This is a genomic window from Leptolyngbya sp. CCY15150, from assembly GCF_016888135.1.
Classification (GTDB): Bacteria; Cyanobacteriota; Cyanobacteriia; order RECH01; family RECH01; genus RECH01.
In genome coordinates this window covers 1-57,671 of sequence record NZ_JACSWB010000277.1, presented here as the reverse complement: position 1 = coordinate 57,671, position 57,671 = coordinate 1, and the positions used below count along the sequence as shown (strand labels likewise).

The following is a 57,671-nucleotide window of genomic DNA, read 5'->3' as shown; positions in this document are numbered from 1 at the left end:
CTTTAGCAGCTCGGATCGCCGTGCTACGCTCTTCCGGGGTGAGTTTAATTTTGGCTGCCATACCGCCCCGGTGCAGGTTAGAGCGAAATTCGCCGGGGGCTCCCTGACGCTTCATAGCCGCCACCACCTTGTCGCCAATCACAAAGCAGCGGATATCCATGCCCCCGGCTTCCTTAATAAACTCCTGCACCAAAATATTGGCATCTAGTCCACGGAAAGCTTCAATCACCGACTGGGCAGCCTGTTTGGTTTCCGCTAGCACAACTCCGATGCCCTGGGTACCCTCCAACAGCTTAATCACCAACGGCGCACCGCCGACAATTTCAATCAAGCCTTCAATATCTTTCGTGGAATGGGCAAAGCCGGTGACGGGAAGACCAATCCCCTTCCGGGCTAGGAGCTGCAGGCAACGCAACTTGTCCCGCGATCGCGAGATAGCCTGGGATTCATTCATGCAAAAGACGCCCATCATCTCAAACTGCCGCACCACCGCCGTGCCGTAGAAAGTTTTAGACGCGCCAATCCGTGGAATCACCGCATCAAAATCATCCAACGGATCCCCTTGGTAGATCACCTGAGGACGATGGGAGGTGATATTCATGTAGCAACGCAGGTAGTCAATCACCCGGATCTCATGGCCGCGTTCCTCACCGGCTTCCTTCAGTCGTCGCGTGGAATAGAGGGATGCTTTTTGCGACAGGATGGCGATTTTCATCGGTTTAGCGGGGCGATCGGCAGGGCTAGAGTCAGCAGTCTGGCTCTGATCAACGTAGGAATCACGGTCATGCAGGTCGTTGTAGTCTGTCACGGCTCTGGCTCGGTGAGATGGATGAACAAGGAATCTGAACGATGGACAGTGGAATGAACATCAGCACTTTGCAGGTACGATCGCCCTGGGTCTACCCAGAATTTATGGCGCACGGCCTGCCGACCCAGCAGCATACGAAATCCCATCACATCGCGGTTGGTGAGGGTGAGTTCAATCGGCCAATGCTGGCCATTTAAGGTCACCCGCGTTTGAATCACGGGACGCCGTTCAGCATGGCCACCGGAGTTGCGCACCTCTCGCTCGTCTAAAAGCGGGGCTTCTGCCGTCAGAGTGCGATCGCTGTTGCGTTGCAAGGGATGAACCTGAAACCGTACCCAGGGCTGACCATCGCGCTCGATAGGCTGAATATGAAACGCATGGAGTGCAGAGGAGCGGGCCCCGGTATCAATTTTTGCCTTGATGGCGGTGATTCCCAAATCGGGCAACACCAGCCATTCTCGCCAGCCAATCACCGGCAGTTGGGTTGAGTCATTCACGAGATTGATGTCCAAACACCACGGGCTCACATCGAGGCCAGGCTACCACAGGCAAACCTGGCTAATGGCAACGTTGCCCCCAAAGCATACTGCCACATCTGAGTTTGGATCATGGGTGCGATCGCCATATTCGCCAGTGTAGCGAAATTGCTGATCGATCACTTCAAACTCCGTGGGCAGGGGTTGGGTGCAGCACGAACAAAATACCAGGTTTGGCGGTGGATCGTCGTCCCCTAAATGGGGTAGATTGACATTCCAAAAACAGCCAGGTTTCTGGGGTAAGCCCAGCAAGCGATCCAGGACTTGAACCGTGAGCTGGGTAGCCCGCTCCCAGTTGATCGGCCGACGACGGTGGATGTAGTGGGAAAAGGCGATACCTGGCAATCGCAGTAGGGCGGCCTCCCGCACCGCTGCTACGGTTCCCGACACATACAGATCTGCTCCTAGGTTACCCCCAGCATTGATGCCCGATAGCACCCAGGTTCCTTGGGGGCATAAATGGGTCGCTGCCACCCGGGTACAGTCGGCAGGGGTGCCATTTATGGCGTAGGCCGTATCCGATCGGCGTTGAATGGCGATCGCTGCTCCTCGGGTCAGTTGGTGGCTGCAGCCAGAATATTGCTTCTGCGGGGCCACGATCACACTGTTGTCGCCAACGGCATTCCGCAGGGCCTGCAAACCGGGGGCATCAATGCCGTCATCATTGGTCAAAATAAACGTCATAGCTCTAGAAAACGCGATCGCTTCTAGAGTGTAGCGCTAGAAAGAGCGATCGCTGGCGCTGCAGCCGGATGAATCAGTCGCGCCAATTTGCGCCGCATGATAATGCCGGGTTGATCCGTCCACATATGCTGCTCAGCATGGAGATCCAAGGGCACATCATAGTCCGTCCCTTCCAAAATATCCTTATCTTCCAGCGTCACCGCTCGGTCAAAGGCGATAATATCCTGGGCCGGTGCATCCGCCTCCGTATCATTGCGCAGACAGAACTGGACAATCTGCGATACCTGATCATTCACCGGCGTCGCTGCGGTAAAAATCAAATGCACCAGACCGTTAGGATAGGTAATCCGCAGGGTGCGGAGAAAGGGTAGATACCAGGTGGCACGACTGAGACGCAGGGTGCGATCGCTCTCCATGCCAAGATTCTGTTTCTGCATGTCAGAGTTTTTCACCGGCAGTCCATAGGTCATGGTCAGCCCCCCGTCCGTTTCTTCCAGCGAGGTAGGCGGCGGTGGTACGGGTTCCTGGGAGATGCCAAAGGTCTTGTGATGGACAAAGTGGGGATGGGCATTGTCAAAGGAATTTTCCATCAGCCGCAAACCGGCACAGCGCCAGGGTTCATAGAACTGGGGAATGTAGCGAAACTGCGGATCCACAGCCTCGGGAATATCGGGAATATCTGCCAGCGGACTATCCAAGCAAACCCAGGCATAGCCGTAGCGCTCAACGCAGGCATAGCCCGGCACCTGATAGGCCGGAGAAATGGGGCGATCGGGCACCTGGGGCACCTGCACACAGCGGCCTTGCCTATCGAAACACCAGCCATGGTAGGGACATTGAATCGCACCGTCCACCACCGTTCCCTGCGAAAGCCGCGCTGAACGATGGCAACAGCGATCAGCCACAGCCACCGGCTGCCCCTCGCCCGCCTGCCAAATCACCAGCCGTTGTCCCAAAAGCTCAAACGCTGCTGGGCCATGCTGAATCTGGGCGATGGGCACCACCGGATACCAAAACCGCCGAAATACAGGGTGCTGGGTGACAAGCATGGCTGATCTCCATCAAGGCTGAACTCGTAAACTCATGCTCATTAAACCAGGACACCTGCCAACGAATCGTTCCCAGCGTACCAAATGCCCGTACTCTGAAGCGTCAGTAACCCGCCTGCTGAGGCGGAAAACCTGGTGTGCCCTAGAAGTCCTTCTCGTTCCTCTATCTTCGTTCTTCCATTTTCGTTCTTCTCTCTTGCGGTACTAGGCGGCCCGCAGCAGACCAGCCGCGATCGCTTCCTCAATCTGCGATTCCACCCAGGGCCACAGGGCCGGCGCGCCAACCTGCACCGCCGACATGCGATCGCGCACCTGAGCATGATGCACACCATGCAGCATCCAGGTATGCCCGTTAGTTTGCATATTATTCAAAAAGGGTTGTAGACAATCCAGAGCCTTAGCAAACTGGGCATCCGCTGTCACTTGCTCCTCATATTCATCCCACCAAGCGCGCAGTTGCTGCCCTTGCTCCGGCGGCAGCAGACCAAACAGGCGATCGGCAGCTTGTATCTCGCGCGCTGCTTTGCTTTGGTTGCCGTCGGCGTCATAGCAAAAGGTATCGCCCGCATCGATTTCCACCAGATCATGCACTAGGAGCAGACGAATCACATGCAGCAGATTCACCGGCTGATGGGCATATTCTTCAAGAGCGATCGCCATCATCGCGATGTGCCACGAATGTTCAGCACTATTTTCCTGGCGCGAAGCATCGGTAATCAGGGTTTGCCGCAGGATGCCTTTAAGCTTGTCGATTTCTAAGACAAACTGCATCTGTTGCTGAAGGCGATTTGGGTCAAAGGTTGGCAGGATCATGGGATTGTGAATGAAGTGCGAGGGAGTCTCGCTCACGGTTCGTTAGTGCAAATCATATCGCGATTCAGCAACGCCAACGAGTCTAAGGAGGGCTATGGGGAGCGATCGGCGATCGCTCCCTGGCTCTATCATCCCGCAGCCAGACTCAACTTGCGACTTACAACGGCGTACTGGCCTTCAAGGCTCGTTCCATCAACATCACCTGAGAACTACGTTCCTCCTCATCCGCATCAGGGCGACGCTGAATATACTGCCCATCAGGCTGTAGTTCCCACGCTTGGCGATTATCTGCCAGCATAATATCTAACACCTCTAGGAGATCTTTCATCAGCCTAGGATGAGTAATCGGTGTCATCGCTTCCACCCGCCTATCCAAATTACGCGGCATCCAGTCAGCACTGCCGATAAAGATCTCGCCCTCTCCTTCATTGTGAAAATAAAATAGTCTAGAGTGCTCAAGATATCGACCAATAATGCTCATCACGCGGATATTTTCACTAATACCAGGCAGTTGAGGGCGCAAACAGCAGATCCCTCGCACAATTAAATCAATAGACACACCCGCTTGAGATGCCTTATAGAGCGTTTGGATAATCGTCGGATCTACGAGGGAGTTCATTTTTGCAATGATCCGCCCGGTTCCACCTTGTTCACAATGCGCAATTTCTCGCTGAATCAGTTCCAACATGCGATCGCGTAGGTTCACCGGTGCCACAAGTAATTTCCGGTAAGATTTTTGCCGTGAATAGCCGGTGAGGAAATTAAATAGATCCGTTAAGTCCGCTCCTAAATCTTCATCACTACTCAATAGCCCCAAATCCGTGTAGAGCTTAGCCGTTTTGGGATTATAGTTGCCAGTGCCAATATGAACATAGCGATTAATATGTCCATCCTCCCGCCGCACCACCAGCAGTACCTTAGTATGGGTTTTTAAGCCCATTAGCCCGTAAACGACGTGAACCCCAGACTTTTCAAGCTTCCGAGCCCACCAGATATTATTTTCCTCATCAAAGCGAGCCTTAAGTTCTACTAAGACCACCACCTGCTTGCCGTTTTCTGCCGCTGCAATCAGGGCAGTGATAATGGGAGAATCTCCTGAGGTACGATACAGGGTCATCTTAATCGCCAATACATCTGGATCACGGGCTGCTTGCCCGATAAACTGCTGCACAGTCGTAGAGAAGCCATGATAAGGATGGTGCAGCAAAATCTCATGTCGCCGCATGATAGAAAAGATATCTTCCCCATCCTCTAGATCAGAGAGCGCCGTATCATCATTAGGATCCCGCAGGCGCTTGAGTCGATTTGGTACGGTGGGTGTCCAAGGCTCATCCTTCAGGTCTGGCAAGGGTAGCGACATCAAGGTCATGAGATCTTCTAACCCCAGCAGTCCATCCACAATATACACATCATTGTGGGTAAGGTTCATCTCCTGTAGCAGGGTTTCCTCCACCCAATCCGGCATCGTAGACGAGACCTCCATCCGCACCACCGATCCGCCTAGGCGACGTTTGCGCAGCTCCTGCTCAATTGCCATCATCAGGTCATCTGCTTCATCTTCCGCTAGTTCCAAATCGGCATTGCGGGTAATCCGAAACGGATGATATTCCCGAATCGTCATGCCGGGAAACAGAAAATCTAAATTATGGGCAATCACCTGCTCCAGCGGAACGCCCATCCAGAGGATGGAAGCATCATCGCTTCCCCAGAGGTTTTTGGGCAGGGGTAGAAATCGCGGCAACACCTTCGGCACCTTGACCCGAGCAAAGTGCTCGATGCCAGCTTCCAGATCTTCGACCACCACAGCCAAATTGAGACTGAGGTTGGAAATGTAGGGGAAAGGATGTCCTGGATCCACAGCCAAGGGAGTCAAGACTGGGAAGATTTGATCCTTAAAATAGTCATTCAGGCAAGATTGCTGTTCCGACGTTAGCTGACTGTAGTCCAGCAAATGGATGCCGTAATCTTTCAGAGTGGGGCGTAGATCTTGCTCAAAATGCCGGTGCTGTTCACGCACCATCGGGCGGAGGCGATCGCTGATGGCATTGAGCTGATCCTGGGGCGTGCGTCCATCGGGCGTGCGCTTGCTCACCTGCACTTCCACCTGCCGCTTTAACCCAGCCACCCGCACCATAAAGAATTCATCTAAGTTGTTGCTGAAAATGGCTAAAAACTTCAGCCGTTCGAGCAATCGTGTCCGTTCATCTAAGGCTTCAGACAACACGCGATGGTTGAACTCCAGCCAACTGAGTTCGCGGTTGAAATAGAGATCGGGGTGACGCAGATCTTGCTCTTGAGGCTTAGGTTTCGGTTTGGTCATAGGTTTAGCAGATGCCAGCAACTGAGCTACAGTGGGAGTGATCAAAATAAACGACGATGGTCAGACTCATCCAAAACAGGGGAGTTAGGGTCATCATAGCCAACACTGTCCAAAGTTTCATGTAATCTAGGATGCACTGGTTTCGTCCTATACTCTTCCCATGCACCTATCCCTCCCCAAGATGACGATTAGACTCCTGCGCTTCGGGCTGATTCTCGGGGTGGCGATCGCCCCTAGCTGTGGCTGGATGGGAGATACAGCGGAGCGTCCAACGCCCCCACCGGCAGCCGAAGCGCCACCCGAGTCTCCCACCAGCCCAGAAGAGCCCGCACCTGAGCCTAACCCTGAGCCCTCGGCTCCAGAACCCACGCCGATCACGCCATTCACCCCAGGCGATCGGGATGTCGTGATCGATGGTGTAGATTGCCAGAATGCACAGACTCAATCCGCCATGAATCGCTGTGCAGAAGAAACCTTTAAATTAGCAGATGAGGATCTGAATCGCCTCTACCAACAGGTGCTGAGTCAACTTCCCCAAAGCGATCGCCCTGCATTGATAGAAGCCCAGGAAGCCTGGCTCACCTACCGGGATGACAACTGCGACTTTGAAGCCAGCCTGTTTGAAGGTGGCTCCATACAACCGCTGACCTATTACTCTTGCCTAGAACGGATGACCGATGAACGGATTGAGGTTTTACAACAATAGGTTTTACAACAATAGGTATACCGCTTTGGGAGCGATCGGCAGCATGGGTTAGGCGTAACCGCAACGCATCCAGGCTTGACGGAGAAGATTCGATGATAAGGAGGTTTGATGAAACGACAGCATATGGCTTGGATCACGGGACTGGCGATCGCCCTTAGTGTTTCTTCTATCGGCTATAGAACCCAGACGCTGCAAGCCCAAGCGTCCAATGTCAATTGCCAAGCCCCCCAAGGAACGCCAGAGTATAACTACTGCGCCCAAGAGCAATACGACGAGGTGGATACCAAGCTGAACCGTGTCTATCAAGACTGGAAGGCGCAGCTCAGCCCCGCCGCCCAAGAAAAACTCACCGATGCAGCCCTAGCCTGGATCGACTACCGCGATGCCCACTGTACCTTTGAAGTTCGAGAAGCAATCGATGGCACCGGATATTCAGCCTATCTCAATGACTGCCTAACCAGGCTCACCGAGGCGCGCACGGCAGAATTAGAGTATCAAACGACCTTGATTCCCTAGCTTCCCCGCATCCGCGAGGTCAACGTCACTCCCTTGGGAAGAGAGCAGGAAAAGTGCAGGTGCGTTCCCCTCTGCTGGCTTGGGAAAAAGCTTGGGGTAAGGGTCGTCGAGGTTCCTCCGTCAACCAGCCCCGAACTCAGGATCCCAAAACTATGGGGGAACAGCCCACTAGCTATCCCCCCATAGATGCGATCGCTTCGATGACGCGCACCTGGTTTTAGGTCAGACTCAAGTCCTTACCCGAGGCGCAAGAGACTTAATAGATCTCTTGCTTATTGCCCTTCGGATTGGGAGAGGTCGGCAATGCAGGAATGTCCACGATCGGCTGATCGAGGGCAATCATCAACGCATCATCCGGCACAATCATACCGGCAGAGTTTGAGTCTGGTAAGGTAGCCAACTGTGGCGATGGCGTAAACGTACCAGGGACAAGCCATGACACAGCGCCAACGGCCATAGCAGCGATCGCCGCTCCACCCCAGCCCAGACGGCGACGCTTGCGGCGTTCTAGGGTTTGGAAAACACCCTGAACAAGCTGGTCGGCACTGTAGTCTGCTGAGGGCATGGGCATCGCCCCAAAACCTTGGCGCAGGGATAGCAGGCGCTGATGTAGGCGTTGAACCTGAGGATCATGGGCTAGCCAAGTTTCAACCTGATGACGTTCTTCCGACGTCACCTCCCCATCTAAATACGCACTGAGTAGCTCGAAGCGATCGCGTTTCATTTGTTCCATGATGCTCAACGAGGAAGATGGATTCATATGTTCACCCTCCAAACTTGTGAACCTTTTTTCTAAACTAGGGTTCGAATGAGGTGAGAACGAGAGAGGGATAGTCAACCTGACGGGCTGCGTTTCTGCCTCCAGGCTTTGCCTTACATCCTAACGATGTGGGAGGTGAGCTAGAATCAGCCAATTTGACCATCCTAAACAGCTATGACTCCCAAAACCGATCATTTGTTGCCGAATCTATCTATCGTTTGGATGATGTCAGACGAGCAATATGAGGGGCGGCTCTGATGGCGCTAAACCGTGTCGTCAGGACTTGTCGTTTCCTGCTCAGCAATTCTACCGATCAAATCATACGAGAAGCGCCGGAGAAAAGATAGCGATCGCCCCCATAAATTCCTACAAATTTAGGCAACGTTAGGATGACTGGAGCTATCCTGAGCAAAGCCGCCCCTAGTCTTGTAGATAGGCCTGAAGTTGAAGCTGTAGACGCTGACGGGCGCGGGCAATCCGTGACTTCACCGTTCCTAATGAAACGCCCGTAATTTCAGCAATTTCTTCGTAGGCCATGCCCTCAATTTCCCGGAGCACAATGGTGATGCGAAACACTTCGGGTAAATCAGCGATCGCCTCCCGTAGCTGGTCATAAAACTCGCGGGTTGCCAACTGTTCCGCCGGCCCTGGATCCCCCGACGGCAGTTCCCAATCCATCTCGCCATCATCAAAAATCCGAGGCGCATCTAGAGATAGAGGGCTACTCACCCGTTTCCGCTTGCGCAGTTCGTCGTAAAACAAATTCGTGGTAATACGGCTCAGCCAGCCCCGAAACTTGGCAGGCTCCTGCAAGCGCTTAAGATTGCGGTAAACGCGGATCCAGACTTCCTGGGCTAAGTCAGACCGATCAGACCAGTCAGGTGCCAAATGATACAAGACCCGATCAACGTGGGATTGGTAGCGGCGCATCAGTTCAGAGAACGCTGCTTTTTCAGGCCGCAACCCAGCCTGACACCGAAGAATTAGATCGTAGTTCGAGAGTTTTTCTGCTTGCACAGGTATCTGAGGAGAAGTTGCCTCAGCCGTTGACCAAGTGATGGGAATGGATTGACTCATGGGCAAAACGAAGCTCCGGAGATTCCTTGACAATTCAGATGGAGGATCATGCTGAAAAGTTCCCGAGGAGGACACCTTGCTTCTCCCTTGATCCGGATCGAGGGAGCATTCAGCATGAGGGGTGTTGATGGTGACTGACCCTAGTGCAGGAGCATGACTCCTCACAAGCAGGCCCTTCGATCATCATCAGCCTCACTCTATCGACTTGTGCTTCGAAATCCTTAACCCGATGGGACGGTTTTTGATCCGCACACTCTGATGACACACGCTAGGTGATGTCAACTCGGGCTAAGCAGGCTTCTAAGGTGGCTACAACGGACTGGCTGAGAGTGTTGTAATCATAGCCCCCTTCTAAACCCAATAGAACAGCATGAGAAACATCCAAGCAGGCTTGGGTGAATAGACCATAGTCACGCGGTTGTAGCGAGATCCCGGCTAGGGGATCTGCCTGGTTGCCATCATACCCTGCACTGACAATGATTAAGTCAGGGGCAAACCCCTTCAAAAAGGGAATGACGTCTTGCTCTAAGCGAGGGCTGTAATCCTCGATAGTGCTTCCGGCGGCCATGGGAATATTCAGCACGTTGTTGTAGTGTCCCTGTTCCGTTGGGGCCCCGGTGCCGGGGTAGAACGGATATTGATGCATGGAGCAATAGGCTAGGCGTGGATGGGTTTCCACGATCGCCTGAGTGCCGTTACCATGATGCACGTCCCAGTCAAAAATTGCCACACGCTGGATGCCGGCCTGCTCTAGGGCATAGTAGGCAGCGATCGCCGCGTTGGAAAAGATGCAAAATCCCATACCGCGCTGGGCTAGGGCATGGTGTCCGGGAGGACGGGCCAGCACAAAAGCCGGACATTGATGTTGATGCACCACATCTACCCCGTCTAACCAAGCGCTGACGGCGAGCCTGGCCACATCGTAGGTTAACGGTGAGACGGGGGTATCGGGATCAATCTGCCCACCTCCCTGATTCGACAAAGCCCGCACGGCCTCTAGGTAGTCGCGGGGATGCACCCGCAGCAGGGCCTGGGTGAGCCGATCGCCCTGACGATCAACCGGTGTGGGCGATCGCCAGTCGAGCTGATCGGCCCAGGGCTGGGCCCGCAAGGCCGCTGCCACGGCCGTCAAGCGACCGCCATTCTCAGGATGGTAGAAGCCTGTGTCATGCAGTTGGAAGGCGTCGTCGTAGAAAATTGGCAGCATGGGCAGCCCTAAGGTAAGTGCTTTCTTTCGATCTTACGGGAGAGTGCGATCGCCCGTAAGATCATGGGCAAAAACTTACGCCACTCCCCGGCTCAGTTCCCAGGGGGCGATCGCCCAAACCCTAGCTATATATGCCATGCCAGACCTCAGAGAGGGATTGCACCCCAGGCCTTACTTAGGGAAAACATGCTAGAATGAGCAGACGCGATTCATAACTTTTAAGACCAATCGGCAGGTAGATCAGCAGTTTTTAGCTATTTTGAGCCATTAACTGCTGAAATTTTTAGTTTTTGGAGCTTTTCAGCCTATGAGCACCCCTCAGGAACGGATTGTCCCAACGGATCTGCGGAGTGAGATGTCTCGATCCTACTTAGAATATGCGATGAGCGTCATCGTAGGACGGGCACTACCCGATGCTAGGGACGGTCTGAAACCTGTCCATCGTCGCATTCTGTATGCGATGCATGAGTTGGGGCTTAGTCCCGATCGTCCCTTCCGGAAATGCGCCCGTGTGGTCGGGGACGTGATCGGTAAATACCATCCCCACGGGGACACCGCCGTCTACGATGCCTTGGTGCGCATGGCCCAGACCTTTTCCATGCGATCGCCCTTGGTAGACGGTCATGGCAACTTTGGCTCCGTCGATAACGATCCGCCAGCAGCCATGCGGTACACCGAATGTCGTCTGCGGGCCATCACCACAGACTCGCTGCTGCAAGACATCGAAGCCGACACCGTTGACTTCATTGACAACTACGACGGCTCTCAGCAAGAACCCCTGGTCATGCCATCTCGCGTGCCCCAGCTTCTGCTGAATGGTTCATCGGGCATTGCCGTAGGCATGGCCACCAACGTGCCCCCCCACAACCTCGGGGAGCTGATTGATGGCGTCATCGCCCTGATCCATAATCCCGAGCTAACCGATGTAGAGCTTCGTCAACATATTCCTGGCCCCGACTTCCCCACCGGCGGGCAAATCTTGGGCACCAGCGGCATCCGCGAAGCCTACGCCACCGGGCGCGGCTCGGTCACCATGCGCGGCGTGGCAGAAATTGAGACGATCGAACATCGAGGACGTCCTGACCGGGAAGCGATCATCATCACCGAGCTGCCCTTCCAAACCAATAAGGCAGCGCTGATCGAGAAAATCGCGGAGATGGTGAACGAACGCCGTCTAGAGGGCATTGCCGACATTCGCGACGAGAGCGATCGCAACGGTATGCGCATCGTCATCGAACTAAAGCGAGATGCCTACCCCCGCGTGGTGCTCAACAACCTCTACAAGCAAACCCCGCTGCAAAACAACTTTGGGGTCAACATGCTGGCCCTGGTGGATGGAGAACCCCAACTGCTGGGCATTCGCCCCCTGCTGCAGGTTTTTCTAGACTTCCGCATTGAAACCATCCTGCGCCGCACCCGCTATCGCCTCCGCAAGGCAGAAGAACGGGATCACCTCCTGCAAGGGTTGCTCATTGCCCTCGATAACCTCGATCAGATCATTGCCTTGATTCGCCGGGCCGCCGATGCCCCCACCGCCAAGCAGGAGCTGATTGAGTCCCACGGATTATCAGAATCCCAAGCCGATGCCATCTTGCAAATGCAACTGCGGCGGCTGACGGCCCTAGAAGCCGAGAAAATTCAGCAAGAACATGAAGACCTACGGGCCCGAATTCTTGATCTACAAGACATTCTAGACCGTCGCGATCGCGTGCTCGAAATTATTGAAACCGAGCTAGAGCAGATTCGCGCCACCCACGGCACACCGCGTCGCACGGTAATTGCCCCCCATGACGGCGACCTCGGCGATATCGACCTGATTGCCAATGAGCAGGCCATTATTCTGCTGACAGAGCAGGGCTATATCAAACGGATGCCGGTGAGCACCTTTGAAGCTCAAAACCGTGCCACCCGAGGCAAGGCCGGCACCCGCATGAAAGACGATGATGGTGTTGAACATTTCATCACCTGCTGTGACCACGACAGTATTCTGTTCTTCAGCGATCGCGGCGTAGCCTACTGCCTGAAGGCCTATCAAATTCCCACCGGCTCTCGCACCTCTCGGGGAACCCCCACCGTGCAGATGCTGCCCATTCCCCACAATGAAAAGATCACCTCAGTGATTCCGGTGTCGGAGTTCACCGACGATGAATACCTGATCATGTTGACCCAGAGTGGGTTCATCAAGAAAACCCAGCTTTCGGCCTTTAGCAACATTCGCACCAACGGCCTGATTGCCATCTCCCTGGTGGAGGGCGACCAGTTGCGCTGGGTGCGGCGGGCCCATTCGGAAGACAGCGTGATCATTGGTACCCGCAAGGGCATGACCATTCACTTCCGCACCGATCAGGAACAGCTACGTCCCCTAGGGCGACCCACCCGTGGCGTCAAATCCATGGCGCTGCGGAAAGGCGATGAGCTGATCAGTATGGACATCCTGTCGAGCCAAGTGGTGGAGCAGGTGATGAACAGCGCTGACGAACCGGAGTTGGAGGGCGAGACAGAAGAGCTGGATGTCGATTCGCCCCGCAACCAAGGCCCTTGGGTGCTGGTGATTACCACCGGTGGCTTGGGTAAACGGGTACCGGTGTCGGAGTTTCGTTTGCAAAACCGGGCCGGCATGGGTGTGCGGGCCATCAAGTTCCGCTTGCCCAAGGATGAGCTAGCCGCTCTCCGGGTTGTCAACGATGCCGATGAGTTCATCATCGTCACTAGCCGTGGCATTATCATCCGTCAGGTGGTGAAAGCCATTACCTGTCAGTCTCGCTCTGCCACTGGGGTACGCGTGCAGCGCCTAGATGAAGATGACGCCATCGTGGCCGTGGCGCTGGTGCCGCCAGCCAACGAGGAGCTCGATGAGGTCGCCTCCCTAGACGACGCGGACGGGTCGGAGTTGGATGGGTCGGAGTTGGATGAAGCAGAGGTCGTTGATCCAACTGCGTCTGATGACCAGGCTCTAGACGTAGACGCAACCGTGGTAGATGCGACAGAGGATGAAACCAACGACAGTCCCGACTAAGACTGACCGGTCTGGCTTATGGCCTCCCCGCATCGGGTCTTGGTTGGGGCAACATCACCTCCTGATCGTTGCGGCGATCGGGGGGCTGGTGATGGGGCTGACGCCGGTTCCCGTGGGGATGTATGGGCTAGCTTGGGTAGCGATCGCCCCCCTTTGGTGGGTGGTGTATCAGCGATCGCGCCAGTCTACCTCCATGGGCTCCAACCTCCGCCAGGCCGCTGCCCTAGGTCTAGCCTGGGGCGTAGGCTATCACGGCCTAGCCCTAGCCTGGATTACCGGCGTGCATCCCATGACCTGGATGGGCGTACCTTGGCTGGCCAGTATCACCATCGCCCTCGTCTGTTGGCTGCTCATTACTCTCTGGGGGGCAGGGATCACCGTCGCTTGGGCGATCGCTCAAACCTTAATCTTGCGATGGCTACAGCCTCGACCATGGCTCTCCATACTTTGGGGCGTTGTGTTCTGGTGCGCCATTGAATGGATCTGGAGCCGAGGAGTGCTCTATTGGTCAGCGATCGCCTATAGCCAAAGCCCCTATAATCTACCGCTGCTGCATCTTGGTCAGATCTCTGGCCCTTGGACGATCACCGCTGTCCTCGTCGGCGTCAATGGTGCTCTGGCCTACGCGGTGATCGCTTGGCGATCGCCCCAGGCCCGTCCCGCTGCACGAACCTATGGACTAGGAGCGATCGCCCTCTTGGTCAGCGCCCACCTGATCGGCGGCGGGCTTTACATCCAGCCCCTCCAAGATGCCCCCGATGCGGCCCTGAAGGTTGGCATCATTCAAGGCAATATTCCCAATACCATCAAGCTCTACGACGAAGGTTGGCGACGGGCGATCGCAGGCTACACCACAGGCTATGAAACCCTATCTGAGCAGGGGGTTGATGTGGTGTTGACCCCAGAAACTGCCCTGCCCACGGTGTGGACAAGTCCCCTACATACCCGCACCTCGCTCTACCAAGCCGTGGTAGAACAGCAAACCCCCATCTGGCTAGGAGCCTTTGGCGGCGAGGGGGGCGACATTGCCAACAGCTTGTTCACCGTCTTAGGCGATGGGCGCACCTACAGCGAATATCGCAAGGCGCGGCTGGTACCCCTAGGCGAATATATTCCCTTCGAGCGTTGGCTAGGAAGCATCATCAACCGCCTATCGCCCCTCGATGCCCGCATGATTGCCGGTGATTTGCGCCCCAGATTTGACACGCCTTGGGGTCTGATGACAGTCGGCATTTGCTATGAATCAGCCTTTCCTCAGCACTTTCAGCAGCAGACAGCCCAAGGCGGCCAGTTGATCCTCACGGCCTCGAACAATGCCCACTATGCAGCATCAATGCCGATGCAGCACCATGCCCAAGACGTGATGCGAGCCATCGAAAGCGATCGCTGGGCCGTACGAGCTACCAACACCGGCTACTCCGGCATCGTTGATGCCCATGGCCATACCCTTTGGATGTCTGGCATCAACACCTATGAACTTCATGCCCACACCGTCTATCGTCGCCAAACCCGAACCCTCTACGTACGCTGGGGCAACTGGTTGACGCCGGCCCTGGGGCTAGGAGCGATCGCCCTTTCGCTATGGGAGCTGAGGAACCGAAAGCGATCGCCCCTTAGATCCTAGTCACCACTTTTCAGAGCGCGATCGAGAATGGTGCGGGCCTCTTCTGCCTGAGCCCGAGCTTCTCGGTAGCGCACATTGCTTTGGGCAAAGGTTTTCAGCACCTTAAAACCCTGCTTGAGATCCGTGAGTTCTTCTTCCGTCACCAGCGCGTCACTGAACAGCTTATCGATCTGGGTACGAATCGCCATGGCCTCCTCCCGCGAGGACTGCACCTTCATTTTCAGCGTAGCCAGATTGTTGAGCACCTGCACAGCATGGGTAATAGCGTCCTCATCATCCGAGGGCGTCACCTCCGGCTCTTTGACTTCAATGAATTCGCTAGGACTAAATCCATTCGACAGCTCGGTGGGGAGCTTGCCCTCATCCATTAATTCCATCAGTTGTTCCATCGCCTTGTTGCGTGCTTTTTGAGAATCCTTGCCGGGCACCGATAGGATGATCTCAGGGCTTTGAGTGAGGGTGTATTGAACCATAGGTGAAACGACCTGACGTCAAGATAAGTACATCTGTATTGCTTGCTAGCTCTTTTATTCTAATATGGAGGCGCACTATTTAGGCCATGCGCCTCCTTCGTCGATCCTGGGCTATTGTCCCACAGGACTTGGCAAGGGCGATCGCTCATAAAAAAGCAGCCCATAGGTGGACTGCCGTACAACTCTAGAATCAATGTGTCTTTAGTTCAATTGTACTATAGTGAACTCATCTAGGCAAGCCCATCTTGAGTGAATAGCCTAACCGCCAAACTCTTCCTTGAGTATTTCGTCGTTCTCATCGGCAATGGTTGCCACAATCGTGATATTGCGGGAAATTTCCGCAGGTGAGAGATCGGCCACTGTGCGGCTCGCTAGCGCCACCACCTGCTGATTGACAATACCAAAACTGGCTTCTAGGGTTTCAGACCAGTTTTTTTCCAGCAGTCTGCGCATCAGCCCTGGTTCATCCTTGGCAGGCAGATCCATCACCGTCGCCCAGACTTTGAACAGATCATCTTCCTTGTTGCCCGTGAGCAACACAAAGACTTCCACCGTACCGTACTGAAACTTCCATAGATCGCCATCGTCAGTATGGCTAACCATCGCGCTCTGGTCTTCCTCTAGGCTAGAGATGACGGTTTCAATCACATCTACATAGCTGGTCGAAAGGGTCGTCTGGTTCATGGTTTCAGACACATCTTCTTGATAGACTGTCATGATTTCTTTAATGGCTGAATGGGTTTACCCCAACTCTAGCCTCTAGGAGGGCGATCGCCCCATAGTCTCGAAAATTTTTCATCTTTTGTTGCGTGACATCCTCCCGATGCTGGCCTTGCAGGGACACCGTGAGATCTATACTCCGCCTCCCCATTCGTTAGGCGGATAGAGGTTCCCGAGGATCGTCGTAGATTCGATGCGCCCTGAAAGCCGGAGCCTACCTGTCCACCGACCATCTCCACCATCGTGGTCAAATTACTTTATCTAGCGTTAACGTTGTAGCGGTATGTCTATAAGAAGCACGTCTACACAACGTTTTACCTGTCTTTTCACCCGTTGGTCACACTGGGCGGATGCTGCCTGCGTGAGCCCGTATGACCAGATCTGACACCTACACTAATCCCTATCGAGAGTGCGACTCCCACCCAGACAACCTATGACCATGCCCGCTGACTGGATGCAGTCCCTAACCTCTTGCCTACGCCAACCTTGGCGACGACAGATTCTACTTCTAGCCATTGCCAGCACCGTGGCAATCGGGAGTACCCAATCGTGGCCATCGACGCCAGTACAGGCCCAACGTGCTGAAGGGCGATCGCTCAACGACAGCCCTACAACAACGTCCACGGATATATCCACGGATGTGCCAGTCAACCCAGACGCACCAACGGTGAATCTCGGTCAACAGTGCCAGGCCCCGTCACCCTTGTCTGTGCAAACAGTGACCCAAACAATCCTGCAACTGGTTGAATGGGTCGAGCAGCCCCAGAGTTCCATAGAGCCCTTAGTCACAACGGCCGCCCCACAGTGGATGGCCCAGCTCAATCCTAGTCCTTGGCCAGAGATCCACGATCGCGCCCGCCTCGCCAACGTACCGGTGATCATGTACCACGATATTTTGGCAGAGAAAGACGTTTTCTTTGATGTCACCCCAGAGGAGTTTGAAGCCCATCTCCAACTGATTCGCGACCATGGCCTCACTCCCGTCAGCATGGATCAACTGGTCAACCATCTGCGCACCGGTCTACCCCTGCCTGAGAAACCCATTTTACTAACCTTTGATGATGGCTATCTTGGTCACCATGACTACGTTTGGCCGCTGCTCCAAGACTATGGCTATCCAGGCCTGTTTTCTGTCTATACCTATAAAGTTGGACGAGATCATGGGCGGCCGGGCCTAGATTGGGAGCAACTTGAGCAGATGGCCGCCGATCCACTGGTGACGATCGCTGCCCATAGCATCACCCATCCCGCCGATTTGCGAAACCTTTCGCTAGAAGAGGCCCGCCAAGAAATTGCTGGTTCTAAGCAAGAGCTAGAAGAACGCTTGGGCATCCCCATTGACTATTTCACCTATCCAGAAGGGAATTACAATGATCAGGTTGCCGAACTAGTCAGCGAGGCAGGCTTTTTCGCTGCCCTGACCATGAGCAATACCGAAGACTTGCTTGCCGGAGAATCCGACAACCTGTTGGCGATCGCTCGCCTAGGACAATCCCAACTTGAAGACGTGCTCGACCAAGCCTGGGGCGGCGCGCCCTTGCAGTCCTTTGAGGGCACGATGGACTTTACCGCGCCCATTATCAAGCAACAACATACCGTAGACGACATTCCCCTCACGCTTATTACAGGCGGCAAACCCATCACCGTTCACGCCGATAGCCGCTATCAGGTTCAAGACATCATTGCCAATACCGATATTGTTGCCGCCGTCGATGGAGGCTTCTTTTCGTTGGAATATCTAGACTCCAACCAGATGATCGGCCCCGTCTACAGCCAAAACACCCAGCAGTTTATCCCAGGCGATCGCAATGATATCTATCGATTGACCAACCGCCCGCTGGTGATGATTAGCCCTACCAGCATCCAGTTCCTTCCCTTCAACCCTGATGCCCATAACTCCCTAGACGGCATTCAGTCCGAGATGCCTGACATCACCGATGCCTTTATTGCAGCGGCTTGGCTCGTGCGCGACGGACAGCCCCAGCCCGCCGAAACCTTTGTTGGCCTCTTTGATTTTGATGCCAAACGTCATCGTGCCTTTTGGGGCATTAACCAAGCCGGGCAGCCAGTTGTCGGCGTCTCTCACGATTTTGTAGACTCGATTCATCTCGGGGAAATTCTAGCCAACCTAGGGCTCTACAACGCCGTTATGCTAGATTCAGGAGCCAGTACATCCTTGTCCTATGAAGGGGCATCTCTGGTGGGATACGAGCCACGTCCCGTTCCCCATATTGTTGGGCTAGTACCCCAAACTGTTTCTGCAGATCCTTGTCAATAGCTTCCTGGACAAGCTTATTCCCTCGGGCAAGATTTGGCCGGTTGGACAAGCTGCCAGGACAAAAGAGACATGCTGAGTTTTTAGCAACGATTTGGAAGCGATCGCCCATCTCGACTACAATAACGGGCGAACCTCTTGCATCGTCACTGCTTCATTCTCGTGGATCGATCATCTTCAGTGATTCCCACCAGGTAACCTCAGACAACCCATGGTCTGATGGTTCGTGCCCCCGCCGTCGAGTATGTGTACAGTAACTCTTGAACGTTAGCTCCCAGCCACCCAACCCACCATCAACGTCCCAGTGTTCGCTGATTCTGCAGATTGACTGGGAACATCTTCATCAGCTTTCTGACTCTGACCCAGAGTTTGAAGTGCAGCTTTTGGGTCTTTTTGTAGAAGACACCGACGTGCATCTCATATCCTTAGAACATGCGATCGCCCATCAACAGTTTGATGAAATTGAGAAGCTAGCTCACTACATCAAAGGAGCGAGTGCTAACGTGGGTGTGCATGGCATCTACACCAGCGCTGAACAACTAGAAGTTTACGCCCAACATCATCAACCTGATGGTCTAGACCGTTGCTACGAAGCGATCGCTGCCCACACCCATCAACTCCAAACATGGGTTCGCGGCCAGCAGCGTCCTCATCCGGTCGATGGCTATGAAGACGCTCAGAGCCCGTAGGAGTCCTATAGGTGAAGCATAGATAGGCACATCGGTGCCCTAGGCTAGCGAGCTTTAGCAGGAGCAAGCAACCGCTCAACGCCCAGACGGTTGAGCGGAATATCGCGGGTTACTCTGGATTTGCCTCGTTTTCTAGGGTATAACGTTTAACAGCAAGCAAGCAATTGCGCTGATCGTCAGTTCTGGAATACTTCAGCACATCCGACATCCGCTGCATCAGCTTGAGGCCACGCCCACCCTCCGCATGTTTGTCCATTCCTTTGGGCATCGTGGCGAGTTTCGTTTCTAGATCAAAGGGTTCCCCTTGATCCCAGATGCGAATCTCCAGGGCATCGCTTAACATCGTGACTTCAATCTCAATTGGAGTATCGGGTGAGCAGTCTCGGTGGGCATGGCGCACAGCATTGGTAAACCCTTCAGCTAGAATGAGCTGACATTGTAGCCACACCACATGAGGAATCGGAGGGTGACTAAACTGGTCAAACCATGATAAAACTTGAGCCAGAGCACCCAGATCAGTTAATACTTGAATTTGTGCTCTCTTCAGTAGGTCCAACTGCCGAATTTCCCTATGATTCAAATAGCTAGATTTAGAATACGTGAAATCTGCACAAGAAGACCAGTCTATGAGTGACGGTTTTTCTGGTTTTTTTTCAAACGTATGTCGATGCCCCAAGCGTGGATCTGAAACCGTGAATCTAAAGATTACGAATGGTCATTCTAAGTTTTCTTGGATGTTGCTAGCGTTAATTCTATTTTGGGACTTCGATTAAATCAACTGAATGTGTCATCATATTTATCTATATAATTCACCACAGTTTAAGCTGTAATCCTTACGAAAGGTAGACGCTCTGTTTGCAAGAAAGTGTAACTTGCCCATGTCAAAAATCTTGGTTATTGATGATGACCCTATCATCCGCTTGTTTCTAAAAAAGGCGCTACAGAAGGAAGGGTATGAAATTGCGATCGCATCTGATGGGCAAGAGGGTCTTGAACAAATTAAGAAAATACACCCAGATTTGATCATTTGCGATTGGATGATGCCGATTGTGGATGGTCTAGAGGTCTGTCGGCAAGTCAAGGGAGATCCTACATTTTCGACGATTTTCTTCATTTTGTTGACGGCGCGGGGAAGTTTGGAAGACCGAGTCAAAGGACTGGATACCGGGGCAGATGACTTTTTAGCCAAGCCCATCGAAATCGCTGAACTACAGGCAAGGGTGCGGGCCGGTCTACGCCTACGCCAGCTCACCCGCGACCTGCAGTATCAAAAGCAGTGCCTAGAGTCTGAACTATCTGAAGCCGTAGACTACGTGCGATCGCTCCTGCCGAAACCCTTGAAGGGTCTAGTGCAAGTCGATGCACGCTTCATTCCCTCTAGTCAATTAGGCGGTGATTGCTTTGACTATTACTGGCTAGATCCTGATTATTTGGTCATCTATTTGCTCGATGTTTCTGGGCATGGCTTAGGAGCAACCTTACTATCCACGGCAGTTTTAAATTTATTACGGTCACAATCCCTACCTGATGTCAACTTTTATCAACCCCATCATGTGCTCAAAGCGCTGAACGACACCTTTCAAATGACCAACCAAAATGAAAAATATTTCACCATTTGGTATGGCGTTTATAATCGAGCCCGTCGTCAGCTCATGTATGCGAGTGCTGGTCATCCGCCCGCCATTTTAGTTTCAACGCCCACCCATGAAGCCCCCTCGGGGAAAAGAACCATTGAGCGTTTAAAAACCCCAGGATTGCCCATTGGTATGTTGCCCGATGCATCCTTTCAAAGCAAACGTCATGACGTACCCAGCAACAGCAGCCTGTATGTCTTCAGTGATGGAACCTTTGAAGCCAGCCAGCTCAAGGGAGGAACATGGGGCTTAGATGATTTTGTAACCCTGCTGTCCGATGAACCCATTACCACTAGCCTAGATGTCATCCTGGAGCAGGTGCAAGAGAAGAGCGAGGTTGATTCATTCGACGACGATCTTTCGCTCCTGCGCATTAACTTTGGCTAGGGCGATCGCTCCCCACGCTCCCCAGATCCTCCCAGCTGGTTGATAGGGCACCATATCAGCCGCTCTCGTCTGAAGATCTAGGGTTTACCTAGAGTGAACGCGATCGCCCTCCAGCCCTAGAGATTAGCGCTAGACCGACAGACCCTCATCATCTTGAAAGGCGATCGCTGGTCGGGTGCGCCGCCCTTGCCCTCAAGCAGCGGGATCCTAGGGATCAGCTAGGGGATAGCACCGCTTGCTCAAATGCTTCTTGGTTGTCATACACCTCAAAGACCTGATCCATACTGGTCAGCTCAAACAAAATGCGTACCTGTTCATTAATCGAGCAGATGTAGAAGCGCCCTCCGGCTGAACGCACCGTTTTTAAGGCGATGACCAAGGCTCCCAGCCCTGAGCTATCGATAAACGTTATATCCTTCAGATTAACGAGAACAATCTTAGCGCCACTATTCACCAGTTCACTGATCTCAGCCCGAAACTGGTTAGTTTTTGTGCTATCTAAGATGCCGGTTGGCTGAACAACTTTGACGTGTGAATTCATGATGATGCTAACTGCACTGAGCGTGTATTCAACAAGAATGTCATTGATTGCACCACGATGCCAAACATCGAGGAGGCTGGCAGACACCTAGAATGTCCTGCCGGTTGTTTAAACGAGCGCCCCGATCGCACCAATATTAACCGACAAACCGGTCAAAGCTAAATTTAGAACCAAGATTTATCAACCCTGGCTGGAATCAACCCGCTGTAGCTTGACACTTAGACCAGGGTTAAGTTCGATAACGCACCAAGACGGTCTACCTAGCCAAGATCAGACGTCTTCACCAGACGTCTTCAAAAGCCATCCCAGAAATCCCGTGGGTGCAGAGACTTGACGCCTATAGATATCGTTCCTACCCTGAGCGTGGGAACGCTCCTAGGATTGCTCCTGCGCCTCTTGCAGCCTGAGTGCAGGAGCAACCAAGACAGGTGTCAACGCGGGAACGCTGACATGCACCAAGATTGCCTACTGAGCCAAGATGCCAAGACTGATCTGACCTCCTCAAGAAGCCGCGCTAGAGCCCCAGAGATCCCACGGTGTGGGTGGTGGAACCTGTTCAACGATCGTTAAAATCTCATGGAGCCAGAGCACCTTTTTCTAAAGATTAGGTTATGGTCATAGAGAAGTGCATCATCTTGCAATCACCACAAAGATAGAGCTTCCTCACACACCATCGACTCATTTTTCATCCAAAAATATCCGGATTTTGCCTCATTTCTAAAGGGAAGGACAGTAGCGTGCAGCGGTGTAGGGTACGTGATGCGATCGCCCTTGTCCCAATCCATCTCAGGATGCGAGAGAAAGCTCAGGCAAAGGCTCAGGCAAAGGCTCAGGCAACGTGACCTAGCGGCTGATCACCCAGCTTCATCTGGACAGTCCCATGGATAGGCTCTAAGGCAAGCACGATTTACCCCCCTATGACGAGCAGCCAAGCTTGGAGCAGACACTCTAAGTTTTTACCCAAGCTCATCGGCGTACGGTTTTGCCCCCTTGAAGTATGGCAGGGTCATCCAACCGCGATCGCTCGAAAAATCCAACCCAGAACGACGAAACGTCCTAAACCAACCGCACGTTCCCCGTGAAGCCATTACCAATCTGCATTGACAATCTGCTAGGACACCCTCCCCATACTCCCCAATAACGCTCAGTCACCATCGGTGTACATCACGTCTGCGCTCTCTACCACTCTTGGATATGGATGACCGTTCATGACTACCGACCTCCGATTTTCATCTACCACCCCCCAGTCTCGGAATGTTCAGACCTCATTGGTCAAAAGTCCGATCAGCCGTGAAACGCTCCTCCAGCGAGCGATCGTGTTCATCCTATTCAGTACCGTTTGCCTAGGATTTTGCGCCTATCGTCTTGCCCAACTCCAACTGGTAGCCGGCCCAGCCAACCGAGAACTAGCTGAGCAAAATCGGACTCGTCTAGTACCGATCCGCTCCGATCGCGGCAATATTCTCGACCGTAATGGAGAGTTGATTGCCGCCAATCGCCTCAGTCGCGCCGTCTACTTCTGGCCCCGTCAGCAGTCGCCTGAAGATTGGCAACATCTAGCCGAGCAACTGTCTCCCCTGCTGAATGTTCCGAAAGAAGAGATGCTCGCCAAGCTAGAGCAGGCGGGCTATACATCGCCGCTGCCCGTGCGGATTGCGCAGCAACTAAGTCCCGATGCGTTTGTCGCCCTAGCAGAATTTGCCCAGCAGTTTCCCGGCGTTGAAATTCTGGCAGAATCCAATCGCTACTATCCCCATGGCCGCCTTGCCTCTCACATCATTGGCTATATTGGCGAAGCCACCGAAGCGGATATGGAGAGCAATCCTAATTATCCCAGCGGCATGGTGGTTGGGCAAATGGGGATCGAACGGTTGGCAAATCCCATCCTGGAAGGACATTGGGGCAATCGCCGCGTGGAAGTCGATGCTAACGGTCAGGAACGGCGTATTCTGGGCAATGAACCGTCTATTTCCGGGGATTCCGTTAACCTCACCATTGATCTCAAGCTACAGCAGGTGGCAGAGCAAGCCTTAAACAACCGACGGGGTGCGGTTGTCGCCCTCGATGTTAAAACGGGCGAAGTTCTGGTTTTGGTCAGCGGCCCTTCCTTTGATCCCAACATCTTTACCCGCCGGGTGACCGATGCTGAATGGCAGCAGCTTCAGGGCGAAAGCCAGCCGTTTCTCAATCGTGCCCTCCAGGGTTATCCGCCCGGCAGCACCTTTAAGATTGTGACAGCGGTGGCGGGGATGCAGTCGGGTAAGTTTACTCCGGGCTCAATTCTCAATACATCAGCCTTTATTAATGTTGGCGGTACTCAGTTCTGGGAACATAGCAACCAAGGCTACGGGGCGATTGGTTTTCGTGATGCCCTTGCCGTGAGCAGCAACACCTTTTTCTATCAAGTGGGGATGGCGGCAGGGCCCGAAGCGATCGCCCACTGGGGAGCAATGTTAGGCATTGGCACCACGCCGACCCTAGGGCTAGAAGGTGGCAATCACGGTTTGATCCCCACTCCAGAAGAAAAGGTAGAACTCTACGGCGAACCTTGGTACACCGGCGATACGGTGAGTATGGCCATTGGTCAGGGGGTAGTGCAGGTGACGCCGCTGGAAATGGCCGTGATGACCGCCACCATCGCCAACGGTGGAAATCGGGTGATCCCCCATTTGATGATGGATCAAACCGCATCGCCCGAGATGCAGCCCATACCCACGGGGATCGATCCCGCCGCGATCGCTGTTATTCGAGAAGGATTAATCGCCACGGTGCAGCAGGGTACCGCCCAGGGCTTGAACGACGGCAGCATTCCCCTCACCGGCGGCAAAACGGGTACATCGGAAGTCCTAGGCCAGACGTCCCACTCGCTTTTCGTTGGCTTTGGGCCAGCCCAGGATCCCCAGATTGCGATCGCGGCCATTGTGGAAAATGGCGGCTATGGATCGGTGAGCGCCATGCCCATCGCCCATGCTATTTACAAAGCGTATTTTAATCCCTAGGGTTGCGGTCGGAAGATGGCCGGGTCTGGGTGTAGAGCTAACCAGTGGTTTCCCTTTTGGTAACCGATCCCAGCTAGCCGGATCGAAGTGCCATGCTGGAAGCGATCGCTCCGATGCTGAAAGGCGCTAGGCCATACAGGGTCGGTTGCTCGCAAGCTGTCGCCAGCCCTGTTGATGGGTGCGAGGGGAGAGCGATCGCCTGTTGCTCTGGAGTGAGATCTATGAAACTTATGTATGTCCTGCCCGCAGTCGTTATTGTAGGACTGTTGGGTCTGGCTCGCGATCGTGGCAATCTTGTCACTGCCCAAACCGCTCCCGCCGTTCGTTCAACCCCAGGAGAACCCCGTATGGCTGCCCCTGATACATCCACCCTTGGTGGGCTCTATGTGCAAAACGAGGGGGGCTCCCAGGTTTTTCCCCTCATCCACACCGATGTGCAGGCCCAGGTAACTGGCAATGTGGCGCGGGTGGAGGTGACCCAGACCTTTGAAAATCCCTTTGAGGATCCCCTGGAAGCCATCTATGTCTTCCCGTTGCCCGATGAAGCGGCAGTGGATGATATGGAGATCCGCATTGGCGATCGCGTCATTCGTGGCGACATTAAACCTCGGGAAGAAGCCCAGGCGATTTATCAACAGGCGATCGACGAAGGACGGACAGCCGGACTCTTAGAGCAAGAGCGCGCCAATATTTTCACCCAGTCCCTAGCCAATATCCTTCCCGGTGAACAGATCGACGTCACCATTCGCTACACCGAAAGCTTGACCTTCGAGGGTGCCCATTACGAATTTGTCTTTCCCATGGTGGTCGGGCCACGCTACATTCCTGGCCCAGCCACCGTCACCGGCAACACGCCCCAAGTCCCCGACGCCACTCGAATTACGCCGCCAGTCATTCCCCCAGAGCAGCGATCGGGGCACGATATTCAGGTCACCGTTAACCTAGATGCTGGGGTGCCGATTACCAATGTCACCTCTCCGTCGCACACCATCCAGACCACCCCTCGCGGGCGAGAAGTTCATGTGCAGCTCGATGCCGCAGACACCATTCCCAATCAAGACTTGATCCTGCGCTACCAGGTGATGAGCGATCGCCCCCAAGCCACCGTCCTCACCCAGCGCCACGAGGAGGGCGGTCACTTTGCGGCCTACCTGATCCCCGCCATCGACTATCCCAGCACCGCCATCGTTCCTAAAGATGTGGTGTTTTTGATGGATACCTCCGGCTCCCAGATGGGCGATCCTCTCCTGAAGTCCCAGGAACTCATGCGCCGCATGATTAATGGACTCAATCCCAACGACACCTTTACAATCATCGACTTTGCCAACACCACCGAGCAGCTCTCCGCCACGCCCCTGCCCAATACTCCCGAAAACCGTCGGAGAGCGATCGCCTACGTCGATCAACTCACCGCTAATGGCGGCACCGAACTGTTGAACGGCATCCGAGCCGTGCTTGACTTTCCCCCTGCCCCAGAAGGACGGCTGCGTAGCGTGGTGCTGCTAACCGATGGTTATATTGGCAACGACGCTGAGATTATCGCCGAAGTGCAGCAACGCCTAGAGCCAGGCAACCGGCTCTATAGCTTTGGGGTAGGCAGTTCCGTCAATCGCTTCCTCTTAGATCGCCTAGCCGAGGCCGGACGCGGCACCTCCCAGGTGATTCGCCAGGATGAACCCTCCGGAGAGGTCGCCGATCGCTTCTTCCGTCAGATCAACAATCCTGTTCTTACCAACATTGAAGTGACCTGGGAAGGCGAGGGCGACGCCCCTGAGATCTATCCCTCCGCCATTCCCGACCTATTTGCCGAACAGCCCCTCGTCATCTTTGGGCGGAAAACCGACGGACAATCCGGTGTGCTGCGCATTCGCGGCGTGGCAGCAGGGGGCGTTCCCTTTGATGAAACCCTAGCGGTTAATTTCGAGAGTGGGCCATCCCAGGGAGCGATCGCCCAACTCTGGGGACGGGCCCGCATCAAAGACTTAATGAACCAGCTCTATGGCATGGAAACCGTGGAGGGCGTCAACGCCGTCACCCAAACGGCACTGGCCTATCGGCTGCTGTCGCAATACACCGCCTTTGTCGCTGTCACCGACGAAGTGCGTGTTGACCCCGATGGCACTCGCCGCACCGTAGAAGTCCCGGTGGAGTTACCCGACGGCGTCAGCTATGAAGGCATTTTTGGCCCTGCCTTTGACTTCGATGACAATGACCTCATGTTTGGCTCCCTCGCAGCACCGCCGCCCTCAGCAGCACCCTTCTCCGCTGGTTTAGGTCGCCAACCCACTAGATCGATCCCTCAGTCCATGCCATCTTGGGAGCTTGAGTCACGTTCTTCGAGCCTAGAGGTCGATAATATACGTTTGGAAATCATCGATCTCACCCTTGATGGCGTTGCCCTAACCAACAGCGATGACATCTACACCAACCTAGATCAGTATTTACAGGATCTTTACATCAGCGATCGCCTCTCCGGGATAGTACTGATGGAACTGCGCTTAGTCAACGGCAGCGTGCAGCAAGTCTTGCTGGATGACCAAGCCTCGACCTTAGAAGACCTGAGCTTCATTCAACAGGTGCGCGATCATCTGCGGGGGTGGCGATCGCCCGACTCCACAACCGGCACCCTGCGTCTTTCGGTGCGCGTGACTGACGAGTCGTAAGCGTCGCAACGGATCCTGTAACCCATTGTTACAGCTCCCCTGTTGACCCAAACCGTTGCCCATCCTTGCCCCTCAGGCAAGGGCGGGCATCCGTCCTTCATGCCTTGCGACAAGAAGGGCCGAATTTCGTAGACTAAGGTTAGACCACCGCAGTCCGTTTGAGCCCGTCGTCCTCGGTAGTTGGCGAAACCTCGGACTAGAACTGCTTATCGTGCAGGAGAATCCCCCGTGAAGCAAAGTAGCTTTAGCAATCTGCAAGTGAACCTGTCTGGCCTCAGATTTTGGATTACAACCTTTGCCATCATCTGGTTTCTGGGCATCATTGGGCTAGGGTGGTTAGTGAAGTCATTCTTCATCTTCCTAGGATTGCTGATCCTGGCACCCATTGTGGCGGTGCTGGTGTTTCGCTGGTGGCTCAAGCGCAACTTGGTGGAAGGGCAATGTCCCGTATGTAGCAGTTCTTTAGCTGGGTTCAACAACATGCAGTTGGCTTGCCCAAACTGCGGGGAACCGCTGGTGGTAGAAAACAGAACGTTTCAGCGCCTAACACCGCCGGGAACGGTGGACGTAGATGCTATTGATGTGTCGGTCAAGCAGCTCGAAGATTCCTAGGGGTTAGCGACCCTGCACCTGACCTATCAGCCCCTGTCCCATTCATTGCTTGGGATAGAGCCCATGTGTAGCCGTCGTCAATCTGTATCGAAGCTTTAGCGAAGACTGTCTTAAGGGGTGAGACGTAACTATTGGCTCAAATTCCTATGAGACGAGGATTGAGCGTAGCCGAAACCCAGCAGCGTAGCTTCATGTCATGGAGTCTAGCGACTTAAAACGATAGCGAAGGCGATCGCTCCCCATAATGCGCGTGGGGCGACCCAGCCTATCGACAAACTTCTAGAATTCGCTCAAACCGACCCGTTGCCTCGCGTTTCACCCGTCCAGACTGCACCGCATCCCTAAGCTGCTGCAGTCGCTCCAAGTCAGAAACGCGATAGGTACGCGCCGCCAACACTTGGCGAATCAACGCTTCAGACTCCACACTGAGACAACCTGTTTCGAAGGCAGACGTAACAAGACGATCGATCATTACGATAGGTACAGCTAGAGACAACATGGACTGAGCTATGGCTGTCTATACTATCCAAGGTTTACAAGTTCTTTAGATTGATGAAGATCAGTCTTAGCTGTGATATTAATCACACCATGAAGGTCTCTTAGGGCCATAGAACCCACAATGTTTGAAACGCAGGTCACAACTGGCATCATGCAACAACGACAAAACCTCCTATTTCCGGGGATCAGAGCTATGACTCCGTGGAGCAAGCGCTATTCGCTACCGGGAGCGATCGCTCTCTTGATCAGTGGACTCTTGATCCTGAGCATTGGCGTTAGCCCCGTCTGGGCCCAAGCAGACAGCAGCCCTAATCCCGATCGAGGAGCCGTGGTTTTTGCCGCCAACTGTGCCGGATGCCATGCCCAGGGAGGCAACATTATCCGTCGAGGAAAGTCTCTCAAGCAGCGGGCTCTGCAGCGCTACCACATGGACGATCTAGAGGCGATCGCTACTATCGTGACTCAGGGGAAAATGCCCATGTCTGGCTATGGCGATCGCCTCTCCAGTCAAGAGATCTACGACGTTGCGGCCTATGTATTGCAGCAAGCCGAAGCCGGTTGGCCGTCTTGAGGGGTAGCCCATGGTTCAGAAAACCAACGCTGCTCGATCCCTCGATCGCCTCGGCATCCCCTACGAGCTACGTACCTACGACTATGATCCCGCTGACCTAGATGCCGAGAAGGCCGCCGCCGGCATCGGCCTTCCGCCCCAGCAGGTGTTTAAAACCCTCGTCGTTCGCGGTGACCAAACCGGCGTCTGCCTGGCGGTCATTCCCTCCCACCGCCAGCTTGATCTCAAAGCCCTGGCCAAACTCAGCGGCGATCGCAAGGTGCAGCCCGTGCCCCTCAAAGAGGTGCAGGCTCTGACCGGCTATATTCGCGGTGGGGTGACGGCCTTGGCCTGTAAGAAAGCCTACCCGGTCTATGGGGATAGCAGTTTAGTCGATCACGCCGCGATCGCTGTCTCGGCCGGGACACGGGGTATGCTGATGGTTCTTGCGCCCCAAGACTATGTGCGATCGGTGCAAGCCACTCTAGGAGCGATCGCCACCGCCGACTAGATGGGCAAGTTCTTGTCACCTACCGGCGCTTCAGCCAAAGGGCGATGGCGATGGCAAAGGCCAACAGCGGTACTACGACTAGGGAAGCGATCGCTAGAGTGGCCTGCTGTCCTAGCGTCAGCACAATACGGCGGCTAGTTGGTTCCTTCGGACGAATGGCTAGCACCTCCCCTTCTTGATTGCTGAGCCAAGCAACCGCATTGAGGAACACATCGCCGTTGAGCACTTGTCCAAATAGACCATCCGTGGCAAAGGCAGAGTTGCCAATGATCACCAAGCGCGACTCGCCATCCTCACCATTCTCCAGCAGATCCACAGGTTCCTCGGAAAGGGTGCCATCCCCCTGTGCCGGACGGCTCATCGCCACCCCCACCGCCAAGGAACCCTGCTCTTCCGCATCAGGATCGAGCTGCACTTGCCCTTGATCATCAATGGGCTGCACTTGAGACTGATCGCCCGTCAACAGCAGCGGCACCGCTTCCACCCCTGGCACCTCAGTCAAAGCAATGGGCTGAGCTACGGGATAGTAGGACATACCGCTCAGTTGTTCGGTAATGGGGTGGGGGCCATAGCGGGTGACCAATGGCACGGCGGGGCCTAGCCCCACCGCCTGTCCCTCGGGATCCAGAATCAGGGCATCGGTACTGAGGGTAATGCCCCAGTTGTCTAGGAAACTATCAAGACCCGGCTCCGTGGTGGGATCCAGCATCAGCAATAGCCCATTCGCTCCCTGGGCAAAGGTTTCCAGAGCCTCCACCTCGGTTTCTAGAAAAGCCTGCTGGGGGCCAGGCACAATCACCACATCCGCATCCGCTGGAATCTGTCCATCCTCCGTCAACTGCAGCGGTTCCACCAGATAATTCTCATCCTGCAGGCGGGCGATCGCTTCCGATAAGCCCCCTTGCCCAGCCTCCAGAATCCGTTCTCCGTGCCCCTGAGTGATGTAGATCTTGGGGGAGCGATCGCTGCCCAGGCGGGCAATGGCATTGCTGATCAACCGTTCCGAGAGCGGTTGCTGGGGCGTCAGGGTTTGCACATAGCGACGGGTCACGGCGTCACCTTCGCCCACTTCTAGATAGACCTCGCCGATGGTGCTAACGCCCACCTGCTGAGCCAAAACGGGATTGGCTTGGGGATCGATATATTCATGGCTGAAGCGATCGCTCTGGCGGCGATAGTTGCGCAGCAAGCGTTCCTCGGTGGGATTGGGGGTGGGGGCAAAGATCAGGAGCTTCACCGGCTGCTCTAAACTACTGACTACCTGTTGCGACTGGGGAGCCAGGGTATAGAGTTGATTTTCGGTAAGGTCAAAGGACTGGCTGTAGCGGACGCCCAGCAGGTTGATCAGGCCCAAAATCACCACCACGGCCAGCGTAGCCACCAACCCATTGGTATTGGCCTGGGTCGAGCGCCGTCGCCAAAAGCCACCGCGACTTTCGCTGATCAACCAACCGATGGCGATGGCAAGACCGATCAGAATCAGAACCAGCGGCACTGGCCCCCAGCTACCGGCCACAACACCCGCCGTCAGCCCAGCAATCACCAGCATGGGCGCAAGCCAAACCAAATACCGAAGTCCCTTAAAAGTCAATGGCGTTCGTTTCATCTAACAGGCACCTTGCAGCAGTAAAACAGAGGGAGGGAGTCAGGCGATCGCCCCTAGGAGCGTTGGTAGCGCAGCAGTTCAATAGACTGAGCGGTGAGAAAAATACCGAGGACGATATAGCTGGCGAACAACACCAGATCGCTGGTTTCCACAATGCCCTGGATTAAATTGCCATAGCTAGTGAGCAGCGATAGATGTGCAATGGCTTCCCCGACGGGCCCTTGGACGCCACTGGCGATTAAATCCGTCACCCAGAGCATCAGCATCAGCCCAAAGGTCAGCACCGCCGAGAGGATGGTGCTATCGGTGAGCGATGAGACGAACATCCCCAGGGAGAGCACGGCGGCAGCTAGCAGCAGCAGCCCACCATGGGCCACCAGCAGCAGCACTGGATTGGCGGGCGGATCTGCAGACAAAAAGGCGATCGCTTCATAGATCAACAGCGGCACCGTCATGGTGAAAAAGAACGTCAGCACCCCCAGCAGCTTGCCCACCGCCACCGCCCAGTTTGTAATCGGTGAGGTGGCCAACAGCTCTAGGGTGCCGCGCTTGCGTTCCTCGGCATAGAGCCCCATGGACAGCATCGGCAGGATGAACAGAGCCAACGATCCAATCACCCCGAGGTAGACAATCAAAAATTGGCTCGGCACATCCACTGGCGCGCCGCCGCCAAACTGATCCTGGGCCGCCACCTGGGCAATTACCCCGGTAGGGCCAAGCAAAATGGCGGCAAAAAACAGGCCACTAATAAACCAAAACACCCCGGTAATCACGTAGGTAAAGGGGGAGGCAAAGTAGCTCTGTAGCTCCTTGCGATAGATGGCGACGATGTTGCTGACTAAAACACCCATCTAGAGGCTGGCTCCTGACAACAATGTAAACAATAGCTAGAAAGCCCTGGGGATTGGTAGAGTGCGCATCAAAAGCTTGATAAGAAGTGCGTTACGGCTTCGCCTCACAGCAATCCTACAGTGATCTAAACAGTGATCTAAAGCGAGGGAGGATCTTCATCAGGCGGTGGCTCGGAAGGTGGGGATTCTGAGGCGATCGCTTCCTCCTGGGATTCTGGGGCGATCGCTTCCCCATCTTCAAAGGCATCCGATGCGGCTGATTCCATGGTGGTGAGCTGGAGGAACACATCCTCTAGACTCACCTGACGGCGACGCATTTCGTAGAGGCCCAGGCCCGCTCCAACGACGATCGCCGCAATCTCCCGCCCCGGATCCTCGGGCCCTTCCGTAGTGATCTGCAGGTGCTGACGAGCTTGGCCCTCTGAGGGAACGATCTGCACCGACTGCACCGGCGTGAGGTCTTGCAGCGCCTGCCGCACCTGCTCGCCATCCCCTTCAATTTCCAAGTCATAGCCCAAGCCACCGGTGAGCTGAGCCACCAGTTGATCCGGGGTATTCGTCGCCACCACCCGCCCTTGGTTGATAATCGTGACGCGATCGCAGGTGACACTCACCTCCGGCAGAATGTGGGTGGACAGAATAATCGTATGCTCCCCAGCCAAGCTGCGAATCAGATTGCGCACATCAATAATCTGGCGAGGATCAAGACCCACCGTCGGTTCATCTAGAATAATCACCGCCGGATCATGGACAATCGCTTGGGCAATGCCCACCCGTTGGCGAAACCCCTTGGATAGCTTGCGAATCAACACCCCTCGCTTATCCAGCAGATTGCAGCGCTGCATCGCCGAGGCGACCCGCGTGGAGCGATCGCCCGCCGCCACATGCTTCAGACGAGCTACGAAGTATAAAAACGCCTCAACAGTCATATCTGGGTAGAGGGGCGGCGTTTCCGGCAAGTAGCCAATGCGCTGCCGCACCGCCATGGAATCGTCATGGACATCAAACCCAGCCACCCGCGCCGTGCCGCCGCTGGCCGGTAGATAGCCGGTCAGAATGCGCATGGTGGTGGTTTTTCCCGCACCGTTGGGGCCCAGAAACCCTAGGATTTCTCCCGGTTTGACCGAAAAGGTAACGTCATCAATGGCGGTGCTGCTGCCATAGTGTTTGCTGAGATGTTCAACTTCAATCATGAGTTAACAATAGGGTGCAGTCATAGACGCAGAGGCGATCGCCCCCGCAAAATCCGGTGATCAACGGGATCGGCCCTTAGCTGTTGTACTGAAAAATGGAGCCTTTGCCTATGGGATCGTCCGCCAGAATGATGGTAGCGAAAATCACAGATCATGTGACCTCCATCTCCCCAACCAACCGCTAGACCAAGGCTGCACTCAGCTTAGCCCCTATCGGAACAAAATGTGTTGCTTGGCCGCTCGTAACGTTTCATCTTGAGACTTGTAGGACTCAAACGTTGAGGTTGACGTTTTCAGCCCAGATCAGTTACCTTCTAGGCATATAGATTTTTCAGCTTCACCCAAGTATTGAACGTTATGGCACGTCCCGCCGCTCGATTTTATGGTTGGTTTATCAAGGTTCACTTGGAGTGAGTCCATCTTTTCATGGAACCTCGAAGTGAACCGCAAGCGCAACGCCTGCGGTTTTTTGTTTTCTATCCATCCTTACCCACCGCTCATCCCATGCTCTCCTTCCCATCCTTTTTTAGCACCTACTTTTTTTGGCCCCGATCCTCCTCCGGGTGACTTAGCCATGCGCTTATTCACAAACCCGGAGCCCCTTAGGTTCCGGGTTTTTTGTTGGTCATCCCCGCCCCGATCGCTTACTGATTCATCCTCAATCTACGGAACTTCAACCCATGTCAAACCCCATGCACCAAGCTACCCTCGCCGCTAAGACCCACGCCGATCATCGCTCCATCATTGCTCTGTCGGACACCGTTTCGGTTGGCGGAGAGTCCCTGCTGATCGTCGGCGGCCCCTGCGCCGTAGAAAGCCTCGCCCAGATGGAAGCGGTGGCCAGTCGCCTAGCTACGGCTCCCGTCCAAGCCCTGCGCGGCGGCGTCTACAAGCCCCGCACCTCACCCTACTCTTTCCAAGGTATGGGGCAAGAGGGCTTAGAGATTTTAGCCAGCGTGCGCGATCGCTACGGCCTGCCCGTGATCACCGAAGTGATGGCGATCGCCCAAATCGAAGCGGTGGCAGCCCATGCCGATGTCCTGCAAATTGGTAGCCGCAATATGCAAAACTTCGACTTGCTGAAAGCCGTGGGCACGGTGAACAAGCCCGTTGTCCTAAAGCGAGGTCTAGCCGCCACCCTCGAAGAATTCGTCATGGCCGCTGAATATATCCTCAGCCACGGCAATCCCAACGTCATCCTTTGTGAACGGGGGATTCGCAGCTTCGATTCCTACACCCGCAACGTGTTGGATCTCGGTACCGTGGTGGCGCTGAAGCAAATCACCCACTTGCCGGTGCTCGTCGATCCTAGCCATGCGGCCGGCAAGCGTGAACTAGTGGCCGACCTGTCCCGCGCAGCGATCGCCTGTGGTGCCGATGGTTTGATGGTGGAATGCCATCCCCAACCGGAGCAATCCGTATCCGATGCACGGCAGGCTCTGTCCTTAGACGAGATGGTAGATCTCGTCAACAACCTGCGGGCGATCGCCACGGCTGTGGGCCGCTCCATTGCCACCGTTGAACCCATGCCTCACCTCACGTTGGTCTAACAGCCAACCTTTTTTATGGCCGATTTATAGCCGATCCTGTCCGATCTCTAGTCGATCTCTGGGGAACCAGTCCCTAGAGATCGACCTGCAGGCACTCAATACCGATACACTGTTAGCAGTTTTGATGCGCAGTCTTGAGTAGGTGGTCATCCAGTATGAGCGATCGCACCCGACAGTTTGGGCCAGGCTTTGCCTCAACCTTCATGTATTACTTCGTCTCCACCGCCTTTGTCACCACCTTTATGGCATCGCGGGTGCTGAGTATCACCATCTCCACCGGATTGCCCCAGCAGCTAGGCTTGGTGACGGGACTGTTTGCTGGCAGCCTCGGGGGATATTTCAACCGCACCATTGAGTTTTCGATGACAGCCGCCAAACCCGCCAAGGTGATGAAGGAATTGGAGGGCAAGCTAGCCGATATGGGGTACAAAAAGGTTGAAGCACCCCGAGGACTGGACGACGACGTCACGGTCTACGAACGATCGGCCATTGGCCGTTTAGTGTCGGGTAAGGTCTACGTCGTCTTAGAAGATGGCTCCGTAACCATCGCCAGCCGAGCTGTGCATATCCGTCGCCTGCGGAAGTTGCTAGAAGCTTAGAGTTCCAGCGCGATCGCCCCCTAGGAACGAGACTTGTCGCGATCGCCCCATTCTTCAGGAATTTCAGGATTCACCGGGACTTCAATAGTGAACTCCGTGCCATCCTCCGGATTGGAAACACAGCGCAACTGCCCACAATGGCGCTCCACCACAATCTGATGGCTGATCGACAGCCCCAATCCCGTCCCCTTGCCGATCTCCTTCGTGGTAAAGAAAGGATCGAAAATCCGCTGCTGCACCTCGGGCGGGATGCCAGGGCCATTGTCGGCAATGTGGATAATGACGCGATCGCCTTCCGGCGACAGTTCCGTTCGAATGCGAATCTCGCTAATCGAGGTCAAATGCTCTGGATGCTCATAGTCTGGATCGGTAGGATCTCGGTGCAAGCCAACGGCCAGCTCCTGATCGCGCAGAGCATCAATGGCATTGCTGAGAATGTTCATAAACACCTGGTTGAGCTGCCCGGCAAAGCATTTGATCGGCACCAGTTGCCCGTAGTCTTTGACTACCCGAATCGCCGGCTTGCCCCCATCTGCCTTCAGACGATGCTGCAAAATCCGCAGGGTGCTGTCTAAGCCATCGTGAACATCCACTTTTTTGAGATCGGCCTCATCATGGCGCGAAAAACTCCGGAGCGATCGCACAATTTCGCGAATGCGTTCAGCCCCAAGGCGCATCGACCCCAACAGCTTGGGCAAATCCTCCATCAAAAAGCCGAGGTCAATATCCTCGGTTTCCTGGCGCAGATCCGGCGTGGGGTCAGGATAGGCCCGTTGATAGGCCTGAATCAGCCGCAACATATCTCGGGTGTAGTTGCGGGCATAGGCCAGGTTGCCATAAATGAAGTTCACGGGATTATTGATTTCATGGGCTACCCCCGCCATCAACTGCCCCAGACTCGACATCTTCTCGCTTTGCACCAGTTGTGTCTGGGTTTGCTGCAAATCCCGCAGCGCTTGCTCAAGCTGTTGAGACTTTTCCCGCTCCTTGGCCTCCGAGTCGCGTAACGCCTCTTCCGCATACTTACGCTGGGTGATATCCTGCACCGTCCCCTCGTAGTACAGCGCCTCGCCCGCCTCATTGCGCACCACCCGCACATTCTCCGACGTCCAAATCACGCTGCCATCTTTGCGATAGACCTCGGCTTCAAACTGTGACACTACATTACACTGCTCTAACTGAGCAATTAACTCGGCCCGATGCTGGGGATAGACATAGAGCTTACTGATATCGGGCACCGCAGCCATAAACTCCGCTGGTGACCCATAGCCATACATTTCCACTAAAGCCGGATTAGCACTGAGGCATTGGCCATCCGGTGTGGTTTGGAAAATTCCCTCTGCGGCATTTTCAAAGATACTGCGGTACTTTTCCTCCGCCTGCTGCAGCCGCTGTTCTGCCATTTTGCGTTCCGTAATATCCCGCGCCACCCACAGTACACAGTTGTTCGGCAAAGGAGAAACGCTGGCGCTAAACCAAGCGCTGCGGGTTGTATCATCCTCGTCCTGTTGGCGCGACGAAAATACGGGTAGGCAATATTCCAAATTCACGGTCTTGCTGGTGTTGAGCGATCGCTGAATGTGGATGATAAACAGCGTGGCTTGCTCCGGCGGCAAGACCTCGTACACCGTTTTCCCTGCACGTTCGATGTGGGGACGATAGAGCAATTCCGAATTGGTGGAAATAATTTTGCGGTAGGTGCCGTTGCCATCAAACACCGCAATCACATCAGGCATCGCTGCAAACAACGCCCGCAGTTCTGCTTCCGACGTTCGCAGCGCCATCTCAATCCGCTGCCGTTCGGTAATTTCAATGCGTAGACGATGGTTGGCATCCCGCAGAGCCGCCGTGCGCTCTTCCACCCGGCTTTCCAATTCCTCATTGGCCCGCTGCAGCGCCTCCTCCGCCCGCTTTAGATCGGTAATGTCCTCAACCGTGCCCTCATAGTAAGCCGGGCTACCGTCTTCGTTGTAGACAATTCGGGCATTTTCCGAAATCCAGATGAGGCTACCATCTTTGCGATACACCTGAGACTCAAAGCGAACCACCGCCCCATCCCGATGGAGCTGTTTGATGAACTCTTCCCGACGAGATGGGTCGAAATAGAGCTGATTGCTAATATCCGGCAGCCCATTGGCCAAATCATCCGGGGCATCGTAGCCGTAGATACGCGCTAGGGCTGGGTTGGTGCTGAGAAAATGTCCATCCAGGGTAGTTTGGAAAATCCCTTCCACCGCATTTTCAAAAATGCTGCGATATTTCTGCTCCGCATCCCGCAGGGCAGACTCGGCCTCGTAGCGCTTGGTGATATCAATACCGACGGTGAAGGCCGCCTGGTTTTGGTCATACTTCTGGGCCACGATCAGATAGAAGCGGGTTTCGCCTTTGACCACCGCTTCCACTTGCCGAAACGCATCTTGATCGGGAGAAGCAAAAAAGTCGCGCACAAAGGACTTGAACTCCTGGCTGCTTTCCAGGAAGCCGATATCTTGCCCCGTGAAGGCCTCCACAGGCAGGTCAAAGGTGCTGGCCAAGTGGCGGTTTACCCCGAGGTAGCGCAAATCAGAGGTAATCCAAGACACGATACCGGGCACAGCATCGAGAATCGCCTGCAGTTGATTGCGCGCATCGCGCAGGGCCGCCTCCGCCTGCAGACGCTCGGCCACCTCCGCCGAAAGCTGCACATTGGAACACTGGAGCGCCGTGGTGCGTTCTTCAATGATTCGCTCTAGCTCACCCTGGATGCGCTGCAGCTCAAACTCAGCGGTTTTGCGACTGGTGATATCGGTGCTGATGCCCTCATAGTAAGCGATCGCCCCTTGGTCATCCCGCACCGCCCGAGCGTTTTCAGAGAGCCAAATAATGCTGCCATCCCGACGATAGACCTGGACTTCAAACTCAGTAATGACGTCCTGCTCCTGCAGTTGCTGCTGGAAGCGATCGCGATCGGCCACATTCACATAAAGCTGTTGATCAATCTGCGTGATTGTCTCCATCAGGGCCGCGGGCGATTCATAGCCCAAAATCTGCGCCATCGCTCGGTTGACCTGCAGGTAGTGGCCATCCACCGTGCTTTGGAAAAAACCCATGCGCGCTTGGTCAAGAATATCTGCCGGAATATAAGGACACGGATCACCGAGGTGCGACAACGGTGCAGCGGATGGTTCTTCAAGCCGCGCTTCTAATTGGGCAACCTGCTGCCGCAGTGTAGTGAGTTCTGCAAGCAATTGGTCATTTGTTTTTTCATGATCGTCCATAGCGCGAGGTGGCTCGTGTGACAATGCGGCCGAAACAACAGGATTCACCATCTGGATACCGATATCAGGTCAGCTCTAGTCCGTCGCATCAAGAAGCTGGTCTTACAGGAACGGCGATCGCTCCTCTGCTGCCAGTTGCTCCTGAGGACGGAATCCTTTGTTCATGCAATCTGTGATGCCCCGAGATCTAGACTATGGCTGCAGACAACAGTGGTGCTGACACGTTTCTATTCCCAGAACGGGAAGGATTAGGCTAATCCTAGCTTGTCTAAGCGCGATCGCCTATTGGTGTGAACACCTCAACTATAGAGAGATCCTAAGGAATCTCGTCAATGTTGCCCCATTTATACATTTATATAGTTGATCTACATCGTTGATCCATAGTCGATCGCCCCATGGAGCAGCACTCTGCTGCCACTGCCATCGGTACATCACCCCATGCTTAGAACTGGATCTACCTCAACTCAAGTACGGAAAACTGAACCACCCTGACAGCTAGACGGTCATGCATGGAACAGGAGGCTGCGGGGTGCCAAAAATGGCGATCGCCCAAGACTGAACCTCTGCTCAACTATGCATCCCACCCTACATTTCACCATGCGTCAATGCGGTGCCCTGAATCGTTAGCTTCACTATACTGCGTTTCCCTAGGCGAGAGAATGTAAGCCAAACTACCATTAGCCGCAATTTTTCTTAGACAGGAGGGCGATCGCTCCCTAGCAGCATGGGATTTAGAAAATCGGCTCAAACATCCTCACCCCTATCAGCGATCGTTGCTGGAAAGGGATTTTGTAGAGTCCAACATAGTGGGAGAATAGAACGGTGGCGGTTTCCTGACAGAACTGCCGATATTGGATCAGTTGATGGACTAAGGCAAGGAAGAATTATGCTGAAGCGAATGGCACTGCTACTGCTGGTAATCGTGAGTCTAGGTTTGCAGAGCTGTGTTTCAGCCGGGGCAGGCTTAAACAGCTATATCGATAGCTATGACGGCTATGAATTTTTCTACCCCAACGGCTGGGTAGAAACCAAAGTGGAAAATGGCCCCGACATTGTTTTTCATGACATCATCCAAGAATCCGAAAACGTCAGTGTCGTCATCAGTCCCATTCCCGAAGGGCAAAGCCTGCGCGACCTCGGCACGCCAACCGACGTAGGACAGCGCCTCGCCCAAAAAGTGATCACATCAGCCGGCAGCGATCGCAAAGCAGAATTGGTGGGCGCGGCGGAACGAGAGTTGGATGGTGAACTCTACTATCTCTTGGAATATGCCGTAGAATTACCCACCCAAAACCGTCATAATTTAGCTAGCGTCGTGGTGCGTCGAGGTAAGCTATTTACCCTCAATGCATCGACAACAGAAAACCGCTGGGACAAGATGCGAGATACATTCCGCCAAGTCGTGGCGTCGTTTAAGGCCTATTAATTCCCAGATTAATTCCCAGACTATTCGTTTCACCCAGGCATCTTGCCTGACCCTATCGACCTAACGCCAGATGCAACGTCCACGATTCATCCTAGCGTCAGCCTCCCCCGCCCGACGGCGGCTTCTCCAAGGTGCTGGCATCGACCCAGTAGTCATGCCCAGCGATTTTGATGAAGATCAGATCGTCATGAACAATGCCGCCGAGCTAGTCCAGGCGCTAGCTCGGGGCAAGGCGGAGGCGATCGCGGCCCAACTACCTCACGACAACGCTGATTGGTTAATCCTAGGCTGCGACTCAGTCCTAGCCCTCCATGGGGAAATCCACGGTAAACCTGCCCATGCCCAAGAAGCGATCGCCCGCTGGCAGCAGATGCGCGGTCGGGTGGGAGAACTGTATACCGGGCACGTTTTGATTGATGGACGGCAGGGCAAAACCCTATCTCGCAGTCAAATGACCCAAGTTCAGTTTGCCAAGGTCAGCGATCGCCAAATTGCCGCCTACGTAGCCACCGGAGAACCCCTCAACTGCGCCGGGTGCTTTGCCCTGGAAGGTCAGGGCGGTTTTTTTGTAGAACAATTGGTGGGCTGCCATACCAATGTGATTGGTCTCAGTCTGCCCTTACTGCGATCCATGCTGGCAGATCTAGACTACGATATCATCGACTTTTGGCAGCCTTAACGGGTACATCCTACCTTTGTAGCCCTCACCCTAAATCCCTGCTTCCGGCTCCCCTTCTACCGTCCTGGGAGAAAGGGTTAGGGAATGAAGGTCAACTTGCAAAACTGGGATACACCTACCTTAACGGGTACTGAACGAGTCAGCAGACACCCAGAAACCTTGGTGTAGCTAGAAGAAGCCGTAACGAACTGTCTTGCAAGGCTTAGATGCGTTACTCTATCGCTTTAGCGAAGCCATGCCGAAGGCTATACGCATCCTACCTATCTCCTTACCTGTAAAGCTTCTGGGTGACGACTCTTCAGCAACGCCTCAAAGAAGCATAAGCACAGCAATACCAAAGGTAATCAACCATTCCCAAAACCCTATTCCCCAGCCTTGGTTTGTCTCGCGAACCTTGCCGCAGGGCAAACAGACATAGCGATCGGGATTGTTGCGATCTTGGATAAATTCACATTTGCGGGTATCTTCACAGCTACATGATGACATGACAGACTCCAGGTTATAAGCTCAAGGAATTAAACAACTGGCACTACAGTAGGTTTAGCTTGGGCGCTGTATGGCAAGACTGTTCACACATCAGCCTTCTTGCACGGCTTGCCAGTTAACTAGAAATTCAACATCACACAGCACCAACGTCATAGCGACCATCATGAACGCCAAGACTCCACCACCACCACAAACGCCACCCAACAAAGAGCAATACTCATCATCGGTACAGTGAGATGGGTTGCCAGCATCATCAGCAATCTCAGGATCCATGGAGCACGTAAACAGACTGCCAAAATATAGGCGATCGCAAACCCAGTTCCTAGCCATGACAGCCACTTAAACGCAGCTATACAGGCTTTAACCAAAAGACTGTAATGATTACTGTGACGATCCGGATCAGAAACCATAGCACTGACTCCTGTAGATGGCTTAGGCGCTGCACATGCGGTAGTTCACCATCAGTCACAAAACGCCCGGAACAAGGTTCGACAACAACTCAAGTTAAGCTCACAAATGTGACTCTTATATGTTGCCAGCTCTCTCGAAAGTTGTCAACCTCTTAGGTGCTTAGGGTATGTCTTGTCACAAATCCTAGAACTTGTATGATAAACCAGTTCAGATCATGATGGCTATCGATAGGCAGAGTTCTAAGCACGGCTCATGGACGAGAGGGTATCTAGATTTGTGACACACCCGTGACAGATTTGGGGTCAATGGCAGATAGTGGGCAATAGTCACAGTTGTGGCATACAATGGGAAGTTAGCCCGGATAACGGCTATTGCATAACCCATTCAGGATCCTGATGATGCTTACGTCTTCCATTGATGATGTGATTCAGAGCTTGACGCCGCGCCGAAAACAGGTGTTGGAGAACCTTTTAGTTGGTGCATCAGACACGGAGATTGCAAAAGAGATGGGCGTGAGCGAACCTACCGTGCGCAAACACATCGAGCGGATTTGTGACGTATTCACGCAGGCATTGCCTGACTATCATGGGCAAAAACTCAAGCGATCAGACCTGATTCGCGTCGTTGCTGGCCATCGTCCACAGATGACCGTGCCCCAGCCCCAACTGCACGATGAAGCCCAACAGCTCAACCAAAAGGGGTTTAATGAATACATGGCTGGGAACTTCGCCATCGCCGTTCAGTATTTTCAGGCAGCGATCGCCCTCCGTCCCGACTACGCCAACGCCCACTATAACCTCGGCACCACCTACGAACGACTTCAGGCAAACGAGAAAGCTAAATCTCACTACAAAAAAGCTCGGGATTTCCAAGGCAAAGGAGCCTATGCAGCCATCTGTAACTTAGCTCGACTGAATATTTTAGAAGGACAGCCCCAAGCAGCACTACAACCCTTAGAAGACTGTCTAGACGACGAGATTGAAGAACCATTAATTCGAGTATCTCTCCATAAAAATCTAGGCTGGGCGCTATATTTACTGGGACAATACGATCGCTCCTTAGAGCAGCTCCATCAAGCGATCGCCCTCGATCCATCCTCCACCGCTTCCTATTGTCTATTAGCTCAGGTCTATGAAGCCACAGAAAATCTAGACTATGCCAAACACTATTGGAAAAAGTGTCTAGATGGATGTAAGTCTAATCTATCTGATTCAACCCAACGACCTTGGCGATGGCCAGAAATTGATATTTGGCAAGCACAGGCGTTTCAGTTTCTTCACAACTATTCTGAACCAGGAAAAGAACATGGAACAGCTTGACGGACAAAGGATAAACCTGGTGTACTTGTAGGATGAGTTAGCCGTTAGCGTAACGTATCCAAGCTCTGCTAATGCTAGATAGAGTGTTAGATCGAGCTGATGCTTAGCAAATAGTACTTGCCAAACATCAGCCTGTACCAGATTTACAGCAAGGACGACGCGACGTAGGCGGGTGGTGGAATAATCGGATCGCTCTGACGTTTTTCCGTAACAGGTTCATCAGACTGAGCGCTGGCGATTAATACCACGCCCAGAACAGGTAACATGATGGCTAAGATGCAGAGAAATTTGCCAGCTACAGAGCCGGATAAAGCATGAGATAGGTTATTGATCATGGCTAAGTACGCTCTACGAGTAAGTGATTAGGGTCGTGAGCCAAGCCCAAATGCGATCGCTTGGTTGTCTAACGGATTTATTTAGCCCACATGATTTCTATCGGGTGAAGAAAAATCATTTGTGCAATGTTTCCAGAAATTGAGTCACAATCTTCCCCAACGCGAACCTTGTGCTTGCGAAACTAAAATTAGGTGTTCTATCCTATTGATGGAGATTTCCGTCAATCTGTGACCGCACAGGTGATGGTTGTCACCCCGCTGACCTTCTCAGAGCTTCTTCATGCAAACGCGCCAACTTGGACAATCCGACCTGCAGATTACGCCAATTTTGATGGGTACCTGGCAAGCAGGGAAACGTGGCTGGGTGGGCATTGAGGACGATCAGGTGATCGCGGCCATCCAGGCAGCAGTTGACGCAGGCATCACCACCATTGATACAGCAGAAATCTATGGTGATGGCTATTCAGAACAGCTCGTCGCCAAGGCGCTGTCAGACCGCCGCGATCGCGTTGTCTATGCCACCAAGGTATTCGCCAACCACATGAAATACTCTGAGGTGCTAGAAGCCTGCGATCGCTCTCTCAAGCATTTGCAAACCGACTATATTGATCTGTATCAAATTCACTGGCCCTCCGGCTCCTTCAATAGCGACGTGGTGCCCATTAGCGAAACCATGCGAGCCATGGTGGAACTGAAAGAGCAAGGCAAAATTCGCGCCATCGGCGTTTCCAACTTCTCCCGCACCCAGCTCGAAGAAGCGGCTGAGTATGGACGCATCGATAGCCTGCAGCCACCCTACTCGCTATTTTGGCGGCATGTGGAAACTGATGCCATGCCCTACTGCATCGAGCACAACATCACTATCCTGGCCTACTCACCCCTGGCCCAAGGATTGCTCACCGGCAAATTTGGCCCCGATCATCAGTTTGCGGAAGGCGATATCCGCGCCAAGAACAAGCTCTTCCAACCCGAGCACTACGCCCGCGCCCAAGCAGCGATCGCTCAACTGCGCCCTCTAGCAGACAAATACGGCATCACCCTAGGGCAACTGGCCTTGGCCTGGCTGATGGGACAACCCCAAACCTGCGTGATTGCCGGTGCTCGCAATGCCGACCAGGTGCGACAAAATGCGATCGCTGCTGATGTTCAGCTCGACGAGAGCGATCGGAAAGCGATCGATGAGATTGGTCATAGCGTCGCCGACCACCTAGATGACAATCCGGTGATGTGGTCATTTGGGTAAGGGATAGCAGGGGGGCGATCGCATCTACCCACTTCTAGAACACTGAATCTTAAAGACAACGCCGTTCGTTGCACCCTAACAATTAACATTCGTGGTCAGTGGGATAAATAACCTTTGCAGCTCACCAGGATCCCCCGGCAGTCCGCTCCAATTAGATTGTTATACGGTCGCTAATGCATTTTATTAATTCACGGAATCACTGGATCAAAAACAGCTACATCCGAATTTCCATATGCATTTAGGCTTGGTTGAAATGTAGTCTCTTTTGAACTGCATTCTCAACTTGTTTCAGTAACTCTCCAACAGCTTCATTTAATTTTTTGTTTATAACACGTCCTTCTTTCCAAAGCTTAGGCCCCGGAGTTTCCAGATCTACTTGTGTTTCGATCAAAGCTGATTCAATTTTAGTCAACAACTCAAATAAATCCTGACTAAGGAAAATCTTGTTGTAGTGCAAGTATTTGCGAAATTCCTCAAATACTTGACAGGCTATACTCAAGCGAATCCAGTAAATAGTATCCTTATAATAATTGATTTTATGGGTAGAACATCGCAGTTGTTCTTTTTGAAAATCATTCAGCAAACACTTTTCCAAAAATGCTTCAAGCTGTTCCGAAGAGAAGCGATCGAGATCTGAAAAAGATTGCTCTGGCGAAGAAAGGGCTTGGAAATGCCTATATGTATCTTGTAGCCTGTACCATATCTCAGGTAGAACCTCAAACTCTTTCTCATGAATCTTGGTAATGCGGTTAAATCGGGCATTAATTTGATAGCGGTACTGCTCAAGCAACTCAGACTGCTGGCGCTTGAATGACTCAAGCTTTTGAGAAAGCTGGTGAGTAATCCATTTGTCACCCAACCACTTAAGCAGGGATAAGGAAATTACCGTTGCACTCCCCCCTGCTAGAAGAACCTGTACAATAAATTCCAGCATCTAGTTAGTCAAGAAATTCCTAGAAATGTTCTGGCGTTGCTGAATAGTAGTATAACTCCGAAAAGTTTTGTATATTTTCAGGGCTTCTAACTAAAGATTCATACCCTGATTCAGCCAACACCAATGTTTTAATTATAGTGATTGTCAGCCTGGTTGAGATATGTCCTAGATCGAATGCTCAAACATTTAGGTCTCCAGGGGGGCTTGATGTCCTAAGCAGGATGATTATAGCCATAACTACATAACACTGGATATTGGAAAATGTAGCTATACAAGCATTCTAGTGACTGGTATAGATGCCACGCTGACGCAATTGCTGCACAAAAAATTCCTCTAGGCTTGGGCGAGCGAGCTGCATACTCAGCAACTGGGCACTCATCAGCCGTAGGCTAGCAAGAAAGTCTTGGGGTTCGCCCTTAAGGTGTCCGTGCCACACGCCATCATCGGCTTCCAAGTCGGGGATCCACTGACGGAGCACCTCAGCATTACCGCCCCGCACCCGCACAGCATAGACCTCTGTGACGCCGACCAGTTCGGGAATGGAGCCGACACATAGCAGCTCACCTTGAGCCAAGATGGCAATGCGATCGCAAATCAGTTCCACATCCGAAAGCACGTGGCTGTTGAAGAAAATGGTCTTGCCTTGGGCTTTCAGCGACAGAATGATTTCGCGAATCTGGTAGCGACCCATGGGATCTAGACCCGACATGGGTTCATCCAAGAACACCACATCAGGATCATTAATCAGCGCTTGGGCCATGCCCACCCGCTGCAGCATTCCCTTCGAGTACTTGCGCATCTGCTTTTTGACAGCGGCAGATTTCGCCAGGCCCACCAAGTCCAGCAGTTCAGGAATGCGGGTTTTCTGCACCGACCGAGGAATGCGGAAGAGCCCAGCGGCATATTCCAAAAACTCCCAGCCGGTGAGGTAATCGTAGAAGTAGGGATTTTCCGGTAGGTAGCCCACCCGCTGTTTGACGGTGCGATCGCCCAAGGGTTGACCCAGCAACAGGCCGCGACCGCTGGTGGGACGCACAATGCCCAGCAACGTTTTCAGCAACGTCGTCTTGCCTGCGCCATTGGGGCCCAGCAACCCAAAGGTTTCGCCTTGGTAGACCGTCAGCGAACAATTTTTGAGTGGCACAACAGTTTGGTTGAGCCAAAAGCCCGTGCGGTAGGCCTTCTGTAATGCTTCAACCTGAACCACAATAGGGCGATCGCTAGACTGGGGTTCAGGTGCGTGGGGTGCTTCAACATCCGTAGAACTCATGGCATCACAAACGGGTAGGAATGGTCAACAGGACAAGGCAGATGGATGACATTCGCTATCTTAACAAGGCATCCATCCAAGAACCAAAATTCCCAAGGGCATTCCCCTAGGGCAAACTGACATAGTCTAGTATGCCCAGGTTGTTTACCAGGTTGAGCAGGCCGTTTACAAAGATGGTTTACAACAATCCTCGATGCCGGATGAACAACAGAATTGCCGCCCAAGATCCCAGCGCCACCTTGATCGCCACCAACAGGTTGAGAATTGGAATCCAGCCACCGCTGACTAAGGTTCCCAGATTGCCATGGGGCGGCTCGATGCCCACCAAGGCGAGGACAGCTAGGATGATGAAAATGAGGACGGCAATTTTCTCCCAGGTGGCAGCGTGCCAGCGTTGATAGACCGCCTCCATCCATTGCGACGACGAGGTGATCGCCACCAGACCAATGGCCGTTCCCCCCGCCACCCCCGCCGCAAATCCACCGCCGGGGCTCAGGTGCCCTCGTAGCGCGAGTTCAATACTCACCAAGGCAGCGATCGTAGCTCCTAGACGTGCTAGGACAATGGAAGGATGATCGGTAAATTGATAGATCGTGGTGGTGGGTTGTTCATCAGCCAAGAGAAAGCGAACTCCCATGATGGCTAAGGTAAATACAACCACCTCGAAGATTGTGTCGTAAACACGGTTTCTGAAAATAATGCCCGATACAGCATTGGGGACACCCGTATCCTGTACCACCATTTCCACAATCGACAATTCGCTGGTATCTAGAGCCAGGTTAGGCAAGACCAGCATTTTAAGATAGGTTGCAATGCCCGCTGCAATATAAATCCACTTCACAGGTGTCCCTCCAGGGGGTTAGCAATACTGGGTGTTGACTGAGATGCTGCTGTACTAGACGGAGCAAGATTGGCGTAGGTTAAATGGGCGATCGCTTCCGGCAGAGCGGCTTGGAGAATATCGTAGAGCCGCCGAACGCGAATGTGCAGACGGTAGGACGGTTCATGGTTCTCAAGGGTTGAATCATCCACGGTTAATGATGCAGGCTGGGTTTGCCGTGGCTCCAAGGATTCACAGATAGCATGAACCTCCTGGTCGCGCAGGGCAGTATGGAGATCTTGCAAATTAGAATAAGGAACAACTTCAAGGCGTAGGTAGTACTTATCTAGCGGTGGACGCAGAGCCGCTAGCACAGAATCCATCGATGGCAGAGGATGCTCAGTGGTCTTAGAATCCAGTACACCCAACCGCATAATCATCGACGATCGCACCGCGACGGCATAGAGGGTGATGGATAACATGGTGCCAACTAGGGCTTCAGTCAGGGCCACATCAGCCGCCCCAAACAAGGCATAGACCAAGGCGGCCACCGCTCCCAAAATGCCGCGAATCACCAAGGCGTGATAGGGATTGACCTGGGAAACCAACATACAGGCGGTCAAGGGCAGTAGAAGAGCGATCGCTAGGATATAAAACTCATCTGTCAAGATCTCAGGCATCTTCTCCTCCTCGGGTCGAACAGTAGGCCAACACATAGCCAAGTACGGTATTCCAGATGGCTAACGAAATCAGCGCCAAGACCAGCAACGGCCATTCTCGGGGAATTTTGAGCAACAGCCCCACGACGATACTCATGGAACCCAGGGTGTCGGATACGGATAGGCTATGGAGCTTGAATAAGACAGAGCGATCGCCCACTAACGGCCAGGTTCCCCAAAACCAGAACACCAAACCAATACTGATTAAGGTATAGCTCAAGGTATCAATCATAGGTCGTTTATCCGTCGTAAAACATGAGCCAGAAGCATCAGAGCAGCATTACCCACACTCAAAATCAACACGCCTACCACGCCAATCATCCAATCATCCCGCAGAACAGAGACTACTAAGATCATGATCGATGTCTTCGTGGCGATGCTGGCGAAGGCCAACATTTTTTGCCAAATACTGTCATCTTGCCAGGCTTCATAGATAGGAATGAGTAGCGCCAGGATCATAATCGTGATCACCCAGTTCATGGCTTCGTCCTCCTTGCCACTTGATGAACTTCATACCGACCATCGTCGTGATAGTGCAGAACAATGGTTTTGGGCGTGAAGGTGATCAGGAAAATATCTAGGAAAATCAGCCCAGGAGAACGATTAGGTTTTACCCGTTGCATGGCGATCGCTTCATGGCGATGGGGACGCAGCATGATTTCAATTGCTTCCTTGTAGGCGATGGGGATAGCAACAATAATTTCCCAGAGCACATGCAGCCAATCCCGTAGGGTAGACGATGCCGTATAGCCTCGCGGTAACAGAAGCGCTACGCATATGCCGATGATGATATTGGCTAAGCTACCGTCGGCGGTGAGCAAAAACCAAATGACTAATCGCAGCAGCAGGTCTAAATAGGCAATCATGTCAACACCATCCAAAAGAGAGCGGTTAACGTCAGACTCATCATGCCAATGAGATGATCTAGGCGTTCAAACATGCGCGGCAGCTTCAAGACCACTCGCTGAACTAGCACGATATGCACTAGACAGCCAGCACCCAGAATTAACAAGGCTTTGGCCATCTCGGTGACGGTATAAACCTCCAAATATAGACCATTAGCCACCACCAGACTGCCCAGCAGGAGGATCATCGCCCACCAAAAACTTTGATGCATAGCATGGGGCGCAGCATCTTTAGATTGGGTAGCCACCGGCAGAAACAGAAACTTAGCTAAGGCGATCGCTGTCCCCACCGCCACGAGGTTCAGGGCGATCGCCTGCCAAGGCTCCAATTCCTTGAGCGTCAGAACTTTGGCCCCAAATCCTGCTAATAGCGGAAATCCCATGACTGAGAGACAAGCGATCGCCAAGGCAGCCCACAGCGGTGCATAGAGCGGCGTTTGGCGCAGGGTCTGAAAACTTCGACTCGGTAGATTACCGCTGATTAAAAAGAGAGTGGTTTTCGCCAGACCATGGGTAAGGGCATAGAACCCAGCCACCGCCGGAGCCGCCAGCACAAAGCCGAGCTGGGAAATGGTACTGAGGGCCAAGAGCCGCTTCGTATCTGTTTCCACTACCGCATAGGCAACACCCAACACAGCCGTTCCCACGCCAAAGATGCCGAGCAGGGGGGCCATACCTTCCACCATCAAGGCACAGCGCACCAGGGGAAATACCCCCGCTTTCACCACAATCCCAGAGAGCAGAGCTGAGACAGGCGTTTCTGCTTCAGAATGGGTGAGCGGTAGCCATAGGCCAGAGACAAAAATACCGCCTTTGGTCAAAAGTCCTACCATGATCAGAGCGATCGCTTCGGTGGGAGCATCCTGCAATCCCATGAAGGCAAAGGTATGGCTAGATTGGTAAACCAACAACGCCCCTATCAGGTAAAACAGCATCGCCGTATTGCTGACAAATAGATAGCGCAGCGCCACCCAAATGGATCGATTGGTGCGGGGATAGGCAATCAGCAAGAAGGCAGCAATCCCAATGACTTCCAGCGCCACATATAGACTAATAAAGTCCGCACAGATAAACACAGCATTGAGACTGCCGTGCAGAATGATCATCTGGGTATAAAAAAAGGCACTCTTACCCGTTTGCCAACAGTAGAGAACTACTGCCGCCGTCACTAAAGCATTAGTGACAATAAAATAGCCGCTCAGGGAATCAATGAACAGCGTCACGCCAAACTGATCCAAGAGCTGTACAGTGAGCGGTACAGGAGCCCATAGCTGCTGCAGTCCGTAGGCCAAAGACATCAGAGCAATCCCGAGGGCCAAGTAGCGATGAAATTTGGGCAGCAGATAGCCGCTAAAGCCCACGAAAAATGGAATCGCCATCCAAACGATCGCCACGGGGGCCGTATCCTGCAGCGCGGTCGATATGGGGTCAGCGATCGCGATCCCTTGGGTCAATAGCTCAAGTCCGGTTGATAGAAGATTGCTCATGGTGTGTTGTTCTTCTCAATTTCACTGCTCTCCAGAGTGGGGTTATCTCGTGCCAGCTTCATAACACCGACCAGCATGAGAGCTTGGATGGAAAAGCCAATCACAATTGCGGTTAAGATCACCGCTTGGGGCACCGGATCGGCATAGCTGCCCGGCTGCACATCAGAAGCAATGGGGGTGAATAATCCTCCGCGTGCCGCAATGAGAACGTAGTAAGCGATCACCCCGGTGCTCATCACATCCATGGAGATGATCTTCATCATTAAGTTCTTTTTCCAAATAATGCCGAAAAATCCACATAGAACCGTTGCAAAAACACAAGCTTCTAACAATGACATGGTGAATAGGTGGTATATGACCAAGAGAGCGATCGCTCAGAGACTATGGCTGGGAGTCATCCTGTTCAATAAAGTTCATGCCTAGAATCCCAAGATGATGACGATCATCTTGAAAAGCGGCGGCCCTAGGGAAGTGGACTCAATTTAACCAGGCTCACGTACCGGGTTTCAACGACGCTCCATCCCCTTTTCATAAAAGTTTGAGCCTTAGGCGAAATGCATCTTGCCAAGAATTACGTCCTCCTATCTTGTAGGTCAAAGCCAATCATGGATATAAAAGAAGGGCGTGGGTTGAACAGATAACCCACGCTGAACTCTGATGGTTGCAAGTCAATGGATATCCATAAACTCTAGTGTAGATGGCTGTTCAACACAGCCGTAGCTCACCATTTCGCTTAAAGTATCATTCCCATCTGGCTCCTGACACCTTAAAGAGCAACAGAAGCATCCGTATCCAAATCTAAGGGTGGCTCATGCACATCTGGGAAAACTGTATTGACTGCAGCTTTGAGTGCTGCCGCCCTATCCATGTAAAGATTTTGGGGTGGAATTAACTGGAAGATCTTTAATTTGTCTAATCGCTGCTTGGTTTGCCCGGCTGCCCCCACAATAAACACATAGCGACGATTTTCTACAGCTTCTTGGATAGCATTCTCTAGGGCAAGGGACGCCGTCACCCCCAAGTGCGGGACATTACTTAAGTCAAACACAATAGCATCACAGTCACTGATCGCATTGTGCTCACGGGCGATCGCCTTCGCCACGCCAAAAATCATCGGCCCACTGAGCTGGAACAGCAAAACACGACCATTGGCCTCATCCAACCAGCGCTTTTCATCCGCATGAATTAAAATGGCATCATCAGCATCTGTAATCGTTTGCACAGACTTAGCCTGCAGCGTACTCATGCGATCGATGGTGAGAATATTGGCGACGAAAACCCCAATCCCCACGGCTGCAATCAAGTCTACCAGCACCGTCAGGATAATCACCCCATACATAATTAGAGCACCCTTGACCGACACCTCATGGGCACGCTTCAAGAAACTCCAGTCAATAATATCAATCCCAACCTTGAGGGCAATACCTGCCAAAACTGCTAAGGGAATCATACCTGCTAGGTTACCAGCTCCTAAAATGACCACCAACAGCACCCCCGCCCGAGTTAAACCCGAGAGCGCTGTTTTCCCACCCGTTTGGATATTCACCACCGTGCCCATGGTGGCACCGGCACCGGCAATACCGCCGAACAAGCCCGACATTAAGTTACCTAGACCTTGACCAATGAGTTCCTTATTGGAATCATGCTCTGTGCGGGTAAGGCTATCAGCAACAACCGAGGTGAGCAAGGCATCAATACAGCCCAACATCCCCAGCACCGCTGCATCCACAATCATCAGCCGCAATTGATTGATGCTAAAGGTGGGGACTTGCATGTCTGGAAAGCCCATGGGGATTTCCCCAATCCGACGAATATCGAGCCCCGAAAACAGCACAAACGATAGAACTGTACCGGCAATCAGGGCAATCAATTGGGGAGGAACCAGCCGCTTGAATCTGGCGGGCATAAACCAAATGATACCGATGGTGATCGCTGCCAGGAAGGTTTCTGCCGGTTGAATATTGACGAGCAGTTCGGGAAGCGATCGCAACATGCCCACAACCCCACCCGGTGGATTCGCCTGGCCCAAAAAGGGAGCCATTTGCAAAATCACCAGAATGATCCCAATCCCAGACATAAAGCCCGAGATCACGGTGTAGGGCATCAGCGTCACATACTTCCCTAGCCGCAGCAGACCAAATATGATCTGAAAGACGCCAGCCATCATCACCACCGTGAAGGCCATGGCCATGCCATTCTCTGGATCCGCTGCCATGAGCTGGGCAATGACCGCCGTCATCACCACCGTCATCGGCCCCGTAGGTTCGGAAATGAGGGTCGGCGTGCCGCCAAAAAGGGCCGCAAAGAAACCGACCAACACCGCCCCCCACAGACCTGAGACGGCTCCCGCTCCGGAAGCAACACCAAACGCCAGCGCCATGGGTAACGCAATGACGGCGGCCGTGACGCCCCCAAATAGGTCACCCCGTAAGTTGCGAAAATGAATTTTGTTAGTAATTTGCATGGTTAGACCACTAAACTGAGATTATAAAGACAAGCAGGCAATAGCCTAAGTCGTTTGCCTACTCTAGAGTTCGATGCCAGCAGCCAAGCCTGAGGCACCGTCAACCAGAGACATAACAAACGCTATCCGCCGGAGTCAAGCAACGCGATCGCCCCACTGCTTGACTGCCCCTTAGAGGGCCATACCACAGCGGAACTCCACTTTTATCAATAGACTAAAGTCTATCAAAGTATTAAAAACCATTGATTAATATCTAACCATAAAATCATCCCGAGTGTAATCACTTTGGATGTGATCTTTTTTGATGAAGAGAAAAAGAAAAACTTATCAGCGATCGCTTCCCGCTTGAAACCCATAAGCCGCCTCGGAAAGCGATCGCCCACTATCAATCCATCTATGGTGATGATTGAGAAGAGGCTATGAAGGTTCGACGCCTGCCGTCCCACGGGTGCGGAGTGCAGCTCGGTGAGGGGCGCTGGACTCCCCATGACCTGAGCTAGAATCACGGAAGCATCTCTAGTAAGAGTAGGAGGGGGCGATCGCCCGTAGTCGCCTCAGCGCTCAAGTGCTGCAAGAGTGCTGTAGGAGTGAGTGTTGTAGTGGCAATGGCTTTGATGCGCAAGCAGACTGATATGGATCGTTTTCTTAGAATGAGAGAAATTTGGAATGTGTTCTATGAGTCATGAAGTATTGTCGGTGATTCCAAAAACGCTGAAGGAAATTATTTTCTTAGTTGAGGAAGACAATGAGGGGGGATACGTTGCCCAGGCTCTGGGAGAATCTATCGTTACTCAGGCGGATACCTTGGAAGCGCTGAGAATTATGGTGAAGGATGCGGTCGCTTGTCATTTTGAGGAGGGAGAGAATCGCCCTCGATTGATTCGGCTCCATATTGTTCGGGATGGGGTGCTTGCCCTATGAAGCTCCCCCGTAAGAAGCACAACAAAACTACATAAGAAGATTGTTGATCCAAATCAATACCCTATCTCTATTGCTTAACCCAATTGGACGAAAAAGAGATACAGCCATGACAGCGATCGAACTGCGACAAAAACTAATTGAACGAATTAATCAACTGAGTTTTCAAAAACTTCTTTTCCTGGAAAAGTTGATTCAAAGTTTAGAAGCCTACTTCCCAGACACATCAGAAAACGCGGTTAGAGATTCTGTTCTTGAATCTCCAATATCAACAACTGTTTCCCCAGAAGATGATCCAATCATAGGAATGTGTTCGGGGATAACCCCTAATCTCTCGGAGCGTGCGGAAGAAATTTTAGAAGCAGACATTCAACCTCGATCGGGGTGGACGTGGAAAGAATGATTTCTATTGCTGATACAGGATTTATTGTTGCCCTGGTAGATCGTCAAGATTCCTATCACCAGGACGTAAAAGCTATCTATCTTCAGCAAAAAGAAATTATTGTTCCTCAAAGTGTATTAGCAGAAGTTGCCTATCTCTTGGGTCGAGCTGCTGGCATCTCTTCGGTTGTTCAATTTCTGCGATCGCTAAAAACAAGTCGCTTTGAGCTAACGGCTCTGACAGAAGAGGATATTGCAAGAATAGGAGATGTTTTAGAAGAGTATCAAGACAGTAGAATAGACTTTGTAGATGCTTCTGTTATGGCGATCGCAGAACGCTTGAACCTCACAATAGTTTTGACCTTAGATCGACGAGATTTTAGTCTCTATCGACCTCAACACTGTCCTGCTTTCACGTTACTTCCCTAGCTCACAATTTATGAGTTATCGAGAGAGGCTAGACAAAAAGAGGAAGTCTAGAGCTTTCCTATTGGGAGCTACTAGGTCTGCCACAAATGGCTCCAAGATCGCCAAGGACGCACCTTGGCGATAAAGCGGGTGGCTTAGGGGTTTGCTATCTTTGAGTAGAGTTCTACAGCCGTCATCCAATGGGCGCGATTGTTGAGACTGTTGAAGTATGACGATCTAGAAAAAGCTGACATCGTCTCCGCGTTAATTTTTGTCACCCAGCCAGGTCAAGAGTATGGTTAAGAAGACCTAGAAGCATCCGCTACAATACAAGCACCTTCTAACCATGGATAGCAATGGCGGATCAGGCATCAATTTATATCTCTCGAAAACCAGCGGAAGACATTCTTAAAGGTCTCGATGCAGCGCTACAGCATCCTGATCAGCATCCGATCATCTTCCATGTTTGGGGGATTGGAGGCGTTGGCAAGTCCACATTGCTGAAAAAGCTTCGTCAGGATCGGCAGGATAACGCTACTATTCTGCGGTTTTCCTTTGGCGATCGCCCTGAAGAACCCGAAACACCGCTCATGGTGATGGAAGCGCTTGCCAAAACGCTAGGCGAGCTGCGTGGCCCAGTTTGGAAACGAGATTTGTTTGCGGAGGATCCCTTCCCAAAACTCTGGCAGCAGTATCAAGAGACACGGTATCAGCTTGAGACGCAACCATCTCAGGGAAATAGTGTGACATCAGAAGAGCTGAGACAGGTGAAGTCTGTCTTAAGGCATGGGGTAGATCTATCTGAGTGGCTGGGGATGCCTAAGCCGGTGGCGGTGGCAGGACGAGTGTTGGCAGATCAGGGTGTTGATGGTGTAACAGCGATCCTGTCGGTCAAGGATGAATTGGTCAATCTTCTCAACTCCCATCAAGCAACGAAGAAAAATCGGGTTTTGCAAGAGTTGATGCTCAATCCCATTGCTAAGTTGAGTGATGCGCTGATGACGAGTCTGCAGCAGCGATCTAAAACATCTCCTGTGGTGTTATTGCTCGATACCTACGAAAAAGCTCCTGATGAGATTGATAGTTGGGTTCGACGGATGCTGTTAGACGTTCGCGAACGGTTGCAAACTCACCCTGTCCGAGTTTTGATAGCAGGACGCTACTGCATCACAGAGCGTAGTGAAGTTTGGCGGAAGCTGCAGCAAGACTATATCTGGATGTTTGCCCGAGAATTAAGACGGTTTGATGCAGACCAAACTAACGACTACATTGATCAAGGACAGCTTGAAGCCGTTGGCAGCCGCGAAGAGCTTCACGAGGCTACCAAGGGACTTCCCTACTATCTCAACTTCATTCGCCAGCGGCATGAGCAGGGGCAACCTCTAGATCTATCCCAGGGAAATCAGGCGGTGGAGCGTCTTCTGCTTCAGGGGATGACGGAGGCACAAAAACAGATCATTCAACTAGCTGCCTGCTGTCGTTGGATTGATAAGCCGATCATCACTTATTTAATTCAGCAGTTTCATATTGATCCAAAAGCTGTTTTGGGAACAGAGGAAGATTGCTATACTTGGCTGACTCAAAAGACCTTTGTTGAGGTTGTACAGTCCCGCTATCGACTGGATGATGTGGCGCGAGATGTTTTCCATCAGTCGTTTCAGCGAGAGGATGATACCGGATTTCGTCAAGCTCATGAAGTTTTAGTCAACTATTTCAAAGCTCGATCGGATCGAGAAGTGCCAAAGACCAGTGCCCCACCTGCAAAATATGAAAATCCAACTTGGCGAGATTTGCGCTCAGAATATTTATATCACCTTATATTTGGCCGCGTAGAGATACTAAAGACACAGTTTGTTTCTCATCTCCTGGAAGCCAGCTATTTCTGGGTGCTTAGTATGGTGCAATCGCCCCACACAACGGCAATGGCCGAGAAAGGCTTACCGAACACAAATTATCTCATACCATATGCTAATTACGATTTCTTGCACAAAGTTCAGCCTGTGGTAGGGCTAGGACGCACCCTTCTGCAAAAACCTTTTGGATCACCTGCTGACTATCTTCAGGATTTGAGGCTATCTACCGGTGATGTTGATAAATCGGTTAGGCTTTGTCTATCTCAGCAAGATTCATTGAATGGCTTGGCCCATTTCTCAGCTCTTCTTTATCAGGCACATCAATGCTCGGACGATGATCGGATTAATTATCTCATGGTTGCCCAGGAGCAAGCAAAAAAACTCATACATCCAGACTATCCTAGCTTTAGCAGCGATCTATTTTGGTCGATTGGATCTGATCTGCATCAGTTGAGAGAGTACGAAGAAGCGCTCGCCGCCTATGACCAAGCCCTTGATATTAAACCCGACTTCCACGAAGCGCTCTCCAACAAAGGGGTTGTGCTAGATAATTTAGGACGCTACGAAGAGGCGCTCGCCGCCTATGACCAAGCCCTTGATATTAAACCCGACTTCCACGAAGCGCTCTCCAACAAAGGGTTTGCGCTAATTAACTTAGGACGCTACGAAGAGGCGCTCGTCGCCTGTGACCAAGCCCTAGACATTAAACCCGATTTCCACATGGCGCTCTCCAACAAAGGGTTTGCGCTAATTAACTTAGGACGCTACGAAGAGGCGCTCGTCGCCTGTGACCAAGCCCTAGACATTAAACCCGACTTCCACGAAGCGCTCACCAACAAAGGAGGTGCGCTAATTAACTTAGGACGCTACGAAGAGGCGCTCGTCGCCT

Annotated in this window: 54 protein-coding genes (1 of these 54 running past the window's edge); 23 read left to right on the top strand and 31 right to left on the bottom strand. The window is 53.0% G+C overall.

Annotated elements, in window-relative coordinates; translation table 11 throughout:
* From rimK to ppk1, 6 genes are all read right to left on the bottom strand, one after another.
* Positions 1-715: the 5' portion of a 30S ribosomal protein S6--L-glutamate ligase gene (gene rimK, locus JUJ53_RS20455; RefSeq protein ID WP_204153899.1), read on the bottom strand. The gene continues 191 nt to the left of window position 1, outside the view; the window shows 715 of its 906 coding nt (coding positions 1-715); it begins with the start codon at positions 713-715; its stop codon lies off the left edge, out of view.
* Between the two features lie 89 nt (positions 716-804).
* Positions 805-1,305 (bottom strand): ATP-dependent zinc protease, encoded by a 501-nt coding sequence (locus tag JUJ53_RS20450; protein ID WP_204153879.1) that lies wholly within the window; start codon positions 1,303-1,305, stop codon positions 805-807.
* Positions 1,306-1,347: 42 nt separating this feature from the next.
* Positions 1,348-2,028 (bottom strand): 5'/3'-nucleotidase SurE, encoded by a 681-nt coding sequence (gene surE / locus JUJ53_RS20445; RefSeq protein ID WP_204153878.1) that lies wholly within the window; start codon positions 2,026-2,028, stop codon positions 1,348-1,350.
* A 23-nt stretch (positions 2,029-2,051) separates the two neighbouring features.
* The gene (locus tag JUJ53_RS20440; RefSeq protein WP_204153877.1) at positions 2,052-3,077 is read right to left on the bottom strand and encodes an aromatic ring-hydroxylating dioxygenase subunit alpha; all 1,026 of its coding nucleotides are present in this window, start codon (positions 3,075-3,077) and stop codon (positions 2,052-2,054) included.
* Between the two features lie 204 nt (positions 3,078-3,281).
* Entirely contained in the window at positions 3,282-3,926 is a 645-nt protein-coding gene (locus tag JUJ53_RS20435) for an HD domain-containing protein (protein WP_343328001.1), read from the bottom strand.
* 121 nt (positions 3,927-4,047) lie between these two features.
* Positions 4,048-6,210: a polyphosphate kinase 1 gene (gene ppk1, locus JUJ53_RS20430; RefSeq protein ID WP_204153876.1), complete on the bottom strand. Its 2,163-nt coding sequence runs from the start codon at positions 6,208-6,210 to the stop codon at positions 4,048-4,050.
* Between the two features lie 181 nt (positions 6,211-6,391).
* Here ppk1 and JUJ53_RS20425 point away from each other — a divergent pair, with 181 nt between their 5' ends.
* From JUJ53_RS20425 to JUJ53_RS20415, 3 genes are all read left to right on the top strand, one after another.
* The gene (locus JUJ53_RS20425) at positions 6,392-6,916 is read left to right on the top strand and encodes a lysozyme inhibitor LprI family protein (protein ID WP_204153875.1); all 525 of its coding nucleotides are present in this window, start codon (positions 6,392-6,394) and stop codon (positions 6,914-6,916) included.
* Positions 6,917-7,024: 108 nt separating this feature from the next.
* The gene (locus JUJ53_RS20420; protein ID WP_204153874.1) at positions 7,025-7,432 is read left to right on the top strand and encodes a lysozyme inhibitor LprI family protein; all 408 of its coding nucleotides are present in this window, start codon (positions 7,025-7,027) and stop codon (positions 7,430-7,432) included.
* A 59-nt stretch (positions 7,433-7,491) separates the two neighbouring features.
* The gene (locus tag JUJ53_RS20415; protein WP_204153873.1) at positions 7,492-7,653 is read left to right on the top strand and encodes a hypothetical protein; all 162 of its coding nucleotides are present in this window, start codon (positions 7,492-7,494) and stop codon (positions 7,651-7,653) included.
* Between the two features lie 35 nt (positions 7,654-7,688).
* On the opposite strand, the gene JUJ53_RS20410 is transcribed toward JUJ53_RS20415, so the two are convergent.
* The 3 genes from JUJ53_RS20410 to JUJ53_RS20400 all read right to left on the bottom strand — a co-directional run bounded on the left by JUJ53_RS20410 (position 7,689) and on the right by JUJ53_RS20400 (position 10,476).
* Positions 7,689-8,192, bottom strand: coding sequence for a Fis family transcriptional regulator (locus JUJ53_RS20410; RefSeq protein ID WP_204153872.1), 504 nt, complete (start codon positions 8,190-8,192; stop codon positions 7,689-7,691).
* Positions 8,193-8,612: 420 nt separating this feature from the next.
* Positions 8,613-9,269 carry a sigma-70 family RNA polymerase sigma factor gene (locus tag JUJ53_RS20405; protein WP_204153871.1) on the bottom strand — a complete coding sequence of 219 codons (657 nt, stop codon included), beginning with the start codon at positions 9,267-9,269 and terminating at the stop codon, positions 8,613-8,615.
* A gap of 268 nt (positions 9,270-9,537) precedes the next feature.
* Positions 9,538-10,476, bottom strand: a complete 939-nt coding sequence (locus JUJ53_RS20400) for a histone deacetylase (protein ID WP_204153870.1) — start codon at positions 10,474-10,476, stop codon at positions 9,538-9,540.
* 307 nt (positions 10,477-10,783) lie between these two features.
* Between JUJ53_RS20400 and gyrA the strand changes: the two genes are divergently transcribed.
* Positions 10,784-13,492, top strand: coding sequence for a DNA gyrase subunit A (gene gyrA, locus JUJ53_RS20395; protein WP_204153869.1), 2,709 nt, complete (start codon positions 10,784-10,786; stop codon positions 13,490-13,492).
* On the top strand, positions 13,467-15,116 hold the full coding sequence (lnt, locus tag JUJ53_RS20390; RefSeq protein WP_239125241.1) for an apolipoprotein N-acyltransferase: 1,650 nt from the start codon (positions 13,467-13,469) through the stop codon (positions 15,114-15,116). Before gyrA ends, lnt begins: the two co-directional genes overlap by 26 nt.
* Here the strand turns inward: lnt and JUJ53_RS20385 are convergent.
* Together JUJ53_RS20385 and JUJ53_RS20380 are read right to left on the bottom strand one after the other, a co-directional pair.
* Positions 15,113-15,589, bottom strand: coding sequence for a hypothetical protein (locus tag JUJ53_RS20385; RefSeq protein WP_204153868.1), 477 nt, complete (start codon positions 15,587-15,589; stop codon positions 15,113-15,115). The genes lnt and JUJ53_RS20385 overlap by 4 nt on opposite strands.
* A gap of 258 nt (positions 15,590-15,847) precedes the next feature.
* Positions 15,848-16,306 carry a YbjN domain-containing protein gene (locus JUJ53_RS20380; protein WP_204153867.1) on the bottom strand — a complete coding sequence of 153 codons (459 nt, stop codon included), beginning with the start codon at positions 16,304-16,306 and terminating at the stop codon, positions 15,848-15,850.
* A gap of 436 nt (positions 16,307-16,742) precedes the next feature.
* Between JUJ53_RS20380 and JUJ53_RS20375 the strand changes: the two genes are divergently transcribed.
* Positions 16,743-18,587, top strand: a complete 1,845-nt coding sequence (locus JUJ53_RS20375; protein WP_239125240.1) for a polysaccharide deacetylase family protein — start codon at positions 16,743-16,745, stop codon at positions 18,585-18,587.
* 257 nt (positions 18,588-18,844) lie between these two features.
* On the top strand, positions 18,845-19,273 hold the full coding sequence (locus JUJ53_RS20370) for an Hpt domain-containing protein (RefSeq protein ID WP_204153866.1): 429 nt from the start codon (positions 18,845-18,847) through the stop codon (positions 19,271-19,273).
* 109 nt (positions 19,274-19,382) lie between these two features.
* On the opposite strand, the gene JUJ53_RS20365 is transcribed toward JUJ53_RS20370, so the two are convergent.
* Positions 19,383-19,949 carry an ATP-binding protein gene (locus tag JUJ53_RS20365; protein ID WP_239125239.1) on the bottom strand — a complete coding sequence of 189 codons (567 nt, stop codon included), beginning with the start codon at positions 19,947-19,949 and terminating at the stop codon, positions 19,383-19,385.
* Between the two features lie 202 nt (positions 19,950-20,151).
* Here JUJ53_RS20365 and JUJ53_RS20360 point away from each other — a divergent pair, with 202 nt between their 5' ends.
* Entirely contained in the window at positions 20,152-21,294 is a 1,143-nt protein-coding gene (locus JUJ53_RS20360; protein ID WP_204153865.1) for a SpoIIE family protein phosphatase, read from the top strand.
* A 214-nt stretch (positions 21,295-21,508) separates the two neighbouring features.
* Here JUJ53_RS20360 and JUJ53_RS20355 read toward each other — a convergent pair whose 3' ends face one another.
* Positions 21,509-21,835 carry an STAS domain-containing protein gene (locus JUJ53_RS20355; RefSeq protein WP_204153864.1) on the bottom strand — a complete coding sequence of 109 codons (327 nt, stop codon included), beginning with the start codon at positions 21,833-21,835 and terminating at the stop codon, positions 21,509-21,511.
* 1,208 nt (positions 21,836-23,043) lie between these two features.
* Here JUJ53_RS20355 and mrdA point away from each other — a divergent pair.
* The 3 genes from mrdA to JUJ53_RS20340 all read left to right on the top strand — a co-directional run bounded on the left by mrdA (position 23,044) and on the right by JUJ53_RS20340 (position 28,109).
* Positions 23,044-24,834: a penicillin-binding protein 2 gene (gene mrdA, locus JUJ53_RS20350; RefSeq protein ID WP_204153863.1), complete on the top strand. Its 1,791-nt coding sequence runs from the start codon at positions 23,044-23,046 to the stop codon at positions 24,832-24,834.
* A 221-nt stretch (positions 24,835-25,055) separates the two neighbouring features.
* The gene (locus JUJ53_RS20345; protein ID WP_204153862.1) at positions 25,056-27,497 is read left to right on the top strand and encodes a VIT domain-containing protein; all 2,442 of its coding nucleotides are present in this window, start codon (positions 25,056-25,058) and stop codon (positions 27,495-27,497) included.
* A gap of 228 nt (positions 27,498-27,725) precedes the next feature.
* Positions 27,726-28,109, top strand: a complete 384-nt coding sequence (locus JUJ53_RS20340) for a hypothetical protein (RefSeq protein WP_204153861.1) — start codon at positions 27,726-27,728, stop codon at positions 28,107-28,109.
* A gap of 265 nt (positions 28,110-28,374) precedes the next feature.
* On the opposite strand, the gene JUJ53_RS20335 is transcribed toward JUJ53_RS20340, so the two are convergent.
* Positions 28,375-28,581, bottom strand: a complete 207-nt coding sequence (locus JUJ53_RS20335; RefSeq protein ID WP_204153860.1) for a hypothetical protein — start codon at positions 28,579-28,581, stop codon at positions 28,375-28,377.
* Between the two features lie 219 nt (positions 28,582-28,800).
* Here JUJ53_RS20335 and JUJ53_RS20330 point away from each other — a divergent pair, with 219 nt between their 5' ends.
* Together JUJ53_RS20330 and ybaK are read left to right on the top strand one after the other, a co-directional pair.
* The gene (locus JUJ53_RS20330) at positions 28,801-29,178 is read left to right on the top strand and encodes a c-type cytochrome (protein WP_204153859.1); all 378 of its coding nucleotides are present in this window, start codon (positions 28,801-28,803) and stop codon (positions 29,176-29,178) included.
* Between the two features lie 10 nt (positions 29,179-29,188).
* Positions 29,189-29,668, top strand: coding sequence for a Cys-tRNA(Pro) deacylase (gene ybaK / locus JUJ53_RS20325; protein ID WP_204153858.1), 480 nt, complete (start codon positions 29,189-29,191; stop codon positions 29,666-29,668).
* Positions 29,669-29,687: 19 nt separating this feature from the next.
* Here ybaK and JUJ53_RS20320 read toward each other — a convergent pair whose 3' ends face one another.
* From JUJ53_RS20320 to JUJ53_RS20310, 3 genes are all read right to left on the bottom strand, one after another.
* Positions 29,688-31,274 (bottom strand): Gldg family protein, encoded by a 1,587-nt coding sequence (locus JUJ53_RS20320; RefSeq protein ID WP_204153857.1) that lies wholly within the window; start codon positions 31,272-31,274, stop codon positions 29,688-29,690.
* Positions 31,275-31,327: 53 nt separating this feature from the next.
* On the bottom strand, positions 31,328-32,125 hold the full coding sequence (locus tag JUJ53_RS20315) for an ABC transporter permease subunit (protein WP_204153856.1): 798 nt from the start codon (positions 32,123-32,125) through the stop codon (positions 31,328-31,330).
* Positions 32,126-32,262: 137 nt separating this feature from the next.
* On the bottom strand, positions 32,263-33,318 hold the full coding sequence (locus tag JUJ53_RS20310) for an ABC transporter ATP-binding protein (RefSeq protein ID WP_204153855.1): 1,056 nt from the start codon (positions 33,316-33,318) through the stop codon (positions 32,263-32,265).
* 650 nt (positions 33,319-33,968) lie between these two features.
* Between JUJ53_RS20310 and aroF the strand changes: the two genes are divergently transcribed.
* Together aroF and JUJ53_RS20300 are read left to right on the top strand one after the other, a co-directional pair.
* The gene (gene aroF, locus JUJ53_RS20305) at positions 33,969-34,868 is read left to right on the top strand and encodes a 3-deoxy-7-phosphoheptulonate synthase (protein WP_343328002.1); all 900 of its coding nucleotides are present in this window, start codon (positions 33,969-33,971) and stop codon (positions 34,866-34,868) included.
* A gap of 155 nt (positions 34,869-35,023) precedes the next feature.
* Entirely contained in the window at positions 35,024-35,467 is a 444-nt protein-coding gene (locus JUJ53_RS20300; protein WP_204153853.1) for a hypothetical protein, read from the top strand.
* A 20-nt stretch (positions 35,468-35,487) separates the two neighbouring features.
* On the opposite strand, the gene JUJ53_RS20295 is transcribed toward JUJ53_RS20300, so the two are convergent.
* A complete protein-coding gene (locus JUJ53_RS20295; RefSeq protein ID WP_204153852.1) occupies positions 35,488-38,724 on the bottom strand; it encodes a PAS domain S-box protein in 3,237 nt (1,078 codons plus the stop codon).
* An 886-nt stretch (positions 38,725-39,610) separates the two neighbouring features.
* On the opposite strand from JUJ53_RS20295, the gene psbP reads away from it, so the two are divergent.
* On the top strand, positions 39,611-40,150 hold the full coding sequence (gene psbP / locus JUJ53_RS20290; protein WP_204153851.1) for a photosystem II reaction center PsbP: 540 nt from the start codon (positions 39,611-39,613) through the stop codon (positions 40,148-40,150).
* A 70-nt stretch (positions 40,151-40,220) separates the two neighbouring features.
* Positions 40,221-40,829: a nucleoside triphosphate pyrophosphatase gene (locus tag JUJ53_RS20285; protein ID WP_204153850.1), complete on the top strand. Its 609-nt coding sequence runs from the start codon at positions 40,221-40,223 to the stop codon at positions 40,827-40,829.
* 309 nt (positions 40,830-41,138) lie between these two features.
* Here JUJ53_RS20285 and JUJ53_RS20280 read toward each other — a convergent pair whose 3' ends face one another.
* Both JUJ53_RS20280 and JUJ53_RS20275 read right to left on the bottom strand, forming a co-directional pair.
* Positions 41,139-41,315: a hypothetical protein gene (locus JUJ53_RS20280; protein ID WP_204153849.1), complete on the bottom strand. Its 177-nt coding sequence runs from the start codon at positions 41,313-41,315 to the stop codon at positions 41,139-41,141.
* 90 nt (positions 41,316-41,405) lie between these two features.
* Positions 41,406-41,645, bottom strand: a complete 240-nt coding sequence (locus JUJ53_RS20275) for a hypothetical protein (protein ID WP_204153848.1) — start codon at positions 41,643-41,645, stop codon at positions 41,406-41,408.
* A gap of 479 nt (positions 41,646-42,124) precedes the next feature.
* Between JUJ53_RS20275 and JUJ53_RS20270 the strand changes: the two genes are divergently transcribed.
* A complete protein-coding gene (locus tag JUJ53_RS20270; protein WP_204153847.1) occupies positions 42,125-43,045 on the top strand; it encodes a tetratricopeptide repeat protein in 921 nt (306 codons plus the stop codon).
* A gap of 143 nt (positions 43,046-43,188) precedes the next feature.
* Here the strand turns inward: JUJ53_RS20270 and JUJ53_RS20265 are convergent, their stop codons facing one another.
* Positions 43,189-43,380 carry a hypothetical protein gene (locus JUJ53_RS20265; RefSeq protein ID WP_204153846.1) on the bottom strand — a complete coding sequence of 64 codons (192 nt, stop codon included), beginning with the start codon at positions 43,378-43,380 and terminating at the stop codon, positions 43,189-43,191.
* A 280-nt stretch (positions 43,381-43,660) separates the two neighbouring features.
* Between JUJ53_RS20265 and JUJ53_RS20260 the strand changes: the two genes are divergently transcribed.
* Positions 43,661-44,623 carry an aldo/keto reductase gene (locus JUJ53_RS20260; RefSeq protein ID WP_204153845.1) on the top strand — a complete coding sequence of 321 codons (963 nt, stop codon included), beginning with the start codon at positions 43,661-43,663 and terminating at the stop codon, positions 44,621-44,623.
* A gap of 238 nt (positions 44,624-44,861) precedes the next feature.
* Here the strand turns inward: JUJ53_RS20260 and JUJ53_RS20255 are convergent, their stop codons facing one another.
* The 10 genes from JUJ53_RS20255 to JUJ53_RS20210 all read right to left on the bottom strand — a co-directional run bounded on the left by JUJ53_RS20255 (position 44,862) and on the right by JUJ53_RS20210 (position 53,222).
* A complete protein-coding gene (locus JUJ53_RS20255; RefSeq protein ID WP_204153844.1) occupies positions 44,862-45,557 on the bottom strand; it encodes a hypothetical protein in 696 nt (231 codons plus the stop codon).
* A gap of 280 nt (positions 45,558-45,837) precedes the next feature.
* The gene (locus JUJ53_RS20250) at positions 45,838-46,827 is read right to left on the bottom strand and encodes an ABC transporter ATP-binding protein (protein ID WP_204153843.1); all 990 of its coding nucleotides are present in this window, start codon (positions 46,825-46,827) and stop codon (positions 45,838-45,840) included.
* A 178-nt stretch (positions 46,828-47,005) separates the two neighbouring features.
* Complete coding sequence (locus tag JUJ53_RS20245; RefSeq protein ID WP_204153842.1) at positions 47,006-47,668, bottom strand: Na(+)/H(+) antiporter subunit B; 663 nt, start codon at positions 47,666-47,668, stop codon at positions 47,006-47,008.
* Positions 47,665-48,327: a DUF4040 domain-containing protein gene (locus JUJ53_RS20240; RefSeq protein ID WP_204153841.1), complete on the bottom strand. Its 663-nt coding sequence runs from the start codon at positions 48,325-48,327 to the stop codon at positions 47,665-47,667. The genes JUJ53_RS20245 and JUJ53_RS20240 overlap by 4 nt, the downstream gene beginning before the upstream one ends.
* Positions 48,320-48,598 (bottom strand): monovalent cation/H(+) antiporter subunit G, encoded by a 279-nt coding sequence (locus JUJ53_RS20235; RefSeq protein WP_204153840.1) that lies wholly within the window; start codon positions 48,596-48,598, stop codon positions 48,320-48,322. Before JUJ53_RS20235 ends, JUJ53_RS20240 begins: the two co-directional genes overlap by 8 nt.
* On the bottom strand, positions 48,595-48,846 hold the full coding sequence (locus JUJ53_RS20230) for a hypothetical protein (RefSeq protein WP_204153839.1): 252 nt from the start codon (positions 48,844-48,846) through the stop codon (positions 48,595-48,597). The genes JUJ53_RS20235 and JUJ53_RS20230 overlap by 4 nt, the downstream gene beginning before the upstream one ends.
* Positions 48,843-49,232, bottom strand: coding sequence for a Na+/H+ antiporter subunit E (locus JUJ53_RS20225; RefSeq protein ID WP_204153838.1), 390 nt, complete (start codon positions 49,230-49,232; stop codon positions 48,843-48,845). The genes JUJ53_RS20230 and JUJ53_RS20225 overlap by 4 nt, the downstream gene beginning before the upstream one ends.
* Complete coding sequence (locus JUJ53_RS20220; protein ID WP_239125243.1) at positions 49,229-50,650, bottom strand: cation:proton antiporter; 1,422 nt, start codon at positions 50,648-50,650, stop codon at positions 49,229-49,231. The genes JUJ53_RS20225 and JUJ53_RS20220 overlap by 4 nt, the downstream gene beginning before the upstream one ends.
* 104 nt (positions 50,651-50,754) lie before the next feature.
* Positions 50,755-51,090, bottom strand: coding sequence for an NADH-quinone oxidoreductase subunit K (locus JUJ53_RS20215; protein ID WP_204153894.1), 336 nt, complete (start codon positions 51,088-51,090; stop codon positions 50,755-50,757).
* Positions 51,091-51,524: 434 nt separating this feature from the next.
* Complete coding sequence (locus tag JUJ53_RS20210; protein WP_204153836.1) at positions 51,525-53,222, bottom strand: SulP family inorganic anion transporter; 1,698 nt, start codon at positions 53,220-53,222, stop codon at positions 51,525-51,527.
* 675 nt (positions 53,223-53,897) lie between these two features.
* Between JUJ53_RS20210 and JUJ53_RS20205 the strand changes: the two genes are divergently transcribed.
* The 4 genes from JUJ53_RS20205 to JUJ53_RS20190 all read left to right on the top strand — a co-directional run.
* Positions 53,898-54,143, top strand: a complete 246-nt coding sequence (locus tag JUJ53_RS20205; protein WP_239125237.1) for a 2-oxoisovalerate dehydrogenase — start codon at positions 53,898-53,900, stop codon at positions 54,141-54,143.
* A 106-nt stretch (positions 54,144-54,249) separates the two neighbouring features.
* The gene (locus JUJ53_RS20200) at positions 54,250-54,543 is read left to right on the top strand and encodes a hypothetical protein (RefSeq protein ID WP_204153835.1); all 294 of its coding nucleotides are present in this window, start codon (positions 54,250-54,252) and stop codon (positions 54,541-54,543) included.
* On the top strand, positions 54,540-54,950 hold the full coding sequence (locus JUJ53_RS20195; protein WP_204153834.1) for a PIN domain-containing protein: 411 nt from the start codon (positions 54,540-54,542) through the stop codon (positions 54,948-54,950). The genes JUJ53_RS20200 and JUJ53_RS20195 overlap by 4 nt, the downstream gene beginning before the upstream one ends.
* Positions 54,951-55,285: 335 nt before the next feature.
* The coding region (locus JUJ53_RS20190; protein ID WP_204153833.1) for a tetratricopeptide repeat protein at positions 55,286-57,671 on the top strand (2,386 nt) is incomplete at its 3' end.

What these genes read in the sequence shown, in the direction of transcription:
- surE (WP_204153878.1), bottom strand. Translation starts at nt 2,028, where the DNA reads ATGACGTTTATTTTGACCAATGATGACGGCATTGATGCCCCCGGTTTG.
- JUJ53_RS20440 (WP_204153877.1), bottom strand. Translation starts at nt 3,077, where the DNA reads ATGCTTGTCACCCAGCACCCTGTATTTCGGCGGTTTTGGTATCCGGTG.
- ppk1 (WP_204153876.1), bottom strand. Translation starts at nt 6,210, where the DNA reads ATGACCAAACCGAAACCTAAGCCTCAAGAGCAAGATCTGCGTCACCCC.
- JUJ53_RS20425 (WP_204153875.1), top strand. Translation starts at nt 6,392, where the DNA reads ATGACGATTAGACTCCTGCGCTTCGGGCTGATTCTCGGGGTGGCGATC.
- JUJ53_RS20420 (WP_204153874.1), top strand. Translation starts at nt 7,025, where the DNA reads ATGAAACGACAGCATATGGCTTGGATCACGGGACTGGCGATCGCCCTT.
- JUJ53_RS20410 (WP_204153872.1), bottom strand. Translation starts at nt 8,192, where the DNA reads ATGAATCCATCTTCCTCGTTGAGCATCATGGAACAAATGAAACGCGAT.
- JUJ53_RS20405 (WP_204153871.1), bottom strand. Translation starts at nt 9,269, where the DNA reads ATGAGTCAATCCATTCCCATCACTTGGTCAACGGCTGAGGCAACTTCT.
- JUJ53_RS20400 (WP_204153870.1), bottom strand. Translation starts at nt 10,476, where the DNA reads ATGCTGCCAATTTTCTACGACGACGCCTTCCAACTGCATGACACAGGC.
- gyrA (WP_204153869.1), top strand. Translation starts at nt 10,784, where the DNA reads ATGAGCACCCCTCAGGAACGGATTGTCCCAACGGATCTGCGGAGTGAG.
- lnt (WP_239125241.1), top strand. Translation starts at nt 13,467, where the DNA reads ATGAAACCAACGACAGTCCCGACTAAGACTGACCGGTCTGGCTTATGG.
- JUJ53_RS20385 (WP_204153868.1), bottom strand. Translation starts at nt 15,589, where the DNA reads ATGGTTCAATACACCCTCACTCAAAGCCCTGAGATCATCCTATCGGTG.
- JUJ53_RS20380 (WP_204153867.1), bottom strand. Translation starts at nt 16,306, where the DNA reads ATGACAGTCTATCAAGAAGATGTGTCTGAAACCATGAACCAGACGACC.
- JUJ53_RS20375 (WP_239125240.1), top strand. Translation starts at nt 16,743, where the DNA reads ATGACCATGCCCGCTGACTGGATGCAGTCCCTAACCTCTTGCCTACGC.
- JUJ53_RS20360 (WP_204153865.1), top strand. Translation starts at nt 20,152, where the DNA reads ATGTCAAAAATCTTGGTTATTGATGATGACCCTATCATCCGCTTGTTT.
- JUJ53_RS20355 (WP_204153864.1), bottom strand. Translation starts at nt 21,835, where the DNA reads ATGAATTCACACGTCAAAGTTGTTCAGCCAACCGGCATCTTAGATAGC.
- mrdA (WP_204153863.1), top strand. Translation starts at nt 23,044, where the DNA reads ATGACTACCGACCTCCGATTTTCATCTACCACCCCCCAGTCTCGGAAT.
- JUJ53_RS20345 (WP_204153862.1), top strand. Translation starts at nt 25,056, where the DNA reads ATGAAACTTATGTATGTCCTGCCCGCAGTCGTTATTGTAGGACTGTTG.
- JUJ53_RS20335 (WP_204153860.1), bottom strand. Translation starts at nt 28,581, where the DNA reads ATGATCGATCGTCTTGTTACGTCTGCCTTCGAAACAGGTTGTCTCAGT.
- JUJ53_RS20330 (WP_204153859.1), top strand. Translation starts at nt 28,801, where the DNA reads ATGACTCCGTGGAGCAAGCGCTATTCGCTACCGGGAGCGATCGCTCTC.
- ybaK (WP_204153858.1), top strand. Translation starts at nt 29,189, where the DNA reads ATGGTTCAGAAAACCAACGCTGCTCGATCCCTCGATCGCCTCGGCATC.
- JUJ53_RS20320 (WP_204153857.1), bottom strand. Translation starts at nt 31,274, where the DNA reads ATGAAACGAACGCCATTGACTTTTAAGGGACTTCGGTATTTGGTTTGG.
- JUJ53_RS20315 (WP_204153856.1), bottom strand. Translation starts at nt 32,125, where the DNA reads ATGGGTGTTTTAGTCAGCAACATCGTCGCCATCTATCGCAAGGAGCTA.
- JUJ53_RS20310 (WP_204153855.1), bottom strand. Translation starts at nt 33,318, where the DNA reads ATGATTGAAGTTGAACATCTCAGCAAACACTATGGCAGCAGCACCGCC.
- JUJ53_RS20300 (WP_204153853.1), top strand. Translation starts at nt 35,024, where the DNA reads ATGAGCGATCGCACCCGACAGTTTGGGCCAGGCTTTGCCTCAACCTTC.
- JUJ53_RS20295 (WP_204153852.1), bottom strand. Translation starts at nt 38,724, where the DNA reads ATGGACGATCATGAAAAAACAAATGACCAATTGCTTGCAGAACTCACT.
- psbP (WP_204153851.1), top strand. Translation starts at nt 39,611, where the DNA reads ATGCTGAAGCGAATGGCACTGCTACTGCTGGTAATCGTGAGTCTAGGT.
- JUJ53_RS20285 (WP_204153850.1), top strand. Translation starts at nt 40,221, where the DNA reads ATGCAACGTCCACGATTCATCCTAGCGTCAGCCTCCCCCGCCCGACGG.
- JUJ53_RS20280 (WP_204153849.1), bottom strand. Translation starts at nt 41,315, where the DNA reads ATGTCATCATGTAGCTGTGAAGATACCCGCAAATGTGAATTTATCCAA.
- JUJ53_RS20275 (WP_204153848.1), bottom strand. Translation starts at nt 41,645, where the DNA reads ATGGCTAGGAACTGGGTTTGCGATCGCCTATATTTTGGCAGTCTGTTT.
- JUJ53_RS20270 (WP_204153847.1), top strand. Translation starts at nt 42,125, where the DNA reads ATGCTTACGTCTTCCATTGATGATGTGATTCAGAGCTTGACGCCGCGC.
- JUJ53_RS20265 (WP_204153846.1), bottom strand. Translation starts at nt 43,380, where the DNA reads ATGATCAATAACCTATCTCATGCTTTATCCGGCTCTGTAGCTGGCAAA.
- JUJ53_RS20260 (WP_204153845.1), top strand. Translation starts at nt 43,661, where the DNA reads ATGCAAACGCGCCAACTTGGACAATCCGACCTGCAGATTACGCCAATT.
- JUJ53_RS20255 (WP_204153844.1), bottom strand. Translation starts at nt 45,557, where the DNA reads ATGCTGGAATTTATTGTACAGGTTCTTCTAGCAGGGGGGAGTGCAACG.
- JUJ53_RS20250 (WP_204153843.1), bottom strand. Translation starts at nt 46,827, where the DNA reads ATGAGTTCTACGGATGTTGAAGCACCCCACGCACCTGAACCCCAGTCT.
- JUJ53_RS20240 (WP_204153841.1), bottom strand. Translation starts at nt 48,327, where the DNA reads ATGCCTGAGATCTTGACAGATGAGTTTTATATCCTAGCGATCGCTCTT.
- JUJ53_RS20235 (WP_204153840.1), bottom strand. Translation starts at nt 48,598, where the DNA reads ATGATTGATACCTTGAGCTATACCTTAATCAGTATTGGTTTGGTGTTC.
- JUJ53_RS20230 (WP_204153839.1), bottom strand. Translation starts at nt 48,846, where the DNA reads ATGAACTGGGTGATCACGATTATGATCCTGGCGCTACTCATTCCTATC.
- JUJ53_RS20225 (WP_204153838.1), bottom strand. Translation starts at nt 49,232, where the DNA reads ATGATTGCCTATTTAGACCTGCTGCTGCGATTAGTCATTTGGTTTTTG.
- JUJ53_RS20220 (WP_239125243.1), bottom strand. Translation starts at nt 50,650, where the DNA reads ATGGCGATTCCATTTTTCGTGGGCTTTAGCGGCTATCTGCTGCCCAAA.
- JUJ53_RS20210 (WP_204153836.1), bottom strand. Translation starts at nt 53,222, where the DNA reads ATGCAAATTACTAACAAAATTCATTTTCGCAACTTACGGGGTGACCTA.
- JUJ53_RS20205 (WP_239125237.1), top strand. Translation starts at nt 53,898, where the DNA reads ATGAGTCATGAAGTATTGTCGGTGATTCCAAAAACGCTGAAGGAAATT.
- JUJ53_RS20200 (WP_204153835.1), top strand. Translation starts at nt 54,250, where the DNA reads ATGACAGCGATCGAACTGCGACAAAAACTAATTGAACGAATTAATCAA.
- JUJ53_RS20195 (WP_204153834.1), top strand. Translation starts at nt 54,540, where the DNA reads ATGATTTCTATTGCTGATACAGGATTTATTGTTGCCCTGGTAGATCGT.